The organism is Flavobacterium lacus (genome assembly GCF_003268815.1).
GTDB lineage: Bacteria > Bacteroidota > Bacteroidia > Flavobacteriales > Flavobacteriaceae > Flavobacterium > Flavobacterium lacus.
This window is the reverse complement of sequence record NZ_QLSV01000007.1, coordinates 1-57,671: the sequence shown is the minus strand read 5'-3', so window position 1 is coordinate 57,671 and position 57,671 is coordinate 1. Positions and strand designations below refer to the sequence as shown.

General features: G+C 35.1%; 54 protein-coding genes and 2 tRNA genes (1 of these 56 running past the window's edge). 35 read left to right on the top strand and 21 right to left on the bottom strand.

Features of this window, described 5'->3' with window-relative positions:
• On the bottom strand, positions 1-356 hold the beginning of the coding sequence (locus B0I10_RS08425) for a Na(+)-translocating NADH-quinone reductase subunit A (protein WP_112086068.1). The gene continues 994 nt to the left of window position 1, outside the view; only the first 356 of its 1,350 coding nucleotides appear in the window; the start codon lies at positions 354-356; its stop codon lies off the left edge, out of view.
• Positions 357-735: 379 nt separating this feature from the next.
• On the opposite strand from B0I10_RS08425, the gene B0I10_RS08420 reads away from it, so the two are divergent.
• From B0I10_RS08420 to B0I10_RS08400, 5 genes are all read left to right on the top strand, one after another.
• Complete coding sequence (locus B0I10_RS08420; RefSeq protein WP_112086067.1) at positions 736-1,986, top strand: type IX secretion system plug protein; 1,251 nt, start codon at positions 736-738, stop codon at positions 1,984-1,986.
• 3 nt (positions 1,987-1,989) lie between these two features.
• The gene (locus B0I10_RS08415; protein ID WP_112086066.1) at positions 1,990-3,114 is read left to right on the top strand and encodes a DUF3667 domain-containing protein; all 1,125 of its coding nucleotides are present in this window, start codon (positions 1,990-1,992) and stop codon (positions 3,112-3,114) included.
• Between the two features lie 3 nt (positions 3,115-3,117).
• On the top strand, positions 3,118-3,504 hold the full coding sequence (gene apaG, locus B0I10_RS08410) for a Co2+/Mg2+ efflux protein ApaG (protein ID WP_112086065.1): 387 nt from the start codon (positions 3,118-3,120) through the stop codon (positions 3,502-3,504).
• Positions 3,505-3,796: 292 nt separating this feature from the next.
• A complete protein-coding gene (gene pruA / locus B0I10_RS08405; RefSeq protein WP_112086064.1) occupies positions 3,797-5,422 on the top strand; it encodes an L-glutamate gamma-semialdehyde dehydrogenase in 1,626 nt (541 codons plus the stop codon).
• Positions 5,423-5,529: 107 nt separating this feature from the next.
• A complete protein-coding gene (locus tag B0I10_RS08400; RefSeq protein WP_112086063.1) occupies positions 5,530-7,803 on the top strand; it encodes a T9SS type A sorting domain-containing protein in 2,274 nt (757 codons plus the stop codon).
• A gap of 56 nt (positions 7,804-7,859) precedes the next feature.
• On the opposite strand, the gene rsmG is transcribed toward B0I10_RS08400, so the two are convergent.
• Entirely contained in the window at positions 7,860-8,489 is a 630-nt protein-coding gene (gene rsmG / locus B0I10_RS08395) for a 16S rRNA (guanine(527)-N(7))-methyltransferase RsmG (protein ID WP_112086062.1), read from the bottom strand.
• Between the two features lie 106 nt (positions 8,490-8,595).
• Between rsmG and B0I10_RS08390 the strand changes: the two genes are divergently transcribed.
• The 4 genes from B0I10_RS08390 to purT all read left to right on the top strand — a co-directional run bounded on the left by B0I10_RS08390 (position 8,596) and on the right by purT (position 12,791).
• Positions 8,596-9,690, top strand: coding sequence for a fatty acid desaturase family protein (locus B0I10_RS08390; RefSeq protein WP_112086061.1), 1,095 nt, complete (start codon positions 8,596-8,598; stop codon positions 9,688-9,690).
• 43 nt (positions 9,691-9,733) lie between these two features.
• Positions 9,734-10,918 (top strand): pyridoxal phosphate-dependent aminotransferase, encoded by a 1,185-nt coding sequence (locus B0I10_RS08385; RefSeq protein ID WP_181456926.1) that lies wholly within the window; start codon positions 9,734-9,736, stop codon positions 10,916-10,918.
• 219 nt (positions 10,919-11,137) lie between these two features.
• A complete protein-coding gene (locus B0I10_RS08375; protein ID WP_112086058.1) occupies positions 11,138-11,620 on the top strand; it encodes a hypothetical protein in 483 nt (160 codons plus the stop codon).
• 4 nt (positions 11,621-11,624) lie between these two features.
• Positions 11,625-12,791: a formate-dependent phosphoribosylglycinamide formyltransferase gene (gene purT, locus B0I10_RS08370; RefSeq protein WP_112086057.1), complete on the top strand. Its 1,167-nt coding sequence runs from the start codon at positions 11,625-11,627 to the stop codon at positions 12,789-12,791.
• Between the two features lie 29 nt (positions 12,792-12,820).
• On the opposite strand, the gene B0I10_RS08365 is transcribed toward purT, so the two are convergent.
• Positions 12,821-13,378 (bottom strand): sugar O-acetyltransferase, encoded by a 558-nt coding sequence (locus tag B0I10_RS08365; RefSeq protein ID WP_112086056.1) that lies wholly within the window; start codon positions 13,376-13,378, stop codon positions 12,821-12,823.
• 63 nt (positions 13,379-13,441) lie between these two features.
• Between B0I10_RS08365 and B0I10_RS08360 the strand changes: the two genes are divergently transcribed.
• The 7 genes from B0I10_RS08360 to B0I10_RS08330 all read left to right on the top strand — a co-directional run bounded on the left by B0I10_RS08360 (position 13,442) and on the right by B0I10_RS08330 (position 17,380).
• Positions 13,442-14,017: a Crp/Fnr family transcriptional regulator gene (locus tag B0I10_RS08360; RefSeq protein ID WP_112086055.1), complete on the top strand. Its 576-nt coding sequence runs from the start codon at positions 13,442-13,444 to the stop codon at positions 14,015-14,017.
• Between the two features lie 112 nt (positions 14,018-14,129).
• Positions 14,130-14,846: a pirin family protein gene (locus tag B0I10_RS08355; protein WP_112086054.1), complete on the top strand. Its 717-nt coding sequence runs from the start codon at positions 14,130-14,132 to the stop codon at positions 14,844-14,846.
• Positions 14,847-14,852: 6 nt separating this feature from the next.
• Positions 14,853-15,137, top strand: a complete 285-nt coding sequence (locus B0I10_RS08350; RefSeq protein WP_112086053.1) for a GNAT family N-acetyltransferase — start codon at positions 14,853-14,855, stop codon at positions 15,135-15,137.
• A 17-nt stretch (positions 15,138-15,154) separates the two neighbouring features.
• Positions 15,155-15,448, top strand: a complete 294-nt coding sequence (locus B0I10_RS08345) for a (4Fe-4S)-binding protein (protein ID WP_112086052.1) — start codon at positions 15,155-15,157, stop codon at positions 15,446-15,448.
• A gap of 69 nt (positions 15,449-15,517) precedes the next feature.
• Complete coding sequence (locus B0I10_RS08340; protein WP_112086051.1) at positions 15,518-16,045, top strand: YceI family protein; 528 nt, start codon at positions 15,518-15,520, stop codon at positions 16,043-16,045.
• 173 nt (positions 16,046-16,218) lie between these two features.
• Entirely contained in the window at positions 16,219-17,091 is an 873-nt protein-coding gene (fabD, locus tag B0I10_RS08335; protein ID WP_112086050.1) for an ACP S-malonyltransferase, read from the top strand.
• Positions 17,092-17,152: 61 nt separating this feature from the next.
• Positions 17,153-17,380 (top strand): hypothetical protein, encoded by a 228-nt coding sequence (locus tag B0I10_RS08330; protein ID WP_112086049.1) that lies wholly within the window; start codon positions 17,153-17,155, stop codon positions 17,378-17,380.
• 96 nt (positions 17,381-17,476) lie between these two features.
• Here the strand turns inward: B0I10_RS08330 and galE are convergent, their stop codons facing one another.
• Complete coding sequence (gene galE, locus B0I10_RS08325; RefSeq protein WP_112086048.1) at positions 17,477-18,490, bottom strand: UDP-glucose 4-epimerase GalE; 1,014 nt, start codon at positions 18,488-18,490, stop codon at positions 17,477-17,479.
• A gap of 12 nt (positions 18,491-18,502) precedes the next feature.
• On the bottom strand, positions 18,503-19,633 hold the full coding sequence (locus tag B0I10_RS08320) for a DegT/DnrJ/EryC1/StrS family aminotransferase (RefSeq protein ID WP_112086047.1): 1,131 nt from the start codon (positions 19,631-19,633) through the stop codon (positions 18,503-18,505).
• Between the two features lie 143 nt (positions 19,634-19,776).
• On the opposite strand from B0I10_RS08320, the gene B0I10_RS08315 reads away from it, so the two are divergent.
• From B0I10_RS08315 to B0I10_RS08300, 4 genes are all read left to right on the top strand, one after another.
• Positions 19,777-21,039, top strand: coding sequence for a 3-deoxy-D-manno-octulosonic acid transferase (locus B0I10_RS08315; RefSeq protein ID WP_112086046.1), 1,263 nt, complete (start codon positions 19,777-19,779; stop codon positions 21,037-21,039).
• Entirely contained in the window at positions 21,026-21,472 is a 447-nt protein-coding gene (locus B0I10_RS08310; protein ID WP_245942964.1) for a GNAT family N-acetyltransferase, read from the top strand. Before B0I10_RS08315 ends, B0I10_RS08310 begins: the two co-directional genes overlap by 14 nt.
• Positions 21,473-21,493: 21 nt before the next feature.
• Positions 21,494-23,641 (top strand): S46 family peptidase, encoded by a 2,148-nt coding sequence (locus B0I10_RS08305; protein WP_112086045.1) that lies wholly within the window; start codon positions 21,494-21,496, stop codon positions 23,639-23,641.
• 201 nt (positions 23,642-23,842) lie between these two features.
• On the top strand, positions 23,843-24,034 hold the full coding sequence (locus B0I10_RS08300) for a hypothetical protein (RefSeq protein WP_112086044.1): 192 nt from the start codon (positions 23,843-23,845) through the stop codon (positions 24,032-24,034).
• Positions 24,035-24,613: 579 nt separating this feature from the next.
• On the opposite strand, the gene B0I10_RS08290 is transcribed toward B0I10_RS08300, so the two are convergent.
• The 3 genes from B0I10_RS08290 to mutS all read right to left on the bottom strand — a co-directional run bounded on the left by B0I10_RS08290 (position 24,614) and on the right by mutS (position 27,515).
• Positions 24,614-24,699, bottom strand: a tRNA-Leu gene (locus B0I10_RS08290).
• Between the two features lie 37 nt (positions 24,700-24,736).
• Positions 24,737-24,809, bottom strand: a tRNA-Gly gene (locus B0I10_RS08285).
• 138 nt (positions 24,810-24,947) lie between these two features.
• Positions 24,948-27,515 (bottom strand): DNA mismatch repair protein MutS, encoded by a 2,568-nt coding sequence (mutS, locus tag B0I10_RS08280; protein WP_112086179.1) that lies wholly within the window; start codon positions 27,513-27,515, stop codon positions 24,948-24,950.
• 202 nt (positions 27,516-27,717) lie between these two features.
• Here mutS and B0I10_RS08275 point away from each other — a divergent pair, with 202 nt between their 5' ends.
• Positions 27,718-28,260 carry an RNA methyltransferase gene (locus B0I10_RS08275; protein ID WP_112086042.1) on the top strand — a complete coding sequence of 181 codons (543 nt, stop codon included), beginning with the start codon at positions 27,718-27,720 and terminating at the stop codon, positions 28,258-28,260.
• A 46-nt stretch (positions 28,261-28,306) separates the two neighbouring features.
• Positions 28,307-30,442 carry an Ig-like domain-containing protein gene (locus B0I10_RS08270; protein ID WP_112086041.1) on the top strand — a complete coding sequence of 712 codons (2,136 nt, stop codon included), beginning with the start codon at positions 28,307-28,309 and terminating at the stop codon, positions 30,440-30,442.
• A 1-nt stretch (position 30,443) separates the two neighbouring features.
• Here the strand turns inward: B0I10_RS08270 and folK are convergent, their stop codons facing one another.
• Entirely contained in the window at positions 30,444-31,580 is a 1,137-nt protein-coding gene (folK, locus tag B0I10_RS08265; RefSeq protein ID WP_112086040.1) for a 2-amino-4-hydroxy-6-hydroxymethyldihydropteridine diphosphokinase, read from the bottom strand.
• 155 nt (positions 31,581-31,735) lie between these two features.
• On the opposite strand from folK, the gene sppA reads away from it, so the two are divergent.
• From sppA to B0I10_RS08250, 3 genes are all read left to right on the top strand, one after another.
• Positions 31,736-33,505 (top strand): signal peptide peptidase SppA, encoded by a 1,770-nt coding sequence (sppA, locus tag B0I10_RS08260; protein WP_112086039.1) that lies wholly within the window; start codon positions 31,736-31,738, stop codon positions 33,503-33,505.
• Between the two features lie 149 nt (positions 33,506-33,654).
• Positions 33,655-34,290 (top strand): queuosine precursor transporter, encoded by a 636-nt coding sequence (locus B0I10_RS08255; protein WP_112086178.1) that lies wholly within the window; start codon positions 33,655-33,657, stop codon positions 34,288-34,290.
• Between the two features lie 140 nt (positions 34,291-34,430).
• Entirely contained in the window at positions 34,431-37,040 is a 2,610-nt protein-coding gene (locus B0I10_RS08250) for an AsmA-like C-terminal region-containing protein (RefSeq protein WP_112086038.1), read from the top strand.
• A 68-nt stretch (positions 37,041-37,108) separates the two neighbouring features.
• On the opposite strand, the gene B0I10_RS08245 is transcribed toward B0I10_RS08250, so the two are convergent.
• The 4 genes from B0I10_RS08245 to B0I10_RS08230 all read right to left on the bottom strand — a co-directional run bounded on the left by B0I10_RS08245 (position 37,109) and on the right by B0I10_RS08230 (position 40,475).
• The gene (locus B0I10_RS08245; RefSeq protein WP_181456925.1) at positions 37,109-37,633 is read right to left on the bottom strand and encodes a YceI family protein; all 525 of its coding nucleotides are present in this window, start codon (positions 37,631-37,633) and stop codon (positions 37,109-37,111) included.
• Positions 37,634-37,643: 10 nt separating this feature from the next.
• A complete protein-coding gene (locus B0I10_RS08240; protein WP_112086036.1) occupies positions 37,644-38,945 on the bottom strand; it encodes a hypothetical protein in 1,302 nt (433 codons plus the stop codon).
• 33 nt (positions 38,946-38,978) lie between these two features.
• The gene (locus B0I10_RS08235) at positions 38,979-39,548 is read right to left on the bottom strand and encodes a YceI family protein (protein WP_112086035.1); all 570 of its coding nucleotides are present in this window, start codon (positions 39,546-39,548) and stop codon (positions 38,979-38,981) included.
• Between the two features lie 132 nt (positions 39,549-39,680).
• Entirely contained in the window at positions 39,681-40,475 is a 795-nt protein-coding gene (locus B0I10_RS08230; RefSeq protein ID WP_112086034.1) for a DUF2797 domain-containing protein, read from the bottom strand.
• A 126-nt stretch (positions 40,476-40,601) separates the two neighbouring features.
• Between B0I10_RS08230 and B0I10_RS08225 the strand changes: the two genes are divergently transcribed.
• Both B0I10_RS08225 and B0I10_RS15660 read left to right on the top strand, forming a co-directional pair.
• Positions 40,602-42,128, top strand: coding sequence for a GH3 auxin-responsive promoter family protein (locus tag B0I10_RS08225; protein ID WP_112086033.1), 1,527 nt, complete (start codon positions 40,602-40,604; stop codon positions 42,126-42,128).
• Position 42,129: 1 nt separating this feature from the next.
• Positions 42,130-42,291, top strand: coding sequence for a hypothetical protein (locus tag B0I10_RS15660; RefSeq protein ID WP_181456924.1), 162 nt, complete (start codon positions 42,130-42,132; stop codon positions 42,289-42,291).
• Positions 42,292-42,310: 19 nt separating this feature from the next.
• Here B0I10_RS15660 and clpX read toward each other — a convergent pair whose 3' ends face one another.
• From clpX to B0I10_RS08195, 6 genes are all read right to left on the bottom strand, one after another.
• Positions 42,311-43,543 carry an ATP-dependent Clp protease ATP-binding subunit ClpX gene (gene clpX, locus B0I10_RS08220; protein ID WP_112086032.1) on the bottom strand — a complete coding sequence of 411 codons (1,233 nt, stop codon included), beginning with the start codon at positions 43,541-43,543 and terminating at the stop codon, positions 42,311-42,313.
• A 57-nt stretch (positions 43,544-43,600) separates the two neighbouring features.
• Positions 43,601-44,260, bottom strand: a complete 660-nt coding sequence (gene clpP / locus B0I10_RS08215) for an ATP-dependent Clp endopeptidase proteolytic subunit ClpP (protein ID WP_112086031.1) — start codon at positions 44,258-44,260, stop codon at positions 43,601-43,603.
• A gap of 96 nt (positions 44,261-44,356) precedes the next feature.
• On the bottom strand, positions 44,357-45,682 hold the full coding sequence (gene tig / locus B0I10_RS08210; protein ID WP_112086030.1) for a trigger factor: 1,326 nt from the start codon (positions 45,680-45,682) through the stop codon (positions 44,357-44,359).
• Between the two features lie 92 nt (positions 45,683-45,774).
• On the bottom strand, positions 45,775-46,122 hold the full coding sequence (locus B0I10_RS08205; protein WP_112086029.1) for a phage holin family protein: 348 nt from the start codon (positions 46,120-46,122) through the stop codon (positions 45,775-45,777).
• A 32-nt stretch (positions 46,123-46,154) separates the two neighbouring features.
• Entirely contained in the window at positions 46,155-46,919 is a 765-nt protein-coding gene (locus B0I10_RS08200; protein ID WP_112086028.1) for an alpha/beta fold hydrolase, read from the bottom strand.
• Positions 46,920-46,965: 46 nt separating this feature from the next.
• A complete protein-coding gene (locus B0I10_RS08195; protein ID WP_112086027.1) occupies positions 46,966-47,679 on the bottom strand; it encodes a pyridoxine 5'-phosphate synthase in 714 nt (237 codons plus the stop codon).
• Positions 47,680-47,781: 102 nt separating this feature from the next.
• Between B0I10_RS08195 and B0I10_RS08190 the strand changes: the two genes are divergently transcribed.
• The 8 genes from B0I10_RS08190 to murI all read left to right on the top strand — a co-directional run bounded on the left by B0I10_RS08190 (position 47,782) and on the right by murI (position 56,001).
• Entirely contained in the window at positions 47,782-48,441 is a 660-nt protein-coding gene (locus B0I10_RS08190; protein WP_112086026.1) for a CBS domain-containing protein, read from the top strand.
• Between the two features lie 2 nt (positions 48,442-48,443).
• A complete protein-coding gene (locus B0I10_RS08185) occupies positions 48,444-49,328 on the top strand; it encodes an NAD kinase (protein WP_112086025.1) in 885 nt (294 codons plus the stop codon).
• A 144-nt stretch (positions 49,329-49,472) separates the two neighbouring features.
• A complete protein-coding gene (gene porG, locus B0I10_RS08180; protein WP_112086024.1) occupies positions 49,473-50,156 on the top strand; it encodes a type IX secretion system protein PorG in 684 nt (227 codons plus the stop codon).
• 1 nt (position 50,157) lies between these two features.
• Entirely contained in the window at positions 50,158-50,898 is a 741-nt protein-coding gene (locus B0I10_RS08175) for an isoprenyl transferase (protein ID WP_112086023.1), read from the top strand.
• Complete coding sequence (locus B0I10_RS08170) at positions 50,831-53,551, top strand: BamA/OMP85 family outer membrane protein (RefSeq protein WP_112086022.1); 2,721 nt, start codon at positions 50,831-50,833, stop codon at positions 53,549-53,551. The genes B0I10_RS08175 and B0I10_RS08170 overlap by 68 nt, the downstream gene beginning before the upstream one ends.
• A 41-nt stretch (positions 53,552-53,592) precedes the next feature.
• On the top strand, positions 53,593-54,633 hold the full coding sequence (locus B0I10_RS08165; RefSeq protein ID WP_112086177.1) for an OmpH family outer membrane protein: 1,041 nt from the start codon (positions 53,593-53,595) through the stop codon (positions 54,631-54,633).
• A gap of 24 nt (positions 54,634-54,657) precedes the next feature.
• Complete coding sequence (locus B0I10_RS08160) at positions 54,658-55,149, top strand: OmpH family outer membrane protein (RefSeq protein WP_245942963.1); 492 nt, start codon at positions 54,658-54,660, stop codon at positions 55,147-55,149.
• A gap of 75 nt (positions 55,150-55,224) precedes the next feature.
• Positions 55,225-56,001, top strand: a complete 777-nt coding sequence (murI, locus tag B0I10_RS08155; protein WP_112086020.1) for a glutamate racemase — start codon at positions 55,225-55,227, stop codon at positions 55,999-56,001.
• Here murI and B0I10_RS08150 read toward each other — a convergent pair whose 3' ends face one another.
• Positions 56,002-56,517 carry a gamma carbonic anhydrase family protein gene (locus tag B0I10_RS08150; protein WP_112086019.1) on the bottom strand — a complete coding sequence of 172 codons (516 nt, stop codon included), beginning with the start codon at positions 56,515-56,517 and terminating at the stop codon, positions 56,002-56,004.
• Positions 56,518-56,558: 41 nt separating this feature from the next.
• Positions 56,559-57,569 carry a PorP/SprF family type IX secretion system membrane protein gene (locus B0I10_RS08145; RefSeq protein ID WP_112086018.1) on the bottom strand — a complete coding sequence of 337 codons (1,011 nt, stop codon included), beginning with the start codon at positions 57,567-57,569 and terminating at the stop codon, positions 56,559-56,561.
• Positions 57,570-57,671: the final 102 nt, after the last annotated feature.

Here is a 57,671-nt window from a genome sequence, read left to right as displayed (position 1 = left end):
ACCTCATCTGCTGACAATTCTTTTGGGTTTTTCTTTCCATGCTCCACAAAAGTGTCTTGAGCATCGGCCAGAATGTTGATTTCCAAAATAACTCTTTTTTCTCCACGCTTGATTTCATTAATTTTTCCCGAAACAGGCGAAACAAACTTTACTGCTTCATCGTTTTTAGAATAAAAAATGACTTCTCCTGCTTTAACTTCGGCTCCTTCTTTTAGCACCAATTTTGGTGTAACTTTATGAAAATCAGAAGGTTTTATGGAATAGACCTGTGATCGTGAAACTGCATCTACTTTTGCTTCTGCTTCTCCAACGAGTTTTAAGTCTAACCCTTTCTTGATTCGAATGTCTTTGGACATATTTTAGGAAGATATGATTAGTAAATAGTTTACATAATTTTAAACGGTGCAAATTTAAAAATTAAATAACAATTGAGCGACATGATTAACAAATGTCTAATCGTTTTTTATTTATTTATATTAATTCTAAATAATGATTTGATTTTCAATTGAAATGATTCGCATTAATGAATTCCTTCTTAGCCCTGATTGAAGCCAATAGCTTTTTGTTCTGGTGTTCAGAACCAAAACTATGGCGAAAAGCAGGAACATGATTGGCTGAAAATGCCCGATCCTTTCGATCCTAAAAAAATAAAAAATATTCTATCGGAAAATTATGTGGCATCTTTTATGTTAGCAAATAAATAGTATATTTACCTTTTGATTAAAAAATTCTCTCATGCGAAACCTTTTTTTACTAGTGATTTGTTTTGTTAGTTGTAGTTCTATAGCTCAAATTGAACAAGAAATTGCTCCGCCTTATAACATTAAAACTGCCACTTTTATCCAAAATAACATCAATGCGATTCCTATTTTTAGATTAGGCGATTCGTTCCAATTTGTTTTTGACGATCTGTACGGCGATGAAGCAAATTATTATTACACCATTACTCATTGCGATTACAATTGGACCAAATCACAATTGAACCTAAACGAATATATTGTGGGATTGGATAACCAACGTATCATTGACTATGAAAATTCGTTCAACACCTTACAATTGTATTCCCATTATCGTATCTCGTTTCCAAATCAATTTACCAAAGGGTTCAAAGTGAGTGGAAATTATATGTTAAAAATATTTAACAACAGTCAGGAATTAGTTTTTTCACGAAAATTCATTTTATACGAAGATTTGGTTGCGGTGCCAATGCAAGTAAAAAGTGCTCGTGATGTCAGGGTTTTGAATCAGAAACACAATTTAGAGTTTTCGATTTTACCAAACAACATGTTGTTGCAAAATCCAATTCAGAACATTAAAATTATGCTGTTGAAAAACGGTATTTGGAACACCGCCATCACCAACGTGAAACCGATGTTTACTATTGGTAACGATTTAATTTATAAATACGATAAAGAAACGCAGTTTTGGGCCGGCAACGAATTTTTGTTTTATGAGAATAAAGACATTCGAAATGCGGTAAACAATGTTCGTTATATTGAATTGAAAGGAATATACAATACCTATTTAATGCCTAATGCCAGTCGAGGCAACTTAGAATACACCTTTTTTCCTGACTACAACGGCAACTTTTTAATTAATAACGTAGGTGCAAGGGAAAACGTGAATGTAGAAGCGGATTATTCGTGGGTGTTTTTCACTTTGAGTGCCCCAACATACTATGGGAAAAAAGACATTTATATAACCGGGATGTTCAACAATTATGCTTTGATACCGGAATATAAAATGGATTACAACAAAGAAAAAGGCATTTATGAAAAAGCCATGATTATTAAACAAGGCTTTACCAATTACGAATACACGCTAGCCGATGCTAATGGCCGTGTGGATTTTGAAAATGCGTTAGACGGCAACTTTTTTCAAACAGAAAACAATTATTTTTGTGTAGTTTATTATCGAGCTAACAACGACCGTTTTGATCGGGTAATCGGGAAAGGAATGGCGAGTTCGGTTGATATTATCAAATAAAGTATGTCTGAGTACAAAAGAGAGATTAAAAATTATCGCGGAATAAAGTGCTTAAACTGTAATCATCCGCTAGATATTTCGGATAAATTTTGTCCCAACTGTGGACAAAAAAACACTACAAAAAGATTAAGTTTAAAGGACTTTGTAGATGAATTTTTGGCCAATTTCTATGCCTATGATTCTAAGGTAAAAAACACTATAACTAAATTATTTACCAAACCAGGAAAATCAGCAAAAGAATTTATTGATGGCAAGCGACAAACCTATGCCAATCCATTTCGTTTTTATTTAAGTGTATCGTTAATCTATTTTATTTTCAGCGGATTGGTTACGAAGTTTAGCGAAGAAACAATTGTTGATTTGGACCAAACTATTATCAAAAAAAGCGAGAAAAATAATCAAGAAAAAGATTCTACAAAAACAACTCAAGATTCACTCGATTTAAACGACCCAAAATCACCCGTTCAAATCAGCCTTGGCAATAACAATATTGTAATAAAAAAAGACACAGTAAAAAAAGAAAAATTTTATACCGAAAAACAAATTGCAGGTTTTGGTTTTTTAAAGAGAACGTCTCGAAAAGTCCAAACATATGCCAATTTTTTTGACCATTCTAAAACAACCTATCCCCCAAAAATACTCGATTCATTAAAACATGAAAAATCGAAATGGAATTTGTATTTACTCAAAAAAACCTATCAATTCAAAAAATTGAATGAAGAGGACAATTTTGGTAAAAACGGTTTTGAGCTATTTTCTGCATATCTGTTCGACAAAATGCCATTTATTTTATTTATTTCTTTACCCTTTTTAACAATCGTATTTGCTATTTTATATTACAGAAAAAAACTATCCTACGCAGAACATATGGTTTTTGTATTTAATTTTATGACATTCATGTTTTTAATCATATTTGTGGTAGAAATTATCGGATTATTAACAGGTTTAGACTTAGGATGGATATTTCTAATCATAACGCCCATTTATTTTTACAAAGCATTAAGAAATTTTTATCAACAAAGTAGGTGGAAAACAATTTTAAAATTTGTAATTTTGAACTTTCTATTACCAACAACAGCTTCATTTGTAGTACTTTTGGTTTTTTTTATAGGATTTTTGTTGTATTAAATTATGGTTTCACAAATCACAAGAGGCATAAAAATTTCAGTTACCACTAGTTTTGAAGGCACGTACTTCAAGAACTACAAGCTTCATTTTGCCTTTAGTTACCACATTACCATCGAAAACCACAGCAAAGATTCCGTGCAACTCATGACGCGTCATTGGGAAATTTTTGATTCACTCAATTACAACGAAATCGTTGACGGTGAAGGCGTTATCGGCAAAAAACCCGTCCTAAAACCCGGCGAAAATTATACCTACAGTTCCGGTTGTTTATTATCGTCGCCGTTTGGAGCCATGCGTGGTTATTTCAATATGATCAATTTTACCTCAACTAGAAATTTTAGAGTGATTGTTCCTACCTTCAAATTAGGAGCTCCATTTGCTTTAAATTAATTTCCAGAAGCTATCCCCGCTATCCGTTGCAAGCTTTTTTGTCTTGTTGCTTTTTTCTATGGCAAAAAAGTAGCTCCCAAGGTCGCTCTTTTTCACCAAGAAAAAATGCAACAATTCTGCAAAAGGCTTTCCACTTCTATCGGGGCTAGGCGTGAGTGCTAACAATTCCCTAAAATACAAACCCAGTTGTCAAAAATTCAAAAAAACCTTTGTACTTTTGTGTTCCATTTCATAATTCATACAGAAAGAATTATATAATTACCAAAATGTCTACTAATCAAACAACACACTTATGTTAAAAGGATTTTTTCACGTACCCAAAGCCATCAACGAACCCGTAAAATCATACGCTCCCAACAGTCCGGAGAAAGCAGCTGTTTTAATGGCTTACAAAGAAATGTGGAACAGCAAAATCGATGTACCATTATATATAGGTAGCGAAGAAATTCGTACCAAAAATACCCGCAATATGTCCGCTCCGCACGATCACAAACACATCGTAGGAACCTATCATTTAGCCGAAAAAAGTCACGTAGAAAAAGCCATTACCAACGCATTAGAATCAAGAAAAGCTTGGGCAGCTATGCCGTGGGAACAACGTGCTGCCATTTTCTTGAAAGCAGCCGAATTGATTGCCGGACCGTACCGTGCTAAAATCAATGCTGCAACGATGATCGCTCAGTCCAAAACCATTCACCAAGCCGAAATCGATGCTTCGTGTGAATTAATTGACTTTTTGCGATACAATGTCGAGTTTATGACACAAATTTATAACGACCAACCTGCTTCTGATTCATCAGTTTGGAATCGCGTAGAATACCGTCCATTAGAAGGATTTGTATATGCAATCACCCCTTTCAACTTTACCGCCATTGCCGCCAATCTTCCTGCCAGTGCAGCCATGATGGGCAATGTGGTAATTTGGAAACCAAGCGATAGTCAAGTATTTTCAGCAAAAATCATTATCGATGTTTTCAAAGAAGCCGGTGTTCCAGATGGCGTTATCAACGTTGTTTTTGGTGATCCGGTAATGATTTCGGATACCATTTTTGATCACGCTGATTTTGCCGGAGTTCATTACACCGGTTCAACATTTGTTTTCAAAGAGATCTGGAAAAAAATCGGAACTAACATTCACAAATACAAAACTTATCCAAGAATCGTCGGTGAAACCGGCGGAAAAGATTTTGTTGTCGCTCATCCAAGTGCCAACGTAAAACAAGTTGCCACAGGATTAATTCGTGGTGCATTTGAATTTCAAGGGCAAAAATGTTCCGCTGCTTCGAGAGCCTACATTCCCAAAAGTTTGTGGCCAGCCGTTGAAGCCGAATTAAAATCGGAAATGGCAACCATCAAAATGGGTTCACCGGAAGATTTTTCAAATTTCTTTACAGCGGTAATTCACGAAGGTTCTTTTGATAAATTAGCTAAATTCATCGACCAAGCTAAAAAAGACAAAGATGCTGAAGTAATCATCGGTGGAAATTATGATAAATCAGTTGGTTATTTTATTGAACCTACTGTTATCTTGACTTCAAATCCAAAATATGCCACAATGGAAACCGAATTATTCGGACCTGTTCTAACCATTTATGTTTACGACGATAAAAAATGGAAAGAGACCTTAACGTTGATTAATGAAACTTCAGAATATGCCTTAACCGGAGCTGTTTTCAGTCAAGACCGATATGCCATTACCGAAGCAACGCAAGCATTAGAAAATTGTGCAGGAAACTTCTACGTAAACGACAAACCAACCGGAGCTGTAGTTGGGATGCAACCTTTCGGTGGAGCAAGAGCTTCGGGGACCAATGATAAAGCAGGTTCTGCTCAAAATTTATTGCGTTGGGTTTCGCCCAGAACCATTAAAGAAACGTTTGTTACACCTGAAAATTACCGTTATCCATTTCTAGGATAATTTAAGAATAAATTAAAAATTTATAAAGTCCGAATGTTAAATCTTCGGACTTTTTTTTATATTTGACATAACTAAACTATTAAACTTCAAAAACTAATTCTCTGTCAATGAAAACAAAAATTACGCTCTTCGCTTTATTTTCAATTTTATTTTCTTTTGCTCAAAAAGGAGAATATGATTTATTGAAAGACCATACAAAAACTAAAATTTTATATAACCAGGTTTTTGATATTTCTAAAATTACCAAAACCAAAAAGGATGAGATTTCAGCCATGTATTTCAGACAAGTGTATCATGAAATTCAACGGGCGGATTTTTTACATCGATTACCCAAGTATGAAGTGTTGAAAAAAGAAGCGGATGATGCTTTTTTCACCAAGCAAATTCCACTTTCCATTTTAATTTCTGAAGTGGAAACCATCAAATCAGAAGCATTAGAGAGCAACACAATTTCTAAAAACAACAATCAATTTGTGTTGAATAAATCGTCTGCTGATGCTTTTCAACAACATGAAATCACATTGATGGCTCCGATAGTTTCTAAATCAAAAAACAAATCGGTTGAATTTATTTTGAAAGACAAAAATATTTTCAACACAACATCCAAAAAAATTCAGGCTATTTATATGAGTTTTACTGACAATAATCTTTGGCTAACGGCTTCAGTAAATCAACCTATTTCTGTTGATTTTGCAACTTCAGGCAAAAAATCAATCTTTTTTAAAATTGAATTTACAAACGGAGAAAGTGCAATTATAAAATCGACCCTTGAAGTGCAAGGAAGTTCAGATTTAGCGAATCGCAATGGTAATGAAATTTTAGCCGAAACCATAACTGCCTCTGTTCCTTTTCAAGGTTTTGGAGAAAACGCTGCCTATTTAGGTCAAGGCGAATACGAAATTTATTTGGACAACGTGGATCAAGTTTTAGATAAACCTATTTTTCTAATTGATGGTTTTGATCCGGGTGACACAAGAAATACAGAATTGATTTATTCTCTACTAAATTATGGCGATACCGATCAAAATTTAGGTGACATTGTTCGGAATGAAGGATTTGATATTGTAGTGTTGAATTTTCCACAATATTCTCCAGCAGAAGGAGTCGTGATTGATGGTGGTGCCGATTTTATTCAGCGAAATGCGATGACTCTGGTAGAACTTATCAATCTAATTAATGCTCAAAAAGTAGGGACTGAAAAAAATGTGGTAATCGGACCAAGTATGGGCGGACTCATATCGCGATATGCGTTACGTTACATGGAACAAAACGAGATGGAACACGACACCCGTTTGTATATTTCGTTTGATTCGCCACACTTGGGAGCAAATGTTCCAATAGGTTTTCAACATTTGTTTAATTATATGGCAAACGGCCCGTTGGGTGATGTAACGCTCCAAGGGGTTGTAAACAGTGTGTTGTCAAGTCCGGCAGCCAAACAAATGCTGCTTGATCACTTCACCGGTCATTTGCAAACCGGAAGTGCAACCGAGTTTGATAACGCCATTCAATTGCCAACTGGTGCTCCGAATTTTAGAACCGCTTTTCAAAATGAGTTAAATACAATGGGCTTCCCCACAGAAACCAGAAATGTAGCCATCAGCAATGGAAGCGGTAGCGGAATGATGACCGGCACGCCCGGAATGTTTGTCCTAAATGATTACATCGTCAATGCAACCGACACGCAACGAGCTCGATTTGATGTACGTTTTACACCACCTGCGGGTGTTTCAAATCAATTGGTTAGTCGTTTTAGAGCTCAACAATTTCTATTTGTTTGGTTAACCGTATTTTCAAGTCAAGCCAATGCAGCTTCACCAGCAACTTCCTCCGGTTTTGACTCGGCTCCAGGTGGCTTGTTTAATGTAGCTGATTTTGCTGATGGAGGTAGTGGAAACCCAACTTTAGACGACTTTTTATCAAACTTAGCCATCGACCGTTTTTGTTTTATTCCAACCTTGAGTTCGTTGGCAATTGTTAATCCAAATTGGTATTCAACGGTAACCGATGCTTCAATTACACCTTTTGCTGCAACTTTTGTCCCTACAGAAAATGAAGATCACGTAACATTATCTGCTGGAAATGTTGAATTTGCCTTAAATGAAATTTTAAACGACCCTTTATCTGTCGAACAACCTATTTTAGCTGAAACTATTTTAATCAAAAATCCAATTAAAAATACGATTGAAATGTATAGTTCGAACTTACTTTCAAACGTATCGATTTCGATTGTTGATACTTCGGGTAAAAAAGTTTTCTCTCAAAATAACATTTCTATTGAAGGAAATTATCAATTGGATGTCAATTTATCAAATGGATTTTACTTTATCAAAATTGAATCCGCCGAAAGAAGTTTTGTGCAGAAGTTGATTAAAAATTAATTTTTGGTAAATTAAACTCAACCACGAAGGCACGAATAATTTGTGCATTCGTGGTTTTATATTTTAAACTTCAACGGCAAATGGACCACTTTCTTCGTTTCAAAAAATTCTTCCGAAAAATAATCCGATAAATTATATTCTGTTGCTTTTGGGAAATCTTTTAACTCTTCGGTTAAATCGCCTCCTTTTAAATACAAAATTCCGTTTTTGAGTTCGTGATTGTTTTGCTTTTTGATTTTGTCTTTTATCCAAGAAACAAAATCCGGCATATTGGTAACTGCTCGACTTACGATAAAATCAAAATCTCCTTTGACGTTTTCAGCACGCAATTGTTCAGCTTTTACATTTTTCAAACCTAAAGCAGTAGCAACCTCATTGACAACTTTTATTTTTTTTGCTATCACATCAATCAAATAAAAACGGGTCTCCGGAAATAAAATCGCCAACGGAATTCCGGGAAAACCTCCTCCGGTTCCTACATCTAAAACTGTCGATTTAGGTTGAAATTCCATCACTTTGGCAATGCCTAATGAATGTAAAACGTGTTTCACATACAATTCATCAATATCTTTTCGGGAAATTACATTGATTTTCGCATTCCATTCGGGATACAATTCACCTAATTTTTCAAACTGAAGTACTTGATTTTCAGATAAATTAGGAAAATACTTTAAAATTTCTTCCATCTTGTGCTATTTTTAACAAAAGTAAACATTTTGGTGTTGAAATTTTATTGTTTGTTCATCGTTATGATTTATATTAATACTTACCTTTGAAAAAATTTATATTTACATGAATACCACAATTCCAACTTTCTCAAAAGAAGACAGTCTAAAGTTTTTTAGAACATTAAACAGTCGAGTGAACAATTACTTTAAAGAAAACAATATTCAAAAAACCGGAAACTGGAAACTTCACCTGAAAACAATAGTGATGTTTACCATTTTTCTAACTCCTTACTTCTTCCTTTTGGCTATGAACATGCCTTTTTGGGCTTATTTGCTGCTCAATGTCGTTATTGGCGTTGGAATGGCTGGCGTTGGAATGAACGTCATGCACGATGGAAATCACGGTTCTTACTCTAACAAACCTTGGCTGAATAAAATCATGGGCGGCAGTATATACATTCTAGCCGGAAATGTTTACAATTGGCAAGTGCAACACAATGTTTTACATCATACTTACACAAATATCGTTGGTCATGATGAAGATTTAGATGCTGGAAGAGTAATTCGATTTTCAAAACAATCAGAATGGAGATATTTTCATAAATTTCAACATTATTATTCTGTTTTCTTGTATGGTTTGTTGACGTTCAATTGGGCAATTACTACTGATTTTAAACAAATGAGAGCCTATTTGAAACGTAAATTATCGTACGGTGAACCAAAAAGTCCTAAAATGTTATGGACCACATTAATCATCACTAAAGTGATTTATTTCTCAATATGGTTAGTATTACCAATGCTTATGGGAATCACTTGGTGGAAAGTAATACTTGGATTTGCCGTGATGCACTATACAGCCGGTTTAATTTTAAGTATCGTTTTTCAATTGGCTCACGTTGTCGAAGAAACCACCAATCCTGTGCCGGATGAAAATGGCGAAATCGAAAATACTTGGGCAATTCACCAACTGTTTACCACAGCTAATTTTGCTCCTAAAAACTGGATTGTAAACTGGTATACCGGTGGCTTAAATCACCAAATCGAACACCATATTTTTCCTCATATCAGTCATGTTCATTACGGTAAAATTGCTGATATTGTGAGACAAACTGCTCAAGAATGTAATTTACCATACCATGAGTTCAAAACTATGAGAGCTGCTGTAATTGCTCACTTCAAACATTTGAAAGAGTTGGGTCAAGAACCACAAATGGCATAAACAGATTACTTTTTAAAATGTAAACACACAAAACACAACTATAATGAATTCGTTATCGGATAGAATTAACAATTTATCTACTTCTCAAACTTTAGCTATGGCAGCATTGGCGAGAGAATTAAAAGCTCAAGGAAAGGACATCATCAGTTTAAGTTTAGGCGAACCTGATTTTAACACGCCCGATTTTATTAAAGAGGCTGCAAAAAAAGCAATCGACGAAAACTACAGCACTTATTCGCCTGTTGATGGTTACGCCGAATTAAAAGAAGCCATCTGCAGAAAATTCAAAAGAGATAACAATTTAGATTATAAACCGGCAAACATTGTTGTTTCCACCGGTGCAAAGCAATCCCTTTACAACATTGCTCAATGTATGTTGAATGAGGATGATGAAGTCATTTTACCCGCTCCCTATTGGGTGAGTTATTACGAAATCATCAAAATGTCAGGCGGAATTCCGGTTGAAGTTCCAACTTCCGTAGAAAGTGACTTTAAAATCACCGCCGAACAATTAGAAAAAGCCATCACACCAAAAACCAAGATGATTTGGTACAGTTCGCCTTGCAACCCAAGCGGATCTGTTTATATTCGTGAAGAATTTACAGCCATTGCAAAAGTGTTGGAAAAGTATCCAAACATTTATGTTGTAGCCGATGAAATCTACGAACACATCAATTTTTCAGGCACTTTTTGCAGTATTGCTTCCGTACCCGGAATGTTTGAAAGAACCATCACTGTGAATGGAGTAGCCAAAGCATTCGCGATGACCGGATGGAGAATCGGTTACATCGGAGCACCGGAATTTATCGCGAAAGCGTGTACAAAAATGCAAGGCCAAGTGACTTCAGGAGCTAATTCTATTGCTCAACGAGCTACGATTGCTGCTGTGGATGCCGACCCAAAAGTGTTGAATTACATGGTGGAAGCGTTTCACAAAAGAAGAGATTTAGTCGTAGGTTTAATCAAAGCTATTCCAGGTTTAAAAATCAACGTTCCCGAAGGTGCTTTTTACGTATTTCCTGATGTTTCATCTTACTTTGGAAAGACGTTACGTGGCACTTTAATCAAAGACGCAACCGATTTCTCGATGTATTTATTAGCCGAAGCCAACGTAGCCACCGTAACCGGAGATGCCTTTGGAAACCCCGATTGCATTCGATTTTCCTACGCAACCAGTGAAGAATTGCTCACCGAAGCAATGCGAAGAATCAAAGAAGTTTTAGCATAAAATCTATCTAGCCTCAAGGAAACTTGGGGCTTTTTTTATAACTTTGGCGTGTTCGCCGAAAAGGCGAACGGGCTTTTCGTTGCAAGTCCTCGCCCAAAGGTTGGTTTTTGTCGGGTTGTGCTCGGCTTCTTTGGTCGCCGGCACAACCCGCAAAAACTCAACCTTTGTGCTGCGGGCTTTCCACTTCAATCCCTCACGCAAACCCTGCTAAATTAGAATATGAAAGAAAAAATAGGTAGTCGATACGCTCTTTTAATTGGTCTTCCAGTAGGATTGACTTTTTCAATTCTTGTACTAATTGCTTCTTTATTTCCGCCTTTCAATTTTTTAATATTTACTTCTGGCTTACAAGGGTTCTGGCATCCATTAATTTGGGGAGGAATTATTCCTTTTAGTTTTATTTTTCTTTTATGGTATGAAGGAAAAAAAATTTCTAATTATCTGATAACTAAAAATATTTTACTTTCAAGTTTTCTATTTACAATTAAATTAAACTTTAAATTATTTTTAATTTTATTTTTGATATTTGTTTTTTCATTATTTCTTTTCGGTTTTTCAGTAGTTTTAGAATCTCAAATAAAATCTCTATTGATTGGAACAATTACAATACTAATTACCTTTATTTTCGCAACTATTGTTACAACTTTTTCTAAAAGTTTAATTATCGTTAAACTGACTCAAAATAAATTAAAAAATATCTGAGAAAATGTCTAAAATCCTCCTACTCGGTTCCGGAGAACTCGGAAAAGAATTTGTCATTGCCGCACAACGCATCGGCCAAACGGTAATTGCAGTGGATAGTTATGAAAATGCTCCGGCGATGCAAGTGGCTCACGGTTTTGAAATTATCAATATGTTAGACGGTGCCGAACTCGATCGAATTGTAGCCAAACATCAACCCGATTTCATTGTTCCCGAAATTGAAGCCATCAGAACCGAACGTTTTTATGACTATGAAAAGCAAGGCATAACTGTTGTTCCATCAGCGAAAGCGGCAAATTTCACCATGAACCGAAAAGCCATTCGTGATTTGGCGGCAAAAAAATTAGGATTAAAAACAGCAAATTATCGCTATGCAACTTCAGCCGAAGAATTAGAAAAAGCGGTTTTAGTAGTTGGAATTCCTTGTGTAGTCAAACCTTTAATGAGTTCATCCGGAAAAGGACAATCAACCATCAAGTCAAACGAAGATATTGCCAAAGCTTGGAACTATGCCGTGGAAGGTTCTCGTGGCGATGTGGTCGAAGTAATCGTGGAAGCCTTTGTGAATTTTAATTCCGAAATCACGTTATTAACCGTGACACAAAACAATAATTTACCCACTTTATTTTGTGCTCCGATTGGCCACCGACAAGAACGTGGTGATTATCAAGAAAGTTGGCAACCCGCAAACGTTACAGAAGAAGACATTTATGAAGCTCAAAATATGGCAAGAAAAGTTACAGAAGCACTAGGCGGAGCCGGATTATTTGGTGTGGAATTTTTCCTAACTAATGAAGGTGTTTATTTCTCTGAATTATCACCAAGACCACACGACACCGGAATGGTAACCTTGGCCGGAACGCAAAATTTTAATGAGTTTGAATTACATTTGCGAGCAATTTTGAGTTTACCAATTGCCGAAATTACCTTAGAAAAAGCCGGTGCGAGTGCCGTTATTTTAGCTACTGCAAATTCAAATCATCCCACTTATTCAGGGATTGAAAAAATTGCAAGTTTACCTAAAACAGATTTTAGAATTTTTGCAAAACCAACTTCACGACCTTACAGAAGAATGGGTGTTACCTTGGTAAATGCCACATTAGAAACTCCGATTGAAGATATTGTAGAAAAAGCAAAAACAGCCGCTAAAATAGTTTCTGTTCATTCATAAATCAACATAAATTTTTACTCTACCATCTACTAAAAAGCTAAGTTTTTTATCACTTTTGCTGGATTTCCAACGGCCAATGAATTATCAGGAATATCTTTTGTAACAACCGAACCGGCACCGATGGTACAACCATTCCCGATGGTTACACCCGGACAAATTACTGTATTTCCTCCTATCCAACAATCATTGCCAATAGAAACTGGCTTGGAAAACTCAACCGTTCGTCGTTCAATTGGATTTAGCGGATGTGTCGCAGTGTAAACATGAACGTTTGGGCCAAAGAAAACATTGTTACCAATCGTTATTTTCATCGTGTCTAAAACGACACAGTTAACATTGAAATACACATTCTCTCCTGCATGAATATTGTAACCATAATCACAGTGAAATGGTGGTTCAACATAGAGCCTTTTATGAGCATTTGGCATTAGTTGATGAAGAATATTTCTTGCATTTCCATTCATTACATATTCGGTCACATTTAATTTATGTAATAACTTTTTGGCACGTAATCGTTCTGCAACTAAAATTTTATCATTTGCAAAATAAATTTCGCCAGCTAACATTTTATCTTTTTCGGTTTTCATTCTTTACATTTCAATCTTTCAAAGATACCATTTCTATAAAATTAAAATCGTATTTTTGACTTAATGAAATCTATTCTTGAAAACATTTCTAAACACATATCCTTAACTGTAGAAGAGGAACAATTGTTTTTTTCAAAAATTGAAGTTCAACACTTCAAAGCAAAAACCATTTTGCTCAATGCCGGAGAAATTTGCAAATATTCTTATTTTGTCAATTCGGGATTACTGAGAAGTTTTAACATCAATGACAATATTGTGGAACATGTGCTTCATTTTGCCTGTGAAGGTTGGTGGATTGGCGATATGTACAGTTTACTCTCTCAAAAACCCGGCAATTTATTCATTGAAGTGATGGAAGACTCCGAAATAGTATTGCTATCCAAAGAAAATCAGGAACAATTGTATTTTGAAATCCCAAAACTGGAACGCTTTTTCAGAATTTTAACCGAAAACTCGTTGGTCGCTCATCAAGAACGATTGATGGATAATTTAAGCTTATCGGCCGAAGATCGTTTTGATAAATTTTGCAAACGCTACCCTACGCTAATTCAACGCGTACCGCAAAAACAGATTGCTTCTTATATTGGGGTAACCCCAGAGTTTTTCAGTAAAATGAAAAGTAAAATGTTGAGAAAATAGTTGTCAGTTTTCAGTTGTCTAACAACTGATAACATTTCTTAACCTACATTAAGTATTCGTCACTCAAGCTATTTGTAAATTTGCATATTATTAATTACTATACTTATAAATCATGAAAAATACAGTTTTACATCAAGCAAACACTAGAGGAAACGCCAATCATGGTTGGTTAAATGCTTTTCACAGTTTTAGTTTTGGAAGTTGGTACAATCCAGAAAGAGTACAATTTGGAACTTTGAGAGTTTTAAACGATGATACTATTGCTGCCGGAATGGGTTTTGGCGAACATGGACATGATAATATGGAAATTATTACCATTCCTCTCGAGGGTGATTTGGCTCACAAAGATAGTATGGGAAATGCCGAAACTATCAAAACAGGCGATGTGCAAGTAATGAGTGCCGGAACCGGAATTCGCCATTCAGAATTTAATCCAAATGCTGACCTACAAACGAAGTTATTTCAAATTTGGCTATTCCCAAAAACAAGAAATGTAGAACCTCGTTACCAACAAATTACGTTAGACAAATCATTACAAAAAAATGATTTTGCTCAAATATTATCGCCAAATGCAGACGATGCAGGTGTATGGATTCATCAAGACGCTTGGTTTTATATGAGTGCTTTTGACAAAGACTTTTCAAAAAAATTAGCTCTTAAAAAAGAAGGTAACGGATTTTACATCATGAATATAGATGGTGGAATTGAAGTGAATGGTGAGAAATTAGAAAAAAGAGATGCTATAGGAATTTGGGATACTGCTGAAATAGAAATTAAAGCCATTTCCGCTGCTAAATTTTTAATTATGGAAATACCCATGGAAAATTAATTCAATATGAAGACAGAAGTGAAATTAGAACTTACCGAAAAAAATGGTTGCTTTAAAGCAACAATAGATGGTAAAACGGAAGCAAAAATGACTTTTGTTTTTGCGGGAAATGATAAAATTATCATCGACCAAGCGGAAGTAAACCCCGGCAACAATGGAAAAGGATTGGGAAAGAAAATGGTTGAACAAGCTGTCTTATTTGCTAGAGCGAAAAATTTAAAAATCATTCCGCTATGTCCTTTTGCAAAAAGCGTTTTTGATAAAACGAAAGAGTTTCGAGATGTTTTGTAACCAATAAATTCAAAGTTATGGAAGCTACTAATATAAAAAAAGAATATTCAAACGACGAGGTAACCGTTGTTTGGGAAGCAGGGAAATGTATTCATTCTGGAAATTGTGTTCAAAACAATCCGGATGTCTTTCAACCCAAAGAAAAACCTTGGATTAAAATTGAAGCTTCATCTACTGAAAAAATAATTGAAACCGTCAATAAATGTCCTTCGGGAGCTTTAACGTTTTATAAAAAAAATAAACTAACAAATTCATTTAAAACTGGACATCTAAAAAGGTTTCCAGTTTTTTTATTTCTTAATCTAGGTTAAGTGCCCCATCGGTATGCCTCCCTTAAATTTGCCTTATCAGAAAGATACTTATTATTAAACAATAAAATTATGGCAACTACAAAATGGGCAATTGACCCAACACATTCACAAATCGGATTTAAAGTTAAACACATGATGTTTACCAATGTTTCAGGAATGTTTGGAACCTATGATGCAACAATCGAAACAGAAGGTGATAATTTTGAAAATGCAAGTATTGAATTTTCAGCAGAGATCAATTCTATCAGTACAAATAACGCAGATAGAGACAATCATTTGAAAAGTGGTGACTTTTTTGACGCCGAAAACAATCCAAAACTAACTTTCAAAGCAACTTCTTTCACTAAAAATGGAGGTGATTATGAATTATCAGGCGATTTGAGTTTTAGAGGTGTTACAAAATCAGTAAAACTTTCTGCTGAATTTAGCGGATTGATGAAAGACCCATGGGGAAATACAAAAGCTGGATTGAATATTTCCGGAAAAATAAACCGTAAAGATTGGGGATTAACTTGGAACTCTGCTCTGGAAACGGGTGGTGTTTTAGTTGGTGAAGAAGTTAAACTAAACATCGAATTACAATTGCTAAAATCATAAATGTTTAGAATACTAACACTCTTTCCATAGAAGCCTCCCGACGTCATTTGCATGATGGAGGTTTTGCTTTTCTCTCATTTTTAACTTTTCTTAAAAATGCTAAAAAAGTAGTATTTTTGTCTTTCAAAATAACCTTCAGCATTAAAGTGATGCTGAAATAAATTCAGCATCAAATGAAAGCATACGTATTCCCTGGTCAAGGAGCACAATTCACAGGAATGGGCAAAGATTTATATGACAACTCAACACTAGCTAAAGAATTATTTGAAAAAGCGAATGAAATTCTAGGTTTCCGAATCACAGCTATTATGTTTGAAGGAACTGCAGAAGAATTAAAAGAAACAAAAGTGACCCAACCCGCAGTTTTTTTACATTCAGTAATTTTAGCTAAAACATTAACCGATTTTAAACCCGATATGGTTGCCGGACATTCCTTAGGTGAATTTTCAGCTTTAGTTGCCAATGGAGCATTATCGTTTGAAGATGGTTTGCGATTAGTTTCCAAACGAGCTTTGGCGATGCAAAAAGCCTGCGAAATCACTCCGTCAACGATGGCTGCGGTTTTAGGCTTAGATGATAGAATTGTAGAAGAAGTTTGCGATGCTATTGATGGAGTTGTTGTTGCAGCAAACTATAATTGCCCGGGACAATTGGTGATTTCAGGTGAATTTTCTGCAGTAGAAAAAGCATGTGAAGCTATGAAATCAGCAGGTGCTAAAAGAGCATTACTACTTCCTGTTGGCGGAGCTTTTCATTCACCCATGATGGAACCGGCTAGAGAAAAATTGGCGGCAGCGATAGAGGCGACAACATTTGCTAAACCAATTTGCCCCGTGTATCAAAATGTGACAGCGAGTGCGGTTTCGGATCCGACGGAAATTAAAAAGAACTTAATTATTCAATTGACGGCTCCGGTGCGATGGACGCAATCTGTTCAACAGATGATAGCCGATGGTGCTGCTAGTTTTACTGAAGTTGGACCAGGGAAAGTATTGGTTGGATTGGTGAATAAAATTAATAAAGAAGTAGAAACGGTTTCAGCATAATAAAAGTCTGGCACTTGATTTGCTGGTTAGCGATTGATTAACCTTTTAAAAAATAAACAAAATGAAAAAAACACTTTTAGGATTGGTACTGATGGGAGCTTTATTTGTTGTTTCTTGTAAAGAAAAAACAACAGAAGAAAAAGTAGAAGACGCTGTAGAATCGGTGGGTAGCGACATTGAAAATGCGGCCGAAGAAGCTGGAGATTCAATTGAAAATGCTGCAGATAAAACCGGGGAAGCGTTGGAAAATGCTGCAGATAAAACGGAAGAAGCATTGAAAAAAGACTAATTCAGGCACAGTACAATTAAAAATTTCCCCATCTTAAAAAAATGGGGATTTTTTATTTTTATTAATCGGTATTGGAAAATGATTGGTTTTTAAATCTTAACTTCTAATTTTTTGTTCCCATTTCCAAGCACTCGCCAAACTTTCTTCTAACGTGGATTGTGCTTTCCAGCCTAAAACATTATTTGCTTTGTCGGTGTTAGCATAAGCGGATGTAATATCACCTTCTCTCCTACCCACAATTTTGTAGGGTAATTTTTTACCCGAAACTTTTTCAAAAGCAGTAATAACCTCCAAAACAGAACTACCTGTTCCTGTTCCAAGATTAAACGTTTCGATTTTTGATACATTTTTCTTTTCGATTAGTCGTTGTAAAGCAACAACGTGAGCTTTTGCCAAATCTACTACGTGAATATAATCGCGAACGGCAGTACCGTCTGGTGTTGGATAATCATCTCCGTAAACCGATAATTCTTTTCGTAATCCGCTTCCGGTTTGTGTGATAAACGGCACTAAATTTTGTGGAACACCAATCGGTAATTCGCCAATTTCAGCCGTTGGATGAGCTCCAATCGGATTAAAATAACGTAAAAGAATAGAATTGATATTCGAAACTTTGACCACATCGGTAATAATTTCTTCACCAATTTGTTTTGTATTTCCATAAGGCGACATCGCCGGTTGAACCGAAGCGTCTTCTGTAATTGGCATCTTTTCGGCTTGACCGTAAACCGTACACGACGAACTAAAAATAAAGTGTGCCTCTGGTTTTTGTTGTAATTCTTGTAAAATATAAACCAATGCATTGATATTATTTTCATAATACAACAATGGATTTTCAACACTTTCTCCTACTGCTTTGGAAGCGGCAAAATGAATGACACCCGAAACATCATTGTGCTTTTTGAAGAAATTTTGCACCGAAGTTTTATCTCGTAAATCCATTTGTTCAAAAAGTGGTTTCTTTCCGGTAATATTTGTAATTCGGTCTAACACTTCAATAGAAGAATTGGATAGATTATCGATAATAACGGGTTCAAAACCTACATTTTGCAATTCTACAACAGTGTGAGAACCAATGAATCCAAGGCCTCCGGTTACTAATACTTTCATTTTTTTGTATGATTAGTTGAAAAATTCTAAAACAGAATCGGTTATAAATTTAATTTGCTCGTCATCTAATTCGGTATGCATTGGTAACGAAATTACTTCTTGAACCAATTGATTGGTTACCGGAAAATCTTCTTCCTGATAACGAATATCAGCATATGCTTTTTGAGAATGTAGCGGGATTGGGTAATAAATCGCACACGGAATTCCTTTGCTTTGCAAATGATCCATTAATGCATTCCGATCAGCATCAATAATTCGCAAGGTATATTGATGAAAAACATGGCAATCGCAAATAGCACAAATGGTTGGTGCAACTATGTTTTGATGTCCTTCAAAAGCCGTTGAATATTTTCGGGCAGCATTTTGACGAGCAGCATTGTAACTGTCTAACAACGGCAATTTTGCATTTAAAACCGCTGCTTGAATACTATCCAAACGCGAATTTACACCCACTACATCGTGGTGATAACGCAAGTACATCCCATGATTTACGATTCCGCGAATCGTATGAGCCAAAGCATCATCATTGGTAAAAATGGCACCACCATCACCATAACAACCTAAATTTTTTGAGGGAAAAAAAGAAGTTGCTCCCACATGACCAATGGTTCCGGCTTTCTTTTTGGTTCCATCCGAAAAACGACAATTAGCTCCAATGGCTTGTGCATTATCTTCAATAACATATAAATTATGTTCATTAGCAATTTGCATAATGGCTTCCATATTCGCTGCTCTTCCAAACAAATGAACCGGCACGATGGCTTTGGTTTTTGGCGTGATGGCTTTTCGGATTCCGTCTAGTGAAATGTTCATATTCACCATATCAACATCAACTAAAACAGGCGTTAATTGCAACAGAGCAATCACTTCAACTGTAGCAGCAAACGTAAAATCGGCTGTAATTACTTCGTCTCCGGGTTTCAAATCTAATCCCATCATAGCAATTTGAAGAGCATCTGTTCCATTTGCACACGGAATAACGTGCTTTACACCTAAGTAATCTTCTAAGCTTTTTTGAAATTCATGAACTTTCGGTCCGTTGATATAGGTTGTGGTTTCTAAAACTTCTTGAATTGAAGCATCAACTGTAGTCTTAATTTTATCGTATTGACTTTTTAAGTCAACCATTTGAAGTTTACGCATTACTTTTTATTTAATTTTAAAGTGTAAGATGTTTTCATTTTGAATGAGTTCATCTTAATAACATAACAAAAGTAATTATTTAGTAAGTTATAACAATGAAAATTCTTTAAAGTGATGTATTTTAGCGACACAATTTCTGCTATATGTTTTTTTTATATAATTTATTGGTTCATTTTGTCGGATTTTTACTGAAAATCGTTACTCTATTCCATCCGAAAATAAAACTTTTTATCGATGGAAGAAAGAATGTTTTTGAGCAAATAAAACAGAAAATTTCTTCGACTGATAAAACGATTTGGTTTCACGCCGCTTCTTTAGGCGAGTTTGAACAGGGAATTCCCGTAATGGAAAAAATCAAAATCAAATTTCCTAACCATAAAATTATTGTAACCTTTTTTTCTCCTTCGGGTTTTGAAGTTAGAAAAAACAACTCAATGGCTGATTTGACTATTTATCTTCCACTAGATACACAACAAAACGCCAAACAATTTTTAGAGTTAACTCATCCGGAAATGGTGTTTTTTATCAAATATGAATATTGGCCAAATTATTTGAATGAACTCAAAAAAAGGCAAATAAAAACTTATTTAATTTCCGGAATTCTGAGAAATAATCAAGTTTTTTTTAAGTGGTATGGAGGATTTTACAGAAAATGTTTAACTGCTTTTGATTTCTTTTTTGTACAAAATGAATCATCCAAAAAACTCCTTCAATCGCTCGGATTTCAAAACATAAAAATTTCAGGCGACACCCGTTTTGATCGCGTAGTTTCAATTTTAGAAAGAGATAATTCGTTAAATTTTATCGAAGAATTCAAAAACAACACTACTACAATCGTCATTGGAAGTTCATGGCCAAAAGACGAAGAATTACTGGTTAATTTCATTAATAATTCATCGGAAAATGTAAAATTCATCATTGCTCCACATAATATCAAATCGGAACAAATTTTGGAATTGCAAAAATCAATTACAAAAAAATCAATTTTATTTTCGGAATGGGAATCAAATGTACAGACAGGTCGCGACCTGTCCCTACGAGAATATGATGTATTCATCATCAACACCATCGGCATCTTAACCAAAATCTACAACTACGCCGATATTGCCTACGTAGGTGGGGGCTTCGGAAATCCCGGTGTGCATAACATTTTAGAACCCGCAACATTTGGCATCCCCATCGTAATCGGACCCAATTATTCTCATTTTGCAGAAGCGACCGCATTAGTAAATATGGAAGGATGCATTTCAATTTCCAATCAAAACGAATTGAATGAAACATTTTCAAACTTACTTTCTAACGAAGACATTCGTTACGAAAAAGGTCATATTTGCAACACTTTCGTACAAATGAATAAAGGTGCAACAGATGCTATTTTAAACCATTTGGATAATGACAACCTTTAAACCTTTATCCGTTTTAGAGATTGATGAAATCCTTCAAATGATGAAGGAATTTTATGCCATCGACAATTATCCTTTTCAAATTGAAACTTCCAAAAAACTATTTCATCAATTCATCGAAAATGAAAATCTTGGTAAAGCTTGGCTAATTTTAAATGAAAATGAAATCGTTGGTTATGTGATTCTCACTTTCGTTTTTAGTTTTGAATACCAAGGAAAGATTGCCTTCTTAGACGAATTATACATCAAAAATTCGGCTCAAGGAAAAGGTTTTGGCAAACAAACGCTCCATTTCATCCTTCAAGAAGCTCATAAATTATCGTTAAAAATCATCTATTTGGAGGTTGAACCGCATAATCATCCTGCTCAAAAATTGTATATTGCAAACGATTTCGAAGAACACAAACGAAAATTATTCAAACACACTGTAAAATAAGAACTTACTAAACAATTATTTATGAAATTTTTACGCTTACTCATCCTGTTTCTTTCCTTTTCTACATTTGCTCAACAAGGCGGTATGTGGATTCCGTCTTTATTGGAAGGAATGAACGAAAAAGAAATGAAATCGCTCGGTATGAAAATGTCTGCCAAAGATATTTACGACGTGAACAAATCGAGTATGAAAGACGCTGTGCCGCATTTCAACAACGGCTGTACATCAGAAGTGATTTCGTCAAAAGGACTTTTATTAACCAATCACCATTGTGGTTACGGCGAAATTCAATCCCATTCCACTATTGAAAATGATTATTTAGAAAAAGGTTTTTGGGCAATGAGTTTAGAGCAAGAACTTCCTAATCCGGGCTTAGTGGTGACATTCATCGTTAAAATTGAAGATGTCACTTCAAAAGTTTTGGAAAACACACAATCCATTTCCAACGAAGCAGACAAACAGAAAAAAATTCAAGAAAATATTTCTGCTTTAACTACTTCTTTACCTAAAGAAAGTTGGCAAGAAAACCGAATCAGAACGTTTTACGACGGCAATCAATACATCTGGTTTGTAGTCGAAACCTATAAAGATGTGCGTTTAGTTGGTGCTCCGCCATCATCCATCGGAAAATTTGGTTCAGATACAGATAACTGGGTTTGGCCTCGTCATACAGGAGATTTTTCGCTTTTCAGAATTTACGCAGACAAAAATAATCGTCCGGCAGAATACTCCAAAGACAATGTTCCGTATACGCCAAAACACTTTTTCCCAGTTTCCATTGACGGTGTAAAAGAAAATGACTTTACGATGGTTTTCGGTTATCCGGGAAGAACGCAGGAATATTTGCCGGCTGTTGCCGTTGAACAAATTGTCAACGAACTCAATCCTGCAAAAATCGAAATCCGAGATGCAGCCTTGAAAGTACAGGACGGATTCATGCGAAAAGACAAAGCGATTAAAATTCAATATGCAGCCAAATATGCTTCGGTGGCCAATTATTGGAAAAAATGGATTGGTGAAACCAAAGGTTTAAAAAAATCCAATGCGGTTCAAATCAAAAAAGAGTTTGAAAACGATTTTATGAACAAAGTAGCCAAAGCCGGAAAACAAAACGAATATGGCAACTTACTTTCAGAATTTGAAAAAAACTACACCGAAATCGCTCCGTATGCCTTGAGCCGTGATTATTTTATGGAAGTCGTGATGCGTAACACCGAGTTGTTGAGTTTTGGTTACCGTTTGGTTCAATTGGAAAATCTTCATAAAACAAGAGGCGAACAAGCATTTATGGACAGAAAAGAAAATTTCATTACAGGATTTGAAGATTTATACAAAGATTTCAACGCCACTGTGGACGAAAAAGTCATGGAGCAATTAATTGAATTATACGCCATTGAATCGCCAAAGCAATTTTTACCCGAAGGTTTGTTAAACCAAGATTTAAAAACAAAAACAGCCGAAATTTTCAAAACTTCTAAACTAACGAACTATGATGGTTTGAAAGAATTGCTTACCGGCGATGCCAAAACCGTTCTTGAAAAATTAAACAACGATAGCGGATTTGCATTCGTAAAAATGTTGTCCGAAGCTTACAACAAAAACGTAGTTCCAAAATACGACGAAATAAATCTTAAAAATACAGCTTTACAACGCACGTACATGAAGGGAATTTTGGAACTAAGTCCAAAAGAAGCCCGTATTTTCCCCGATGCCAACTCAACCTTGCGTGTAACCTACGGAAAAGTGAAGGGCTATTCTCCTAGCGATGCCGTTTATTACAGTCCGGTAACCTATTTAGATGGCGTAATGGAAAAATACATTCCGGGTGACTACGAATTTGATGTTTCACCAAAGTTGATAGAATTATACAACAACAAGGATTACGGCCAATATGCCGAAAACGGAAAACTTCCGGTCAATTTTATTGGAACCAATCATACCACAGGGGGAAATTCAGGAAGTCCGGCCATCGACAAAAATGGTAATCTAATCGGGCTAAATTTCGACCGCGTTTGGGAAGGAACCATGAGCGATATCTATTATGATCCGGCCATTTGCAGAAATATAATGGTCGACATTCGTTACGTACTTTTTGTGATCGACAAGTATGCCGGAGCGAAACATTTGATCAATGAAATGAAAGTAGTTGGCAAAAAAATCAAAAAATAAAATTAATAAACAGAATTCTTACACAAACCCCTTCCAAAAAAAGGGGTTTCTACTTTAAAAAGAGCCTGATAATGCGGACTCAAACGTTTGAATCACAAATAGTTTATTTTTTTTTAAAAATATTTCGTAAAATATTTTGTTGAACCAAAAAATTTATATCTTTGCTCCGAATTAATAATTAACCTTTTATAATAAAGTAAGATGAAAAAAGTAATTTTAAGTTTGGTATTTGTTGCTGCTTTAACAGTAGTATCTTGTAAAGAAAAAGAAGCTGAAGTAACTGAAGAAGTAACAACTGAAGAAGTTGCTCCAGAAGTTATTGAAGAAGCTGCTCCAGTAGTAGATTCTATGGCTGTTGAAGCTCCTGCTACAGAAGAAGCTCCTGCTCAGTAATTAGCAACAAGCTAACAGAAAAACTAATCCCGACTTGTTCGGGATTTTTTTTGTTCTAAAATAAAGGAAAGTAGTGGTTTTTAGTGAACTATTTCACCAAAAGTTCAGCTAGATAAAGATCAACTTGAAACCTGGAACTTTAAACTTTTAAACAAATATTTGGGCGTGCCCCTCCGTAAACTCCGGGTCGGGCTTTCCGTTCCAAGTCCTCGTCCAAAGGATGGTTTTTGTCGGGTTGTGCTCGGCTTCTTTGGTCGCCGGCACAACCCGCAAAAACTCAACCTTTGTCCTGCGGGCTTTCCACTTCAATCCCTCACGTAGCTGCAGTGCATCAAAGCATTTCAAAGCAAATCAATTACACAACAGTCGCAGTATTCAATCGCAGTTCTCCCTTAATCTTGTCATTGTGCAAGATGACGAATTCGAAATAACAATCTCTCGCCTTGACGAGCAACCAACAAAGTAATCCAAAACTTTGTGTCTTGTTTCCTCTGTGGCAAATAAAATCAAAGATTAAAACAAAAAAGTAGATTCTTAAAATAAAAAAAGCTCCACTTGTAAAAACAAATGAAGCTTTTGTACTCAAGGCGGGACTTGAACCCGCACGGGCATTACTACCCACTGGATTTTAAGTCCAGCGTGTCTACCAATTCCACCACTCGAGCTTGATGCAAGCAAATTGTTTGCACTATAAGGTAGAAGAGCGAAAAACGGGATTCGAACCCGCGACCTCCACCTTGGCAAGGTGGCGCTCTACCAACTGAGCTATTTTCGCGTACAGGTTTTTAAAAGAACAGCACTACTTGTTTAGCAATGCGGATGCAAATGTACTATAATTATTTGCTTTTGCAAGCGTTTTTTACAAAAAAATTCACTTCAAAAACTAATGTTTTGAAAGTTAAAGTTATAGCATTTATTTTTTGGTTAACATTCGTTTAATTTCGTTTAATTTCATTAAAGCTTCCACCGGAGTTAAGGTATTTATATCTAAGCTTAGAATTTCTTCTTTGATTTCTTCCAACAACGGATCATCCAAATTAAAAAAACTAAGTTGCAATTCATCCTTCGGTGATTTTATGCCGGATAATTCTTCACTCGAATGATTTTTTTCTAACTTCTTTAAAATCTTTTGTGCTTTTTGAATCACCGTTTGTGGCATTCCCGCCATTTTAGCTACATGGATACCAAAACTGTGTTCGGTGCCGCCTTTCACTAATTTTCGAATAAAAAGAACGGTGTCTTTTAATTCTTTCACCGAAACATTAAAGTTCTGAACACGGTTAAATGTGACTTCCATTTCATTTAACTCATGATAATGTGTCGCAAATAATGTCTTAGGACGGTTTGGATGTTCGTGCAAATATTCGGCAATGGCCCACGCAATCGAAATTCCATCGTACGTGCTGGTTCCTCGCCCGATTTCATCCAATAAAACCAAACTTCGTTCAGAAATATTGTTCAAAATCGAAGCGGTTTCATTCATTTCCACCATAAAAGTCGATTCGCCCATCGAAATGTTATCGCTTGCTCCTACTCTCGTAAATATTTTATCTACCACACCCATTCGAACTGCTTCTGCCGGAACAAAACTTCCCATTTGAGCCAATAGTACAATCAACGCCGTTTGCCTCAAAATAGCCGATTTACCAGACATATTCGGACCGGTAATCATAATAATTTGTTGTGAATCTCTGTCTAAAAAAACATCATTCGCAATATAGGGAACGCCAACCGGCAATTGTTTTTCAATCACAGGATGACGACCGTTTGTGATTTCTAATTCATACGAATCATCTAAAATCGGGCGAACGTACTTGTTTTCAATCGCTAATTGCGTAAACGAATTCAAACAATCCAACTGAGCAACCAAAGCAGCATTTAACTGAACGGGTTTGATGTAAGTGCCAATCCAAATCACCAATTGTTCAAATAATTGCGATTCCAATTGATGAATTTTGTCTTCTGCTCCTAAAATTTTAGTTTCGTATTCTTTTAATTCTTCCGTAATGTATCGCTCAGCATTCACCAGCGTTTGCTTTCTAATCCATTCCGTTGGAACTTTGTCTTTGTGTGTATTTCTAATTTCAATATAATAACCAAAAACATTATTAAACGAAATTTTCAACGAGGATATTCCAGTTTTTTGAGATTCTCTCAGCTCAATTCCTTCCAAATATTCTTTCCCGGAAGTTGAAATGGCTCTTAATTCATCTAAATCAGGATGAATTCCCTTCGCAATTGCATTTCCTTTGTTAATGGAAACCGGTGCATCGTGATTCAACGTCGTTTTGATTTTTTCACGCAATAAATCACAAGCATGTAAACTATCACCAATCGCTTTCAACGATTCATTTGCACTTGCCAAAGCCAATGTTTTGATTGGAATAATGGCGTCCAACGAATGACAAAGGTTCATCACTTCACGGGGCGAAACTTTACCGGTGGCGACTTTGGAAATCAACCGTTCCAGATCGGAAATTTGTTTGATTTGGTATTGAATCTTCTGTAAAACTTCCGAATTATCCTTAAGAAAAGTCACCACTTCGTGACGGGATTGAATTTTAGCTGCCTCTTTCAGAGGCAAAGCCAACCAGCGTTTCAATAAGCGTGAACCCATTGGCGACAGTGTTCTGTCAATCACATCCAATAGCGTAACCGCATTCGGATTGGTGCTCTGGTACAATTCTAAATTTCGAATCGTAAAACGATCCATCCAAACATACGCATCTTCTGCAATGCGTTGAATCGAAGTAATATGTTGGATTTTATTATGTTGCGTTTCCGATAAATAATACAAAACCGCACCCGAAGCAACGATTCCTTCTTGCATTTCTTCAATTCCAAATCCCTTGAGTGAATTGGTTTGAAAATGCTTGGTCAACACTTCATTGCCGTAGTCTTCATTATACACCCAATCTTCGAGAAAAAAAGTGTGATAATCTTCGCCAAAAACTTCTCTAAAATGTTGTTTATGGTTTTTAGTGACTAAAATTTCACTGGGACTAAAATTTTGTAACAATTTGTCGATGTATTCTTCATTACCTTGAGACGTCAAAAATTCGCCTGTTGAAACATCCAAAAATGAAACGCCAATTTGCTTTTTACCAAAATAAACCGAAGCCAAGAAATTATTTGACTTTGACTGCAACACCTCATCATTCATGGAAACGCCGGGAGTAACTAATTCGGTCACACCACGTTTCACAATAGTTTTAGTCATTTTTGGATCTTCCAATTGATCACAAATCGCCACCCTTAATCCGGCTTTGACTAATTTTGGCAAATACGTATTTAATGAGTGGTGTGGAAAACCCGCCAACGCCGTTTCGGTTTCAGATCCTGCACCTCTTTTGGTTAACACAATACCTAAAATTTGTGAAGCCCGAACAGCATCTTCGCCAAACGTTTCATAAAAATCCCCTACGCGAAACAACAAACACGCATCGGGATACTTCCGTTTGATATCGTTGTATTGCTTCATTAAAGGCGTTTCTTTTGGTTCTTTGACTGTGTTGGCTTTGGCTGACAATGGATTCGGTTTTAGGTTTGGATTCAAAAATACGGAAATAATATTTCAATGACAAAAATCAATTGCATTGGCAATGGCATTGGCAAAAATTAAACAAAAAAATCAATTTCAATATCAAATGTAAAAATTCAAATGCATTACTTATTTTTGCACGATGAGAAAATTAGCCAATTCTGAACTGGAACGTAAAAACATCGATGAGTTTAAAGAAGCTCAAAAAACACCAATTATCATTATTTTAGATGATATTAGAAGTCTGCATAACATTGGTTCGGTTTTTAGAACTTCGGATGCGTTTTTGATTGAAAAAATATATTTATGTGGTATCACGGCAACTCCTCCCAATAAGGAAATTCACAAAACGGCTTTAGGAGCAACAGATACTGTAGCTTGGGAATATCAACAAGAAGTTTTGACAGTGATTGATCAATTGAAAGCAGAAAAAATCTCCGTTTTTGCTATCGAACAAGTAGAAAATTCGGTGATGTTAAATGATTTTGAAGTTGAAAAAGGCAAAAAATACGCTTTAGTTTTCGGTAATGAAGTCAAAGGCGTTTCGCAACAAGCGATTGAAAAATGTGATGGTGTGATTGAAATTCCACAATTAGGAACAAAACATTCGCTGAATATTTCAGTTAGTGCCGGAATTGTCGTTTGGGATATATTTAAAAAACTGATTGCTTTAGGAGAAAATTAGCATTTATCAAACTGTTCATCTGTTTACTATTTCTTACTTTTACAAAATGAATAGTTTGTCAGTACTTCGCCTTACACTTGTTCTAGTAGCTGCTTGTGTTGGTTTCTTATCGAATTGGGTAAACCCAAAAATATCCGAAATTCGAAAAGAGAACAGTTCAATGATTGTAAATGACGCTCCCATTTTAATGGCAACAGGGAATCAAATTTACTGCCCGGGTTCGCAACTAAATATTGTAACCAACATGTCTATCACCGATAATGATGATACCGGAATTGATGCGATTTATATTCAAATTTCATCTGGTTATGTAAATGGTCAAGACGTATTGACTTTAACCGGAACCCATCCAACCATTGCCACAAGTTGGGACGCATTGACTGGAAAACTTACACTTACAGGAATTTCTGCTCAACCCACTTATGCAAATTTAATCGCGGCTATTGAAGATGTAGTTTATTCAAATTCTTCTGCAAATCCAGCAGGAGTTAGAACATTTTCCATTACCGTAGGTCAAGCCAATTATCTTCCTTCAAATGGTCATTATTATGAATTTGTTCCTGCGATTGGGATTACCTGGAACAATGCAAGAACAGCGGCCGCAAATCGAACTTACTATGGTTTACAAGGTTATTTAGCCACCATTACAGCTGCTGATGAGGCTCAACTTTCAGGAGAACAAGCTGCCGGTGCCGGTTGGATTGGCGGTAGCGATGAGGCTACAGAAGGCGTTTGGAGATGGATGACAGGGCCCGAAAACGGGTTGATCTTTTGGAATGGCGGTGTAAACGGCACAACACCCAATTATGCCAATTGGAATAATGGCGAGCCAAATAATTTGGGTGATGAAAATTATGCACACATAACCGCTCTTGGTGTTGGAATTACAGGTTCATGGAATGATTTATCAAACACCGGGGAAGCAAGTGGCGATTATCAACCGAAAGGTTACATTGTGGAATATGGCGGAATGCCCGGCGATCCAGTTTTGCAGATTTCAACAAGTACAACGATTACAATTCCGAGTATTATTTCTTTTGTTGCACAATCAAGGTGTGGAGAGGGTTCAGTAACACTAACAGCTAATGCTTCTGCCGGAACCGTCAAATGGTACACTACTCCAACAGGAGGGACCCCAATAGCTAATGGAAACAGTTTTACAACGCCTAATTTAACGCAAACTACAACTTATTATTTTGATGCATTTGCAATTGGTTGTACAAGCGGAACAAGAACTACTGTAAACGCTACAATAAACCAAATTCCGCTGGTTACGGTTGTTGCCCCAAATCCTGTTTGTGGAGAAAATTCAACTGTTTTAACTGCTTCTACAACTGCAGGAACAATCAATTGGTATAGTGCTGAAACGGGCGGAACTAGTTTAGGTTCAGGAAATACGTTCACCACTCCTATTCTTTCAGAAGATACCACATTTTACGTGGAAGCAATTAATAACGGCTGTTCATCAGGAAATAGAATTGCCGTTGATGTGTTTGTGTATGATTTACCAGCCGTGGAAGATGAAACAATTACACTTTGTGAAGGAACTGTAATTACGTTGAATGCAGGTGTTTCAAATGCCACCTATCTTTGGTCAACCGGAGAAACTTCTCAATCAATTCAGGTGAATAACAATGCAAATTACTCAGTTGTTGTAACTTCTCTGGCAGCAGGAAATTGTTCTAAAACAAAAAATTTTACCATCGTTCAATATGATATCCCGGTGATTGAAACAGTAGTTGTAAAAGATACTTCTGTTGAAATCATTGTTTCCGGAAATGGTGAATATGAGTATTCTATTGATGGTTTTACTTATCAAGATTCAAATATATTTACCGTTGGCGAAGGCGGATTATATACGGCGTATGTCCGTGAGAAAATCAACAATTGTGGTTATTCCGACGAGGTAACCTTTGTTGTGCTTTTGGTTCCACCTTTTTTTACACCCAACGGCGATGGTATTAACGATGTTTTTTATTTGAAAGGTATGGCGTTTTATCCGAACTCTTCTATGTCCATTTTTAACCGTTACGGAAAATTAATTAAACAAATTACTCCATCTAATCCGTTTTGGGACGGAACTTTTGAAGGTGAAAATCTACCTGCAGATGATTATTGGTATGTTTTGAAAATTGACAACGCTACACCAGAACGAAAAGGACATTTTTCATTAAAAAGGTAATTTATCCGGCTATTTTTTTCTCAATTTCGTCTAAAATAAAAATATAATCTTCCTGATTGTTTACAAAATCTTTATCGGAAACATCAATGATTAGCACATTTAAATTGGTTTGCGTTTTGATGAAATCTAAATACCCTTGATTAATTTTTTCTAAATATTCTGCCGGAATTTGCAGTTCATAACTTCTTCCTCTTTTTTTGATGTTTTCCAAGAGTTGATCGGTGTTCTGATACAAATAAACATATAAATCCGGCTTTGGCATTTCTTTATGGATGATATCAAACATGGTCTTGTAAAGTCTGAATTCATCCTCCGCTAAGGTAACTTTTGCGAAAATCAAGGATTTAAAAATATGATAATCGGCCACAATAAAATCTTTAAACAAATCAAATTGAGCTAAATCATCCGATAATTGTTGGTATCTGTCGGCCAAAAAGGACATTTCGAGCGGAAAAGCATACCGACTTTGGTCTTCATAGAATTTAGGCAAAAACGGATTGTCTGCAAAACGTTCTAACACTAATTTGGCATTAAAATCTTCAGCAATTTTAGATGATAATGTTGTTTTTCCAGCACCAATATTTCCTTCAATAGCAATGTAATTAAACTGTTGAAGGTTTATTTTCTCCAATGGAGCCTCTAATTTTTGAACCACTTTGCAATTGCTTTTATCTTCGGCCAATGCAACTAATTCAGGTAAATATTTTTGTAAAATTGGGTGTCTCCAATCTAAATTCAAATCACGCATGGGTAACAGTACAAACTTTCTGTTTTGCATGTGCGGATGCGGAACTTTCAATTTTTCGGTGTTGATGATTTCCTCGTTATAAGTAATTACATCAATATCGATTATTCTGGATTGATAACCTTCTTCATAGTTTCGAACTCTTCCTAACTTAGTTTCAAGTTGTAACACTTCGTCTAAAATTTGTTCTGCATTTTTACAAGTTTGCAAAACCAATGCACAATTATAAAACGAATCACTATCAAAACCCCACGAAGGTGTTTCGTATAACGAAGAAACTTTGACCACCGTAGCAATGGTTTGATGAATGAATTTTATAGCCAACTGAATGTTCTCCAAACGGTTACCTATATTACTTCCCAACGATAAAATGACTTGGCTTTGATTATTCATAGAAAAGCAAAATAACTAAAACTATTTCAGAAATAAAGTATCTTTGCTAATCCTGTTAATAAGTTTCTGTAATTATGAAATACTTTAAACACAAAGTGTAACATAATACGGTGAAAGACTACTAATTAGTAAAATAATATTTAAATAAATATAAAATGAGATTTTTAGGAAATGTATTGGCCACTATCATAGGATTATTTGTATTCTTTATGATTTTGTTTTTTGGTCTAATGATTGTTGGAGCAATTGCCGGAAGCGGTTCTGATGTTGCTAAAGTAGAATCTAACTCCGTATTGGTTTTAGATATGGAAAATGTGTCATTAGATTATACCGGAAAATTCACCGATCCTTGGGTAACGATTTTAAATGAAGAAGCATCGGTAGGTTTAATTGATGTGTTAAACGCTGTTGATAATGCTAAAACCGATGATAAAATAAAAGGAATTTCAATCTTAAACAGCAACAGCAGTTTAGGATTAGCTCAATCCAAGGCGTTGCGAGACAAATTGATTGATTTTAAAAAATCAGGGAAATTTATTGTTTCCTATGCGGATTATTTTACACAAGGTGAATATTACATCAACTCAGTTGCCGACACGATTTATATGAATCCGGTTGGCGAAATGGACTTTAAAGGGCTTGCTTCTGAAATCATGTTCTTTAAAGATATTCAAGAAAAAACCGGTGTAAAAATGGAAGTAATTCGTCATGGAAAATACAAAAGTGCGGTTGAACCATTTTTGGAAAACGAAATGAGCGATGCCAACAGAGAGCAGATTTCTGCTTTGTTGAACTCGGCTTGGAGTTCAATTGTAAGTGATATTTCTAAAAGCAGAAATATTTCTGTAGATTCATTAAACAGTATTGCCAATCAATTATCAGCAAGAACTCCGGAAATGGCTAAATCAAAAAAACTAATTGATAAAATTGGATATGAAGATCAATACCACAACGGAATTAAAAAAGCGTTGAAAGTAAAAAAAGATGAAGATTATGAGTGGGTTTCTATCATGGATTATGCAAAAAACATTTCCAAAACACCACAAAAAATAGATTCAAAAGATAAAATTGCCATTATTTATGCACAAGGTGAAATCATGGGTGGCGATGGTGATGTAAATGTGATTGGCGAAGGTGCTATGAGAACCTCTTTGCAAGAAGCCCGAAAAGACGAAAAAGTGAAAGCCGTCGTAATTCGAGTTGACAGCCCTGGTGGAAGTGCCTTGACCTCTGAATTAATTTGGAGAGAAATTGAATTGACCAAAAAAGTAAAACCGGTTGTGGTTTCTATGGGTAATTTAGCCGCATCGGGCGGTTATTATATTGCTTGTAATGCCGATAAAATTATTGCAGAACCCAATACAATTACCGGTTCCATTGGTGTGTTTGGTGTTTTACCAAATATGACCGAGTTATCTAAAAAAATCGGAATTAGCACGTCGCAAGTAAAAACACACGATCATGCTATTGGCTATAGTCCGTTTAAACCGATTGATGAGAAGTTTAAAGAAGTAACAACCGAATCGGTAGAAAATATTTATACCGTATTTGTGAATCGTGTGGCTGCGGGAAGAAAAATGACTTTTGAACAAGTAGATGCCATTGCTCAAGGAAGAGTTTGGACCGGAACAGAAGCATTGCAAAATGGTTTAGTAGACAAGTTAGGTGGTTTAGACGTAGCGTTGAGCGAAGCCGCTACTTTAGCAAAAATCAAAAAATACAAAACCGTAAATTATCCTGAATTTGACAAAACGTTTATGCAGTTTTTAAGTGACCAAAATGGTATTCCGTTTATAAAATCAAAAGAAGCCATGATTAAGGAAGAAATTGGCGAAGAAGCTTATCAAACAGTACAACAAGTAAAAAGAGCGACCGCTCGAACCGGTATTCAAACATTGATGCCTTTTGAGTTGAAAATTCAATAAAAAAAAGAAACCTGACAGCAAATCAAACTGTCAGGTTTTTTATTTTTGTTAACAACTGTTTCCTTACCAATTTATTATTTTTGTTAAAAAAAGGATTGGAAACAAAAGACAAACTGTTTGCCTATAAAATTTATTTCACGCTGGGAGCTATGTTTATTGCTTCGTTGGTGGTGTCGAATTTAATTTTTCAGAAATTTTTTTATTGGGATTTTTTCGGGATTTATCGGTTTGAAATTTCGGTAGGAATTCTGCCCTACCCGATTACGTTTTTAATAACCGATATTATCTCAGAAGTTTACGGGAAGAAAAAGGCCAATCAAGTCGTTACGGCGGGAATTTTTGCCTCAGTTTTTTCGTTAATGATTATTTACGTTGCAAATGCTGCTCCTGCGATAGAAAATTCTCCGGTTGATGATGTTTTGTTTTCTAAAGTTTTTGGACAAACTGCTCTTGCTGTGCTAGCCTCGATGATTGCTTATTTGGCAGCACAATACATCGATATTTACATCTTTCATTTTTGGAAAAAAGTGACCAAAGGAAAAATGCTTTGGGTGCGAAATAACTTTTCTACTTTTACCTCGCAATTTGTTGATACATTTGCGGTATTATTTTTGCTATGTAACTTTAACATATTGAGTTGGGATTTGTTTCCAGGATTACTACTGAGCGGTTTTTTGTTTAAAGTGCTAATAGCCATCCTAGACACGCCCGTTTTGTATGCTTCGGTGTATTATTTTCAAAAGCGATTTAACCTTGCTCGTGGCGAAGAGCTAATTTTGGACTAACCGCTGAAAACGAAAATGGAAACCCGCCTAGCCCTGACCGACTGGTTAGCTCTCGTTTTTTAAACGAGACTAGAAAGGAGGGCAGGAATTACCTTTACAAGTAAAACTACTGACTCGCTTCAAATTAAAAAAATAAAAAAATGGTTAAGAAAATTTTAAAAGGTTTCGGAATATTTTTGTTGGTTATAATTATCGCTTTAGCCGCTGCACCGTTTTTATTTAAAGATAAAATTAAGCAATTGGTTTTGAAATCGATTAACGAAAATGTGGACGCGAATGTGGCATTTGAAGATGTGAGTTTGAGTTTGTTCAAGAGTTTTCCACGTGCCAACGTAACGATTGACAAGTTGAGTATTATTAACAAAGCTCCTTTTGAAGGAGATACACTTTTTTATTCAGGTGAATTGAACCTGAAAATGTCGGTGAAAGAATTGTTTAAATCGGATGGTGAAGCGATGGAATTGGAATCGTTTTCGAGTGTTGATGGCATTGTGAACATTATTTTTAACAAAGAGGGAATTGGCAATTTTGATATTGCTATGAAAGACGACAAAGAAAAACAAGCCTCTGATAGCAAGCCTTTTGCATTGAATATTCAGAATTATTCGATTGAAAACTTAAAGTTTGTTTATATAGATGAAGGTTCAAAAATAAAAATGGTTGTTGACAAAATTAATCACACCGGAACCGGAAATTTTGCAGCTTCTAAATTGGATTTAGACACCGAAACCGATGCTTTGTTGAGTTTAGACATGGATAAAACCAATTATATGAATGCGATTCCGTTGAAACTAGATGCGGTTTTGGGAATTGATTTGGAAAACAGCAAATATGAATTTAAAGACAATGAAGCGTTGATTAACCAATTGCCTTTAAAATTTGCCGGTTTTATTCAATTAGTCGAAGCCGGGCAGCAATATGATTTAACGTTTAACACGCTCACCTCATCGTTTAAAAACTTTTTAGGTTTGGTTCCGTCTGCTTATAAAGGCGATTTGGATAAAATTCAAACTACAGGCGATTTTAAAATTTCCGGGTTTGCAAAAGGATTGTATTCTGAGACAACAATTCCGAAGTTTAATGTGGAAATTGCTTCTAATAACGCCTCCTTTAAGTTTCCTGACTTACCCAAAAAAGTGGAAAATATTGTTATTGATACCAAAATTAAAAACGAAACCGGTTTGATGAACGACACGTATTTGAACATCGATAATTTATCGTTTAAAATTGATCAAGACGTTTTTAATGCGAAAGCAAATATTAGAAATATTTCAGAAAATCCATTGGTTGATGCCGCTTTGAAAGGAACAATTAATTTAGGAAACCTTAGCAAAGCCTATCCAATTAAGTTAGACACGCCGCTTTCCGGAATTTTAAAGGCCGATGTAACGACCAAATTTGATACGCAATCGGTGGAAAAAGAACAATATCAAAACATTCAAAATGCAGGTTTAGTCAGTGTAACCGGATTTAAATATACCGATGAAAACGGAAAAGGAATGAACATTAGCGAAGCGATTGTTCAATTTAATCCAAGTACGTTGAACGTGCAGAAATTTGCGGCACAAACCGGGAAAAGCGACATTAATGTAAATGGTGTATTAGAAAATTTCTATGGCTATTTATTTAACGATCAGAATTTGAAGGGAAACTTCAACATGAGTTCTAATCAATTGGCTGTGAATGATTTTATGACAACGGAAGAACCAACAAAAGAAGGTCAAAGACCGAGTGAAGCGATGAAGATTCCTGCGTTTTTAGACGTTACGTTAAACGCCAAAGCTAATACGGTTTTGTATGACAATTTAACGTTAAAAGATGTTTCAGGTAAGCTAATTGTGAAAGATGAAAGAGTAACCTTAGAAAATGTGAAAACCAGCATATTTGGTGGTATAATTGGTTTAAACGGAAATGTTTCCACGAAAACAAAAGTACCAACCTTTGCGATGAATTTAGATTTAAATTCTGTAAATATCAACGAAACATTTACGCAATTGGATATGATGAAAAGCATTGCTCCAATTGCCAATGTAATCAATGGTAAACTCAATTCAACCATTAAAGTTTCCGGTAATTTGGATGCGAAAGAAATGACTCCGGATTTAAAAACATTAAGTGGCGATTTGGTTGGTCAATTGCTCTCTACAACGGTGAATGCTTCCAACTCAACTTTGCTGAGTGCGTTAGATAATCAAATTAATTTTATTGATTTGAAAAAAGTGAATTTGAATGACTTAAAAACAAGTTTGTCCTTTGAAAACGGAAAAGTAAACGTGAAACCTTTTGACATCAAATACCAAGACATCACTTTAAATGTAGGTGGTTCACACGGCTTTGACCAATCGATGAATTATAATGTAAAATTTGATGTACCGGCGAAATATTTGGGAACAGAGATTAATAGTTTAATTACAAAATTATCTCCGGCTGATGCTGCAAAAGTGAAATCAATTCCGATTACGGCTTTGCTTAGCGGTAATTTTTCAAATCCAAAAATAAGCACTGACACCAAACAAGCTACAACAAAACTGGTGAATCAATTGGTAGAATTTCAGAAACAAAAACTAATTAACCAAGGGACTTCGGCATTGGGCAATTTATTGAACCAAACCAAAGATCCAAAAGACACTGCTAAAACTACCACTCCGGCAACAAAAGAAGAGGTGAAAACTAAAACGGAAGAAGTTGTAAAAGACAAAGTAAAAGAGGGCTTAAACAGCTTGTTTAACAAAAAAAAGAAAAAAGAGTAAAAAGAAACCCCAAATTGAAACATAAACGTGCAATTTGGGGTTCTTTTTAAACTAAAAAACTAACGCTATTATTCTGTTTGTAAACTAACAGACAATTTAATTTCTTCTTTAATTTTGATCATCCCGCCAATTTTTTTTGGAGGCGTTAAATCAAAATCGCTGAACTGCAAAGTTATCATTCCGTTCAGACGGTTTTTATCAAATTCTAGTGGGAGATTTTTATAGATTTTTTGTTTTCCAACCAAGTTGAGTGTTAAATCGCAACTGTAATTTTGGGCATTCTTTTTAAAATTTGAAAGTTCAATTCTAACATTTGGAAACTCTTTTTCTTTTAAGGTTTTTCTAAAATCATTATTTAGAATAAAATTACCGCATCCAAAACTTTTGACTGGAACACTTTGTATAACTTTTTTTGTTTTATTGGGTTGATTAAAAAACAGCGTGTCTTTAGCATTCATATCGTAGTTACATTCAAAACCTCCAATTGAAGTAGTACCTTGAACAGAAAACTGTTTTGTACTGACCAACAGATATTCTCTAGGTGTTGAAAACAGTGTTGCTGTTACAACTAATATGAGACCAAAAACACGCATATTGTTTGTTTTAGAAAGCAATGACAGCCTCGGCAACAAATCCATTAAACTTACCTTCGTTTAAGATATTTGTTTTAGCGTAACCATCATACTTTTGATTAACATATTCAAATTTAACTAAAATATTTTTTGTCATAAACCAACCACCACCAATGTTGAAACGAGTCACGTCTATATCTTGGCTGGGTAAAGTTACTGTAGCTGCAGTTTCTCCAGTTACGTTGTTGTAACGACCGGCTATATAAAGGTTTTCATTTTTACCGAAACGGTAGATCAACTCTGCTCCCAACTGGGTAAAATCTCTCTCATCTACTTCTGCTTTCGTTTTTCCGCTTACTTTTTCAACCATACCAAAGAACTCAAATCCTTTGTATTTTACAAATGGATTAATCATAATCGCAGTTAACTCATTTGTAAATCCAGGTGTAACTAAACCGGAAGAATAATTTGCAGAAGATGTTGCTAAAGTATTTTCCATTACAAAGTAATATCTAGAACCGGCACGGTCACCACCGTAAAGGTATGTTCTTGCAGATTGAGCAGTGTTATATAAAGACCCTGTTAATCTAAAACGTAAATCGTTGTTGATTTGTTTATCATAACCCACTTTTGCCATCACAGAAGGGCTTGTAACGCCGGGTGCATTGGTTGTTTGGTTCAACTTTCCATTAGTAGCCCCAAGCATACCTATCCAACCATTTCTTTGGTAATAAACTTCTGCACCCACTTCTGTTGTAAAAGCATCCATGATATAATTCCCAACAAATGGATTGTAAATGGCTAAAGCATTATCTGATCTTCTAAAGTGAGCATCTCCATAGTTATTTTCCATATGACCAATTTTTACGGTCGTATACTTCATTGTTTCTGCCATGAATCCTTTTCTGATAAAATCTAATTTGTCAATTTGGATGTAACCCCCTTTTACATACGGTTCCGGGTGGTGACGAGATGAAAGATAGGTTCTTAAGTGAAGATTAACACCATCAAAAAGGGCTACATCTATGTCAAGATTGGCTGTAGCAAGGTTAAAATTGTTACCCAAGTTAGCTAATTGATTAGTATTTACGTTGTTTGAGTTTAAAACGGGATCAGCATTGTTTTCATGATCCAACGCTTGATATTGCAAAGCAAATGCTCCACCAATTCTCACTTTAACTTCCTCAAAAGTAGTAACCGTGTCTTTTGGAGCTTCAAACATCGACAATCCTGTTTTGTCATAAGGTCTCCAATTGTCTAATTGATATTGTTGTTTTTGTGCTATAGCTAATGCACTAACGAGTACAAGAGCAACTGTGAATAAATTTCTCATTTTTTAAAATAATTTAGAGGTTGATTTTTAGATTTATTTGAATTTTAGTGTAAAACTTATTTTAACATCATCGCCCGTTTTAACGGTTCCCATTAAAGCGGTTGGTGGTGTGATTTTGTAGTCAGTCAATTTAAATGCATAGGAGCCTTCAAAAACAGATTGACCACCAATTGTCGCTTCTTTGATTTTGAGTGTTACCGATTTAGTCACACCTGCGATGGCAAATGTTCCTGTAAAATTCCATGTCCCATCAGCATTTATTGTTGCTGCTTTCAAATCAAATTTTACTGTTTTGTATTGACTAGTTTTTAATGCTTTATAGGCATTTTTGTCCATTCCGCCTTTACCACTTTTGATGCTTTCGGCCGGCATTTCTACTACTAGAGAATTAATGGTTGTCAATTTATTTCCTTCAGCAGTTGCTACCAATTTTCCGGTAGCCGATTCTGAAACCATATCCCAATCGTGGAGACTGGAAGTTCCCGAAATTTTTAATTGTGGTTTTGCATCAAGTGTAAGTGTCTTTTGAGCGAAACCGAAGGTAGAAGTTGCTATGAAAAACAATAGCAAAATTCCTTTTTCTAGGTTGAATAATCGTTTCATAATTGTGAGGTTTTGAATTATGAGACAAATCTCCGCCCAAATAAGCGTAAAAAACATGACGAATGTCAGTCTTTATTTAGAATTTTATATATTTATTAAAGGATAAAGCTCCGAAATCGAAATAGTTAACAACTAGATTTGAATTTTTACAACATATCCTTCGAAGGTTCGGATATTAAAAACGGTTCCATCTTGAAAGAGTAAATATTGTCCTTTTACGCCAGCAAGTTTTCCTTTAAAGTTTAGAATTTTATCTAAACTTAGACTAGTCACTTTTTTAGGATAAGTTAATACGGGATAATGCAGTTCGATTATATTTGGGTGTTGATCACTGAAATATTCTTTTACTTCTTGTGGTAAATAATTTCCTGCTTTGATTCTTTCTTGAATTAAATCAACTTGAAGAATTTCATTTTTAAGCATTTTTTGCCAATTTGTTTTGTCAACATATTGATTTTTTAAAGCAACTTCGGCAATTCCAGCCAAATAGCGATTAGGAACTTCCACAATCGGAATGGCTTGTGAAGCTCCTTGATCTATCCAGCGAGTGGGAACTTGTGTTCCCCGGGTAACGCCAATTTTAACTTCGCTCGAAAGTGCCAAATACAACACATGCGGCTGCAATTGTACTCTTTTTTCATAAACCAAATCGCGGTCTTCAATGTCTAAATGAGCCGTGCTTAACTCTGGCTTCATAATCCAATCGCCCACAGCCGGACTCGACATAAAACAATCATAACAAAAACCTTGACGAAAAATTTTCTTTTTTTTTCCGCAGTTCAAACATTGGTAACCCTGAAAAGAAATTTCAAGTTCTTTGTCTAACAATTGATTAAGATTTAGAAAACTATTTTCAAACACCAAATAATAGTTAATTGGATTACCGATTTCGGTCTGCATTTTTGTTAGAACGCCTTCGTATGTCATGAAAAGAAAGTTTGTGAAATTAAAGTTCAACGTTCACTAAAAATTATTATTTTTGATGAAGTTGTAAAGTTAGGTTTTGTATTATACAATTTCAAATCATTCTTCAACTTATTTAAATAGAAAAAAATGCCTCTACCCATTATCAATTCAATTGCTTCTTGGATCTTAAAAAAACGGATTCATCAAATTGAATTGTTTATGAAATATCCAAATGAAGTGCAGGAGGAATTGCTTCTTTCATTACTCAGAACAGCGGAAAACACAGTTATTGGCAGACAATATGACTTTCATTCCGTAAAAAATTATCAAAATTTTTCCGAGCGTGTTCCGGTTTCTGCCTATGAAGATTTGGAACCCATGATTGAACAAACCCGTAAAGGAATGCAAAATATTTTTTGGCCAACTTCTATCAAGTGGTTTGCCAAATCAAGCGGAACTACCAATGCCAAAAGCAAGTTTATTCCAGTGAGTAACGAAGCCTTGGAAAATTGTCATTACAAAGCCAGCAAAGATTTATTGAGTTTGTATTTAAATAACAATGAAGATTCGCAATTATTTGTTGGGAAAAGTCTTCGCCTTGGTGGCAGCAAAGAATTATACCAAGACAATAATACATTTTTTGGAGATTTGTCAGCTATTTTGATTGATAACATGCCAATCTGGGCAGAATTTAGTTCTACTCCCAGCAACCAAGTTTCGCTCATGGGCGATTGGGAAATAAAATTAATGGCTATTGTTCAAGAAACCATACATGAAGACGTTACCAGTTTAGCTGGTGTTCCGTCGTGGATGTTAGTTTTACTGAATAAAGTACTGGACGAAACAGGCAAAACTAACTTACTGGAAATTTGGCCTCATGCAGAAGTCTATTTTCACGGCGGTGTAAGTTTTGATCCATATCGAGAACAGTACAAAAAACTATTTCCGAGCCGTGATTTCAATTATTATGAAATATATAATGCTTCCGAAGGATTTTTTGCGATTCAAGATTTGAATAATTCTAATGATTTGTTGTTAATGTTGGATTACGGAATTTTTTATGAATTTATTCCGATGGATAGCTTTAGCACTCCGGAGCAAAAAATTATTCGTTTGGCGGAAGTAGAATTGTTTAAAAACTATGCTTTAGTGATTACTACCAATTCAGGTTTATGGAGATATCTGATTGGCGATACAGTTCGGTTTACGTCTTTAAATCCATACCGAATTAGAGTAACGGGAAGAACGAAGCATTTCATAAATGCTTTTGGCGAAGAATTAATTGTGGAAAATACGGACCGAGCCATTGCCAAAGCCAGTTATGAAACCGAATCGGAAGTGATTGACTATACCGTTGCCCCTATTTTTATGGAAGGCAAAGAAAAAGGAGCTCACGAATGGATTATTGAGTTTAAAAAAGTGCCTGCAAACATCAACTATTTTAGAAAAGTGTTGGATGATACGCTGCAGTCGCTCAATTCAGATTATGAAGCCAAACGGCGTAATAATATGACGCTAAATCCGTTAGTAATTAATGTAGCAAGACCGAATCTGTTTTATGATTGGTTGAAAGAACGCGATAAATTAGGCGGACAGCACAAAATCCCGAGATTATCGAACGAGCGAACATATTTGGAGCAATTATTACGGATGCAGTTTGCAGAACAGGTTTAATATGAAAAAATTACTTTTATTTATTCTCCTCTTCACTTTCTATTCTTGCGGACCAAGAAGACTTGGTTGTGGTCCAAGAGGTTGCGAGATCAATATTGAGAAGAAAAATTACAACATTAATCCCATAAAAAATCCTGAAGCAAAAACTACAGGATTAGTATAATTTGATATCTAAAACAATGTTAAGAAACTGCTTTGAGTCGTTGTAACATGTTTTTGTTTAACGTGTGTTCTGCATAGCTTTTTTCGATGTGTAATACTTTCTCATCGGAACTAGGTAAATCATACATCGCGTCGGTTAGAATAGCTTCACAAAGCGATCGCAAGCCACGAGCTCCTAATTTATATTCTAAGGCTTTATCCACAATATAATCTAACGCTTCTTCAGAAATAGTAAATTCCACACCATCCATTTGAAACAATTTTTTGTACTGCTTGATAAGTGCATTTTTTGGCTCTGTTAAAATGGAACGAAGTGTTACTCTGTCTAACGGATTCATATAAGACAAAACAGGAAGACGACCAATGATTTCAGGAATTAATCCAAAATCTTTAATGTCTTTTGGAATGATGTATTGCATCAAATTATCCTTATCAATCTGATCTAAATTTGCCGAAGCACTGTAACCCACTGCTTGACGATTTAATCGTTTTGAAATAATTCGTTCGATACCATCAAAAGCACCACCCGCAATAAAAAGGATATTTTGTGTATTGACTTCAATAAACTTTTGATCCGGATGTTTTCTTCCTCCTTTTGGTGGAACATTCACTACGGTTCCTTCCAACAATTTTAATAATGCTTGCTGCACTCCTTCTCCGGAAACATCTCTGGTGATGGATGGATTATCGCTTTTGCGGGCAATTTTATCAATTTCATCAATAAAAACGATTCCTCTTTCGGCTTTTGCCACATCATAATCGGCTACTTGCAATAATCGAGTTAATATACTTTCTACATCTTCACCCACATAACCTGCTTCGGTTAAAACCGTTGCGTCTACTATTGTAAGTGGCACACCTAACATTCTGGCAATGGTTTTGGCCACCAATGTTTTTCCTGTTCCGGTCTGACCTACCATGATAATGTTGCTCTTTTCAATTTCAACATCATCATCATGATTTTTTTGCATCAATCGTTTGTAATGGTTGTAAACTGCTACAGACATTACTTTTTTAGTTTGGTCTTGACCAATTACATACTCATCTAAAAAAGCACGGATTTCCTTTGGTTTTTTGAGTACCAAATCGCCCAAACCATGGGAATGCTTGCTTTGTTTTAGTTCTTCTAAAACAATGCCGTGTGCCTGCTCGATGCATTTATCACAAATGTGAGCATCAATTCCGGCGATTAACAAATTTGTTTCGGGTTTCTTTCTTCCACAGAAAGAACATTCCAACATTTCTTTGGCCATATTTTATGGTAATGGGTTATAGGTTAAAGGTAATTGGTTAATAACGATTTCCTACAACTATTTTCTTCTTAACACTTCATCAATCATTCCGTATTCTTTGGCTTCGTCGGCAATCATCCAATAATCGCGTTCAGAGTCTTGGTACACTTTTTCAATTGTTTGACCGGAATGTTTGGCTATAATTTCGTATAATTCATTCTTCAACTTCAACATTTCTTTCAAGTTGATTTCCATATCGGTTGCAACACCTTGTGCACCACCTGATGGCTGGTGAATCATCACTCTTGAATGCGGTAATGCCGAACGTTTTCCTTCTGCACCGGCACACAATAAAACGGCTCCCATGGAAGCGGCCATACCTGTACAGATTGTGGCTACATCAGGTTTTACGTACTGCATAGTATCATAAATTCCCAATCCTGCATACACACTTCCGCCCGGTGAATTGATGTAAATTTGAATGTCTTTGGAAGCATCAACACTTTCTAAAAACAACAATTGTGCTTGAATAATATTCGCCACATAATCATCTACGCCTGTTCCCAAGAAGATAATTCTGTCCATCATTAAACGTGAAAAAACGTCTAATTGTGAAACATTCATCTGACGTTCTTCAATGATATAAGGGGTCATTCCACTTACAATTTTATCGTAGTACATGCTATTCACACCATGGTGTTTGGTAGCAAATTTTTTAAATTCTTTTCCGAAGTTCATTTTTAAAATAGGCTAATTTTTTGTTTGCTCTTTTAAACGTAAATGAGCGTCAAATTAACATTCGACGCCCAAAGATACTACTTTTTTTGAAAATATTTATTCCCCGTACATTTCTTTAACGAACTGTTCGTAGGATACTTCTTTTGACTTCGCTTTTACTTTCTCTTTAAAAAGACCTAACATCTTTTCGCTCATCACTTGCTCAGACAATCTTTTTACTTCGTCTTGGTTAGAAAGTACGCGGGCTACAATGCCATCAATGTCTTCCTGCGTTGGATTCATTTGACCAAATTGAGCCATTTGTTTTTTAATTAATTCTGACGTAAATACTTTCAAATCTTCAAAAGTGATTTGTAAGTTGTTCTCTGTCATAATTTTACCTTCAATCAATTGGTATCGAAGACCTCTTTCTGATTTAGTAAATTCTTCTGTTGCTTCTTCTTTGGTTAAAGGCTTTTCACCTGCATTTTGCAACCATTTGATTAAAAATTCAGATGGTAAGTCAAATTTGGTGCTTTCCAGTAAAAATTCAGTAACATCGTTTAGGAATTTTTGATCGGCTTGTTGAACAAATTGTTTTTCAGCATCTTCTTTGATTTTGGCTTTTACACCATCAACCGAAGTTACATTTCCTTCTCCAAACAATTTATCAAATAACTCCTGATTCAATTCTGCTTTTTCGCTGGTTGTAATTCCTTCAATTTTAGCAGAAACTTCAATATCTAAACCATGCACTAAATCGTGATCTACTTTTAAATAATCCATTAATTTATGATCATCGTCAAATAAACCTTTGGTCCCGATTTCTACTGCATCACCTACTTTTTTTCCAATGAATTTTTTGGCTGCTTTTTTATCTTTAAAAACATCCAAAGCAATAGAAACCGTGTTGTTAATTCCGTTTGCTTCGTTTGTAAAGGTTATATTCAAATCATCGCCTTCTTCAACAGTATCTTTTGAAATCAATTTTCCGTATTGTTTTTGAATTCGTTCAACTTGATCGTTCAACATTTTATCATCTGCAATAATTTTGAAAGAGGTAATGTTATTTTTTGCAGCTAAATCAACTGAGAATTCAGGAGCTAATCCTAATTCAAAATCAAAAGTAAAATCTTCTTTTTCCCAATCAAAATCTTCTGTAACTTTTGGAAGAGGATTTCCTAAAATATCTAATTTTTCTTCAACTAAATAGTTGTTTAAGTTTTCTTGTAACACTTTGTTTACTTCTTCCAACAACACTGCTTTTCCGTATTGTTTTTGAATTAAACTCATTGGCACAGCTCCTTTTCTAAAACCCGGAATCGAAGCATTTTTTCGATAATCTGCCAATACTTTTTCTACTTTAGAAGCATAATCATTTTTGGAAACCGCCACGGTAACCACCGCATTCAAAGCATCCACATTTGTTCTTGTGATATTCATCTCTATTTATATACTAAAATTGGGTGGCAAAAGTACAACTTTTTCACCACCCAACCAATACTAATAAGTTGAATTTTAACAATTCAGAGCGGTTATTTATCTTCCCCTGCAGTTAATTTATACACTACCGATTGAAAAATGGACAATATGATACTGAAAAGTAATGCTGTCCAAAACGATTCCACATAAAAACCACCCACAATATTGCTACACAACAAGACAATAAATGCGTTGATTACCAGTAAAAATAATCCCAAAGTTAGGATTGTGACCGGCAAAGTGAACAATATTATTATGGGTTTGATAAATAAGTTTAATAAACCTAAAATAATCGCCACATAAATTGATTGCACAAAACTATCTACTTTAACACCCGGCAAAAGATGAGCAATTAACATCACTAAAGCGGCCGTAACAAGAATTCGAAGCAATAAACCCATAAATTTAAATTTTTATTAAAAGTACAAAAAAATTATGTTTTTAAAAAATTCATGACCATTTCAAAAAATAATTGCGGATTTTCAGCATGCAACCAATGTCCTGCGTTGGGAATAGTTGCAAATTCTGCTTTTGGAAAATGTTTTTTAATCGCAGGAAAATCTTCGTCTAAAATATATCTTGAATTTCCACCTTTGATAAATAACGTTGGTTTATCAAAATGAGCTTCTTCTGGAAGAGCAATTCCGACTTGTTCAATTTCTTTATTAAAAACCTGCAAATTAAATCGAAAGGCCAATTGTCCGGGTTCTTTCCAATACAAACTTTTCATTAAAAATTGGCGAGTTCCAAAATCAGGTATGTATTTTTTGAGAATTTCATCAACTTCACTTCTTTCCGGTTTCAAAGCAAAATCAACTGCATTTAACCCTTCTAAAATGCCCTGATGATGCGGTCGATAATATCTTGGTCCAATATCAGCAACAATTAATTTATTAATCAATTCAGGATGATTTGCTGACAAAAACATCGCTACTTTTCCTCCCATCGAATGACCAATGATGTCTATATTTTGTAATTTCTGAAACTGACAGTAATTTAAAATATCTTCCGTCATTACTTGATAATTAAACTCATCCGAATGAAAACTTCTTCCGTGATTTCGCAAATCGAGCATGTGCACTTGAAAACCTTGTTCTGCAAAATGAGTTCCGAGTGTTTTCCAATTATCAGACATGCCAAGAAAACCATGCAAGATAAGTAGTGGCTTTCCTTCTCCTTCTATTTTTGAATATAACATTTTACTGGATTTTTAATTATTTAGACCTGTAAGGTCTAAAAGTATTTTACTTAAGTTTATGCAGATACATATTCACCACATTTTCGATTCCCAAATAAAGGGATTCACTAATTAATGCGTGACCGATCGAAACTTCAAGCAATCCCGGAATATTATCCTTAAAAAATTGAATATTATCTAAACTCAAATCATGACCTGCATTAACGCCCATTTCTAGTTTGTTGGATAAAATTGCTGCTTCAATATATGGCTGAATTCCGTCTTTATTTCCAAGTCCATACTGATGAGCAAACTCTTCGGTATATAACTCAATCCGGTCTGTTCCAGTGATTTTAGCACCTTCAACCATAGACAACACAGGATCAACAAAAATTGACGTTCTAATGTTATTTCGTTTGAACTCTTGAATGACTTCAATTAAAAAATCTTTGTTTTTGATCGTATCCCAACCGGCATTTGAGGTTAAAGCATCATCGGCATCAGGTACTAAAGTTACTTGAGTAGGCTTTACTTCCAGCACTAAATCGATGAACTTTTGAACCGGATTACCTTCAATATTATACTCCGTATAAACAATCGGTTTTAAATCTCGGGCATCTTGATAACGAATATGACGCTCATCCGGTCGCGGATGAATCGTGACACCATGAGCTCCAAAACGCTGAACATCTTTGGCTACTTGCACAACATTTGGCGTATCTCCACCTCTTGAATTTCGTAGGGTTGCAATTTTATTGATATTTACGCTTAACTTTGTCATGTCTTTAGAAACGATTGAATTAGAAAATGATTGCAAAAATACAAACTAAAACATGCGCTTTTATAGTATTTTTTGATTATTTTGCAACGAAATTAAATGGCTATGTTAGAAATAACGAACTATATCAACAACGATTTTAAACCGTTCGAAGGGAGAGAAACCATTGAAAATATTCAAGATTTTTTTGCCGATTTAACGTTTTCACACTTTCCTGTCATGCAAGAAGGAGTTTATATTGGGAGTATTGCTGCCGATGATGTGATTACATTTGACAACCACAAATCGGCAATTGACTACCGCTATACACTAGAAGGCTTTTTTGCTCGAAACAATATGATTTGGCTGGATGTTTTGGAAGTTTTTGCTCAAAATCACACCAATTTAATTCCTGTTCTAGACGAACAAAACAGGTATTTAGGCTATTATGAGCTAAATGATATCGTTCAGTTTTTTGCTGAAACTCCTTTCTTAAAAGAACAAGGTGGTATTATTATAGTAAAAAAACCAACGATTGATTTTTCAATGAGTCAAGTAGCACAAATCATTGAAACCAACAACGGTAAGATTTTAGGGCTTTTTATTTCCGAAGCCAATGCTGATTTTGTTGAAATTACAATAAAGCTTTCGCTTGGCGGAATGAACGAAATTATTCAAACGTTCAGAAGATACAATTACGAAATCGTTTCTGAACACCAAGAGGATAACTACCTAAATAATTTGAAAGAACGATCGGACTATTTAGATAAATACTTAAACATCTAAGCATGAAAATTGCCATCTTCGGACAATATTACCAAAACGACACACGACCAATAATTAAGGACATTTTTGTTTATTTGAATCACAATCATGTTGAATTAGTTATCGAAGCTGCTTTTTTGAAAATCTTGTACGCCGAAGAAATTCTAAAAAAAGAATATAAAACATTTTCTACCTACAAAGATTTAGACAGCAGCTTTGATCTTTTGATAAGCATTGGCGGAGACGGTACTATTTTAAGAGCAATAACTTATGTGAGAAATTCCGGTATTCCAATTCTAGGAGTTAACGCAGGACGACTAGGCTTTTTGGCCAAAGTTCAAAAAGAAAATATCGAATTGTTCCTTCAATCCATATTGGCTAAAAACTACACGGTTTCCAAACGGACATTATTAAGTTTGGAAAGTAGTCCGAAAAACACAGAACTAAAAGAGATTAATTTTGCCTTAAATGAAATTTCCGTCAGTCGAAAAGACACGACTTCGATGATTACGGTTGAAACCTATTTAAACGGTGAATATTTAACTTCGTATTGGGCAGATGGGTTAATTATTTCTACCCCAACAGGCTCAACCGGCTATTCATTAAGTTGTGGCGGACCCGTTTTAACTCCCGAGGTAAAAAGTTTAGTGATTACGCCAATTGCCCCGCACAACCTAAACGCGAGACCACTGGTAATTCCGGACAAAACAGAAATTACATTAAAAGTTTCCGGAAGAGAACCCCAGTTTTTAGTTTCGTTAGACAGTCGAATTGCGACAATGAATAACGAAACCGTTTTAACCATCAAAAAAACCCAATTTAAAATTAACATGGTTGAAATTCAAGACGAAACATTCCTAAAAACCCTGCGAAACAAATTACTTTGGGGGGTTGACAAAAGAAATTAGTCGTTTTTTAGAAAAAAATAATCTACTTTAACTATACTACCACTCATTTATTTTCGTTTTTTTTGAAATTAATTTGTGATAAATCGCAATTATTTGGCTGTAAACTAGTCATAATTGTTATATTTGCACGCTATTTCAAAACCGATGAATAGATTACGGACTGCATTATTTTTTTTACTTATTTACACCGGATTAAATGCCCAAATTAACGAAATCGGTATTTTTGTTGGTGGAGCTAATTATATTGGCGATGTAGGACCTACCACCTACATTGCACCAAATGATGTGGCGTTAGGATTCATTTATAAATGGAATAGAAGCACTAGACATTCGTATCGTTTTTCTTATACATACGGTAAAATAGAATCAAATGATTTGGATTCTGATGTGGCAGACAGAAACTTAAGAGGATTGAATTTCAAAAACACTCTTCATGAAGTATCGGCCGGAATGGAATTTGATTTTTTTGAATTTGATTTACATAGTATGAAACCGCAATTCACACCTTATGTTTATACCGGTTTAAGTTATTTTGCATACAAAGAATTGTATTACTTGGATAATACTGCAACCGAAGATTATCAAGAAGGAGCCTTGGCAATCCCAATGATTGTGGGTGTAAAGACGAAATTAAATAGAGATTTTGTTATTAGTTTTGAAGTTGGAGCCCGTTTTACGTTTACCGACAATTTAGATGGAAGCAATCCTAAAAACGAAAATCTAGCACCGTTGCAATTTGGCAATATAAATAGTAAAGATTGGTATATGTTTACCGGATTTACATTAACCTATACATTTGGAGAAAACCCATGTTTTTGTCCGGAATAAAATGATTTTAGAAGAACAGATAAATAAGGAAAACTTACCCAGACATTTAGCTATCATTATGGATGGCAATGGCCGTTGGGCAAAACAACAAGGATTGCTCCGTGCATTTGGTCATGAAAAAGGCACCAAATCAGTAAGAGAAACGGTTGAAAGCTGTGCAAAACTCGGAATTAAGAACCTTACCTTGTATGCTTTTTCAACGGAAAACTGGAATCGACCCAAATTAGAAGTAGACACTTTGATGAATTTATTAATAAAATCATTGAAAAAAGAGTTAAAAACACTTCAAAAAAATGAAATTAAACTAAATTCGATAGGCAATATATCACTTTTGCCTACTACTGCACACAATGAACTTTTAGAAGTAATTAACAAAACTAAGGAAAATAAACGAATGACTTTAACACTCGCTTTAAGTTACGGATCCAGAGAGGAGTTGGTTTCCGCCATAAAAGCGATAAGTGATAAAGTTAAAAATAATATAATTTCGCCGGAATCTATTGATGAAACAATTATTAATCAACATCTTTACACGCACAATCTACCCGATGTTGATTTATTAATCAGAACCAGTGGAGAGCATCGAATCAGTAATTTTTTACTTTGGCAAATTGCCTATGCAGAATTGTATTTTACTGATGTGTTATGGCCCGATTTTAGAGAACAACATTTATATGAAGCTATCATTAGTTATCAAAAAAGAGAACGTAGGTTTGGAAAAACAAGTGAACAAATTAAATAAAAGAAACGTGTTGAGAAACATTACGTCATTTTTTGCAATACTTTTTTTAGGAAGTATTTCTCAGTTACAAGCACAAGAAGTCGCACCCTTCGAAAGAGGTTCCCAGTACATACTAGGAGGTGTTGAAGTAACAGGAAAAATCACCTTTAATGAACAAACAGTTGTAACCTTTTCAGGATTAGAAAAGGGGCAAAAAATTATTGTCCCAGGCGAGGAAATTAGTACCGCTATCAAAAAATTAGGTAAATTAGGTCTGTTTAGTGATATTGATATGTATATCAACAGTATCAAAGGAGATACTATTTTCCTTGAGTTAAACATGGTTGAGCTTCCTAAATTAAATGAAGCTAAAATTCAAGGTTTAAAGAAAAATAAGGCAGAAACTTTATTAAAAGATGCTAATTTAACGAAGGGGAAAGTAGTCAACGAAAATTTAATTACAACCACTAAAACATTTATTGAAAATAAATACAAAAAAGATGGTTTTTACAACACTAAAGTAGCCATAAATACAATTCCTGACACCACAAGTGGAAACGAAGTAAAAATGGTCATAAATGTTGATAAAGGTAAAAAAATAAAAGTATCAAGTATTATCGTTGATAACAACGAACAAATAACAGACAAAAAACTTAGAGGTGCTATGTCTAACACCAAAGTTAAATTTCCGGGAAGATTTTGGAAAGGTTCTAAGTTTATAAAAGAAAAATACAAAGAAGACTTAGTCAGTATTATTGATAAATACAAAGAAAAAGGTTTTCGTGACGCCAGAATTATTTATGACAGTGTCGCTTTTAACAACGAAAAAAATACTGTCGATATCAAAATTAAAGTTGAAGAAGGTAAAAAATATTATTTTGGCGACATCAAATTTTTAGGCAATACAATATACTCAGACGAAGGTTTAAGTCGCGTATTGGGAATCAAAAAAGGTGAAACATACAATGGCGTATTGCTGCAAGAACGAATTGCCAACAAAAAGAATCCGGATGCCAATGACATCACCAATTTATATCAAAATAATGGCTACTTATTTTCAACTATAAACCCTGTTGAAGTCCGCACAGCCAATGATACCATTGATTTTGAAATCAGAATTTTAGAAGGCCCACTCGCCTACTTTAATAAAATTACAGTAGTAGGAAATGACAAAACCAATGACCACGTGATTTACCGTGAACTTCGAACAAAACCCGGTCAAAAATACAGTAAAGAAGATTTAGTGCGAACCATTCGTGAAATTGGCCAATTAGGATTTTTTGACCCTGAAGCGATTGATCCAAAATTCAAAAATGTTGATCCAGCCGCAGGAACAGTTGACATTGAATACAATTTAGTTGAAAAAGGATCCAGCCAAATTGAACTTCAAGGAGGTTATGGCGGTGGAGGTTTCATTGGAACGCTAGGACTTTCTTTCAACAACTTTTCAGCCAGAAATCTTTTCAAGAAGGATGCTTACAAACCTTTGCCAATGGGAGATGGCCAACGTATGTCTCTGCGTTTGCAAGGAAGTTCATTTTTCCAAACCTACAGTTTAACTTTTTCAGAACCTTGGTTAGGAGGGAAAAAACCTGTGCAGTTTTCTACCTCCTTATCACACAGTAAGCAATTTTTGAATAATTTTCAAACACGAGATGTTGATAGAAGTAGAAGTTTTAATATTACTTCACTTTCTGTTGGAATTGCAAAAAGACTGACAGTGCCGGATGACTTTTTTGTATTGTCGCAGTCTGTAAGTTTTCAATACTATGATTTAAATAATTATAACACAGGTTTATTTACTTTTGGAGACGGTTCATCAAGAAATTTAGCTTACACAATCGGACTAACTAGGAATAATCGAGGTGTTAATCCAATATATCCTGTGTATGGTTCAGAATTTTCTATCAGTGCAAAATTTACCCCGCCCTACTCTTTATTTAATGGCATTGATTATAAAAATTTAGAAAACCAAATAGACTACAAGCTAAGAACAACCCAAGAAACAGGGGATCCAAACACGGGGAATATAATTCCCATTGGCACTTTGATTGACGCCAATGGTTCACCGGTAGCCGAAGATAATTTTCAAGATGCCGCCGTAGATAGAGCAAAAGTAGACCAACAAAAATTCAACTGGTTAGAATTTTATAAAATTAAATTGAAAGTTGACTGGTACACTAAAATAGCCGGATCAAATCAAAATGCATTAGTGTTTAGAACATTAGGAGAGTTTGGATTTATGGGGGCCTACAACAATGAAAGAGGATTAGTACCATTCGAACGTTTCTTTTTGGGAGGAGACGGTTTAGCAAATTTTGCCTTAGATGGAAGAGAAATAATTCAATTAAGAGGATATCCGAATCAGTCATTATCATCAATTGATGGGGGTACAATTTATAATAAATTTACAATGGAGCTTCGCTATCCTATTACCTTAAAATCGGCTGCTTCCATTTATGTTTTAGGCTTTTTGGAAGCTGGTGCTTCTTATAATAACTTTCAAGAATACAATCCGTTCAGACTCCAAAGGTCAGCTGGTATGGGTCTGAGAGTATTTATGCCTGCTTTTGGTTTGTTAGGAATTGACTTCGGACACGGCTTTGATGCAGTGCCGGGTCAGATACAAAAAAATGGATGGGAAACACATTTTATCATCGGACAACAATTTTAATTGTTAATTTCTGTTATATTTACAAGATAATTTTAAAGAATATGAAGAAATTAGTTTTTTTATTGCTTTTAACACTTTCAGGAGCCTCCGTTGAAGCCCAAACAAGAGGTGTTAGAATTGGATATATTGACATGGAATACATCCTTCAAAATGTACCGGATTACACGGAAGCAAAAAACCAATTAGAGTTAAAAGCCCAAAAATGGAAGCAAGAAATTGAAACCAAACAAAATGAAATCAATGCCTTTAAAGAAAGTCTGAACAACGAAAAAGTGCTTTTAACTAAAGAGTTGATTGAGGAAAAAGAAGAAGAAATTAAGTTTCTTGAAACAGAACTTATTGACTACCAACAAAAAAGATTTGGTTCAAATGGCGATTTGATTGTTCAAAAGGCAGTATTGATTAAACCAATTCAAGATCAAGTTTTTACGGCTGTTCAAGATTTAGCAGAAGCTAAAAAATTTGATTTTATTCTTGACAAATCCTCTGACTTAACCGTGCTTTTTGCCGCAAAACGACATGACATCAGCGATCAAGTAATTCGTACTTTAACCCGAGCTTCCAAGCGTGAACAAATGAGTAAAAAACAACTCAAAGCGTTAGAAGAAAAAGAACGTATCGAAGATTATAAAGACGATAATAATCCCGCTTTAGAAGAACGTAAAAAAATTCTTGAAGATCGTAAAAATAAACGCGATAGCATTGTGGAATCCCGTAAAGCACTTGCCGAACAAAAGAAAAAAGACTTTGATGATAAACGTGCAAAATTAAAAGAAGAACGTGAAGGTAAAAAGAGTGGCACAGTTTCTGATAAGGATGTAAAAGAAGATGACAAAGTAACAAATGGTGGTGCTTTTACTGAGAAAAAACCAGAGGAGAGTACTGAATCAGGAGAACCAAAACCAACAGCCGCTGAACTAAAACAAAAAGCGGAACAAGAAAGACAACAAAAGCTGGACGAAAGAAAAAAACAGATAGAAGATAGAAAACAAAAAATACTAGCTGATAGAGAAGCCGCTAAAAAAGCAAGAGAAGAAAAACTAAACGAAAACAAAGAAAAACAAAACGAAAACAATAATTAATAATAACTAGAAATGATGAAACAAATGAAAACTTTATTTATTGCGACTATTTTATTCTTCAGTGCAAGTCAAATAACTTCAGCACAAACAAAAATAGCACATGTAGATACAAATGAGTTGGTTACCAAAATGCCGGCTATGATTGAAGCACAGAAACAATTGGATATGCTAAGCAAGCAATATGATGCAGAGTTTAAAACCATGGCGGATGAATATTATGCAAAATTGAAAAAATATGATGAAGAAGCTGCATCTGTTACCGAAAAAGTGAATGAAGAGAGAGCAAAAGAAGTGCAGGATATGGAAAAAAGAATCAGAGACTACAGAGAAACAGCTCAAAAAGAGTTGCAACAAAAAGAATCCGATTTAGCGAAACCATTAATGGATAAAATCAGAGCATCAATTGCGAAAGTTGGAAAAGCAAAAGGGTTTAATTATGTTTTTGATGTAAACTCAGCGATCTTTGCCGATGGTACAGATTTGACTTTAGAAATAAAAAAAGATTTAGGTTTCTAAAAGCCTAAACAAAATAATAAAAAACTGCTCACCCAAACTAACGGGAATTGAGCAGTTTTTTTTTATTTTTGACATATGATAAATTCAGCACCCATCGGTCTATTTGATTCCGGCATTGGCGGAACTTCCATTTGGAGAGAAATTCATACTTTACTTCCAAGCGAAGACACTATTTATTTAGCTGATAGTAAAAATGCCCCTTATGGACAAAAATCGAAAGATGAAATCATCGCATTAAGTAAAAAAAACACTGAATTTTTATTAAATCAAAACGCCAAATTGATTGTGGTTGCCTGCAACACCGCTACTACAAATGCTATAAGCGAACTTAGAGCACGTTATGATGTTCCATTTATCGGAATTGAACCTGCCATTAAACCCGCCGCAAAAAGCTCAGAAACGCACACAATAGGCATTCTGGCAACCAAAGGAACATTGAGTAGCGAATTATTTAGCCAAAGTGTCTTGAACTATCCAACAACAAAAATTATTGAACAAGTTGGATTTGGCTTAGTGCAACTGATTGAAGAAGGAAAAATGAATTCAACCGAAATGACCAACTTACTCCACAATTATTTGAAGCCAATGGTGGAAGCAAATATTGATTATTTGGTTTTAGGATGCAGTCATTACCCCTATTTGATTCCTCAAATAAAAAAAATTATCCCTAAGCACATTAAAATCATTGATTCTGGCGAGGCTGTAGCTCGTCAAACGAAGAATATTTTATCCGAAATGAATTTGCTAAACACCCAAAAGAAAAGTTCGCAAATCTTTTATACCAATTATAATCCGATGGTTTTAAAATCAATTTTAAAAGATAAATACCAAGTCATCGAGAAAGATTTCTAACTACTCCTCTTTAAACCAACTCGAATACATGACATAATTATTCGAAATTCGATCAATCTCTCCGGCAAAATCAGATTGATTGATATCTTTTACTTTTTTAGCCGGAACACCGGCATAAATTGTACCGGATTCAACGTGTGTATTTTGCGTTAAAACAGCACCGGCTGCAACAATTGAATTACTTTCAATCACGCAATTATCCATTACAATTGCTCCCATTCCTATTAAAACATTGTCATGCACCGTGCAACCGTGAACAATGGCATTATGACCAATGGAAACATTATTTCCAATGATTGTGGGATGCTTTTGATACGTGCAATGAATAACAGCTCCATCTTGAATATTAACTTTATTGCCAATTTTAATTAAATGAACATCTCCTCGCACTACAGCATTAAACCAAATGCTGCATGAAGAACCCATTTGCACATCACCAACAATAGTAGCGTTTTCCGCTACATAACAATCACTTGGAATTACAGGAGATTTCCCGTTTACAGACTTAATTATCATACTCAAAAAAAATCCCGACAATTGCCAGGATATATAATTTATTAGTTAATCGCAGGACAATTACATTGGTATTTATCTCGTTTACAGAACAAATTCATCCCCAATGTGATTTGGTGAAATCCAGAGTTATCAAAACGAACATTTCCTGTTAAATAAGAATAAGTATAGGCAAACATAAATTGATTGTAATTCACGCCGATAATTGGAGTGATGTATTGTAATCTTTGTTCACCAATATTACCGCCTTCTAAAAACTCAGCTCCATCAAAACTTCTTCGATAGGACAATCCTCCCCATAATTTACCAAAATCAACATTCTTGTAAACTTTTAAATTCACATCAATTGATCTTTCCTTAGTTTGTTCGACTAATTGAAATAGAATCGATGGTTCCCATTGTAAACGATCGCTATCTCCAAAAACATAACCAGCACTTACTAAATATTTTCTTAAATTATCTGTTTCAAAATCAGTATATAAATCTCTTCTAACATTTCCCATTAAGTTTTTAACAGTGAAATGAGCATAAAACTCTAGATAATTATAAGATGCACCAACGTCGAGATTAAAATATGAATCTTTTTGAGTAATTCCACCAACAATCGGATCAAATGGTTGATTATTTAACCAATCCGTCTCATCTAACTGACTTTGAATCAAGGCTCCACTAATACCAAATGATAATTGATTCAAGTCAATCTCACTACGTGAAAACCTAATGTGATGGGCATACGTTAATTTAATTCCTTTTTGCGAATGATAACCATTTCTATCAGAAAATAATATTGCTCCAATCCCTGAACGCTCTCCAACGCCGGCATTAAAACTTGCTGTACTTAAACTAGGAGCATCTTCTTGACCAAACCATTGTGCACGACTGGTAACTCTCAATTTTGCACAATTAGCTGCTCCAGCCATCGAAGGATGTATTAAGTAATAATTATCAGTCAAATAATCTGAGTATACTGCTATTCCTTCTTGCGAGTATGAAAAATGAGAAATAAACAACAGTAGTAGTAAATACGATTTTTTTAAATTAAGATTCAGATTCATGGGGTTTCTATCTTTTTAATGAAAAATGTGCTTTAAATGTTTTGGTCTGACCGTTTTCCAAATACTCTACCGTAAACCAGTAATCGGTTGAGGGAAGGTTTT

Bases quoted from the DNA above. Each gene is read 5' to 3' on its own strand.
- B0I10_RS08305 (WP_112086045.1), top strand. From the start codon at position 21,494: ATGAAATTTTTACGCTTACTCATCCTGTTTCTTTCCTTTTCTACATTT.
- B0I10_RS08200 (WP_112086028.1), bottom strand. From the start codon at position 46,919: ATGTTATATTCAAAAATAGAAGGAGAAGGAAAGCCACTACTTATCTTG.
- B0I10_RS08250 (WP_112086038.1), top strand. From the start codon at position 34,431: ATGGTTAAGAAAATTTTAAAAGGTTTCGGAATATTTTTGTTGGTTATA.
- B0I10_RS15660 (WP_181456924.1), top strand. From the start codon at position 42,130: ATGAAAAAATTACTTTTATTTATTCTCCTCTTCACTTTCTATTCTTGC.
- clpX (WP_112086032.1), bottom strand. From the start codon at position 43,543: ATGGCCAAAGAAATGTTGGAATGTTCTTTCTGTGGAAGAAAGAAACCC.
- B0I10_RS08330 (WP_112086049.1), top strand. From the start codon at position 17,153: ATGAAAAAAACACTTTTAGGATTGGTACTGATGGGAGCTTTATTTGTT.
- B0I10_RS08195 (WP_112086027.1), bottom strand. From the start codon at position 47,679: ATGACAAAGTTAAGCGTAAATATCAATAAAATTGCAACCCTACGAAAT.
- B0I10_RS08170 (WP_112086022.1), top strand. From the start codon at position 50,831: ATGAAGCTATCATTAGTTATCAAAAAAGAGAACGTAGGTTTGGAAAAA.
- B0I10_RS08165 (WP_112086177.1), top strand. From the start codon at position 53,593: ATGAAGAAATTAGTTTTTTTATTGCTTTTAACACTTTCAGGAGCCTCC.
- galE (WP_112086048.1), bottom strand. From the start codon at position 18,490: ATGAAAGTATTAGTAACCGGAGGCCTTGGATTCATTGGTTCTCACACT.
- murI (WP_112086020.1), top strand. From the start codon at position 55,225: ATGATAAATTCAGCACCCATCGGTCTATTTGATTCCGGCATTGGCGGA.
- porG (WP_112086024.1), top strand. From the start codon at position 49,473: ATGAATAGATTACGGACTGCATTATTTTTTTTACTTATTTACACCGGA.
- B0I10_RS08415 (WP_112086066.1), top strand. From the start codon at position 1,990: ATGTCTGAGTACAAAAGAGAGATTAAAAATTATCGCGGAATAAAGTGC.
- B0I10_RS08375 (WP_112086058.1), top strand. From the start codon at position 11,138: ATGAAAGAAAAAATAGGTAGTCGATACGCTCTTTTAATTGGTCTTCCA.
- B0I10_RS08205 (WP_112086029.1), bottom strand. From the start codon at position 46,122: ATGGGTTTATTGCTTCGAATTCTTGTTACGGCCGCTTTAGTGATGTTA.
- B0I10_RS08145 (WP_112086018.1), bottom strand. From the start codon at position 57,569: ATGAATCTGAATCTTAATTTAAAAAAATCGTATTTACTACTACTGTTG.
- B0I10_RS08340 (WP_112086051.1), top strand. From the start codon at position 15,518: ATGGCAACTACAAAATGGGCAATTGACCCAACACATTCACAAATCGGA.
- B0I10_RS08160 (WP_245942963.1), top strand. From the start codon at position 54,658: ATGAAAACTTTATTTATTGCGACTATTTTATTCTTCAGTGCAAGTCAA.
- B0I10_RS08235 (WP_112086035.1), bottom strand. From the start codon at position 39,548: ATGAAACGATTATTCAACCTAGAAAAAGGAATTTTGCTATTGTTTTTC.
- B0I10_RS08225 (WP_112086033.1), top strand. From the start codon at position 40,602: ATGCCTCTACCCATTATCAATTCAATTGCTTCTTGGATCTTAAAAAAA.
- clpP (WP_112086031.1), bottom strand. From the start codon at position 44,260: ATGAACTTCGGAAAAGAATTTAAAAAATTTGCTACCAAACACCATGGT.
- B0I10_RS08420 (WP_112086067.1), top strand. From the start codon at position 736: ATGCGAAACCTTTTTTTACTAGTGATTTGTTTTGTTAGTTGTAGTTCT.
- B0I10_RS08350 (WP_112086053.1), top strand. From the start codon at position 14,853: ATGAAGACAGAAGTGAAATTAGAACTTACCGAAAAAAATGGTTGCTTT.
- B0I10_RS08230 (WP_112086034.1), bottom strand. From the start codon at position 40,475: ATGACATACGAAGGCGTTCTAACAAAAATGCAGACCGAAATCGGTAAT.
- B0I10_RS08255 (WP_112086178.1), top strand. From the start codon at position 33,655: ATGTTTATTGCTTCGTTGGTGGTGTCGAATTTAATTTTTCAGAAATTT.
- B0I10_RS08345 (WP_112086052.1), top strand. From the start codon at position 15,155: ATGGAAGCTACTAATATAAAAAAAGAATATTCAAACGACGAGGTAACC.
- B0I10_RS08400 (WP_112086063.1), top strand. From the start codon at position 5,530: ATGAAAACAAAAATTACGCTCTTCGCTTTATTTTCAATTTTATTTTCT.
- B0I10_RS08390 (WP_112086061.1), top strand. From the start codon at position 8,596: ATGAATACCACAATTCCAACTTTCTCAAAAGAAGACAGTCTAAAGTTT.
- pruA (WP_112086064.1), top strand. From the start codon at position 3,797: ATGTTAAAAGGATTTTTTCACGTACCCAAAGCCATCAACGAACCCGTA.
- B0I10_RS08185 (WP_112086025.1), top strand. From the start codon at position 48,444: ATGAAAATTGCCATCTTCGGACAATATTACCAAAACGACACACGACCA.
- purT (WP_112086057.1), top strand. From the start codon at position 11,625: ATGTCTAAAATCCTCCTACTCGGTTCCGGAGAACTCGGAAAAGAATTT.
- B0I10_RS08365 (WP_112086056.1), bottom strand. From the start codon at position 13,378: ATGAAAACCGAAAAAGATAAAATGTTAGCTGGCGAAATTTATTTTGCA.
- mutS (WP_112086179.1), bottom strand. From the start codon at position 27,515: ATGAAGCAATACAACGATATCAAACGGAAGTATCCCGATGCGTGTTTG.
- B0I10_RS08315 (WP_112086046.1), top strand. From the start codon at position 19,777: ATGTTTTTTTTATATAATTTATTGGTTCATTTTGTCGGATTTTTACTG.
- B0I10_RS08150 (WP_112086019.1), bottom strand. From the start codon at position 56,517: ATGATAATTAAGTCTGTAAACGGGAAATCTCCTGTAATTCCAAGTGAT.
- apaG (WP_112086065.1), top strand. From the start codon at position 3,118: ATGGTTTCACAAATCACAAGAGGCATAAAAATTTCAGTTACCACTAGT.
- B0I10_RS08275 (WP_112086042.1), top strand. From the start codon at position 27,718: ATGAGAAAATTAGCCAATTCTGAACTGGAACGTAAAAACATCGATGAG.
- tig (WP_112086030.1), bottom strand. From the start codon at position 45,682: ATGAATATCACAAGAACAAATGTGGATGCTTTGAATGCGGTGGTTACC.
- B0I10_RS08360 (WP_112086055.1), top strand. From the start codon at position 13,442: ATGAAATCTATTCTTGAAAACATTTCTAAACACATATCCTTAACTGTA.
- B0I10_RS08245 (WP_181456925.1), bottom strand. From the start codon at position 37,633: ATGCGTGTTTTTGGTCTCATATTAGTTGTAACAGCAACACTGTTTTCA.
- B0I10_RS08270 (WP_112086041.1), top strand. From the start codon at position 28,307: ATGAATAGTTTGTCAGTACTTCGCCTTACACTTGTTCTAGTAGCTGCT.
- B0I10_RS08175 (WP_112086023.1), top strand. From the start codon at position 50,158: ATGATTTTAGAAGAACAGATAAATAAGGAAAACTTACCCAGACATTTA.
- B0I10_RS08320 (WP_112086047.1), bottom strand. From the start codon at position 19,633: ATGCGTAAACTTCAAATGGTTGACTTAAAAAGTCAATACGATAAAATT.
- fabD (WP_112086050.1), top strand. From the start codon at position 16,219: ATGAAAGCATACGTATTCCCTGGTCAAGGAGCACAATTCACAGGAATG.
- B0I10_RS08355 (WP_112086054.1), top strand. From the start codon at position 14,130: ATGAAAAATACAGTTTTACATCAAGCAAACACTAGAGGAAACGCCAAT.
- B0I10_RS08300 (WP_112086044.1), top strand. From the start codon at position 23,843: ATGAAAAAAGTAATTTTAAGTTTGGTATTTGTTGCTGCTTTAACAGTA.
- sppA (WP_112086039.1), top strand. From the start codon at position 31,736: ATGAGATTTTTAGGAAATGTATTGGCCACTATCATAGGATTATTTGTA.
- rsmG (WP_112086062.1), bottom strand. From the start codon at position 8,489: ATGGAAGAAATTTTAAAGTATTTTCCTAATTTATCTGAAAATCAAGTA.
- B0I10_RS08310 (WP_245942964.1), top strand. From the start codon at position 21,026: ATGACAACCTTTAAACCTTTATCCGTTTTAGAGATTGATGAAATCCTT.
- B0I10_RS08190 (WP_112086026.1), top strand. From the start codon at position 47,782: ATGTTAGAAATAACGAACTATATCAACAACGATTTTAAACCGTTCGAA.
- folK (WP_112086040.1), bottom strand. From the start codon at position 31,580: ATGAATAATCAAAGCCAAGTCATTTTATCGTTGGGAAGTAATATAGGT.
- B0I10_RS08240 (WP_112086036.1), bottom strand. From the start codon at position 38,945: ATGAGAAATTTATTCACAGTTGCTCTTGTACTCGTTAGTGCATTAGCT.
- B0I10_RS08385 (WP_181456926.1), top strand. From the start codon at position 9,734: ATGAATTCGTTATCGGATAGAATTAACAATTTATCTACTTCTCAAACT.